This window comes from Mesorhizobium loti CJ3sym (genome assembly GCF_000472785.1).
In the GTDB taxonomy this organism is placed as follows: domain Bacteria; phylum Pseudomonadota; class Alphaproteobacteria; order Rhizobiales; family Rhizobiaceae; genus Mesorhizobium; species Mesorhizobium loti_E.
This window is the reverse complement of record NZ_AXAL01000023.1, coordinates 1-56,131: the sequence shown is the minus strand read 5'-3', so window position 1 is coordinate 56,131 and position 56,131 is coordinate 1. Positions and strand designations below refer to the sequence as shown.

General features: G+C 64.1%; 52 protein-coding genes and 2 pseudogenes (1 of these 54 cut by a window edge). 24 read left to right on the top strand and 30 right to left on the bottom strand.

The features are described 5' to 3' along the window. The 4 genes from A3A9_RS0127250 to A3A9_RS0127235 form a co-directional block, all read left to right on the top strand. On the top strand, positions 1–398 hold the 3' portion of the coding sequence (locus tag A3A9_RS0127250; protein WP_027061464.1) for an ATP-binding protein. 955 nt of this gene lie to the left of the window's left edge; only the last 398 of its 1,353 coding nucleotides appear in the window; its start codon lies off the left edge, out of view; the stop codon is at positions 396–398. Further along, entirely contained in the window at positions 388–924 is a 537-nt protein-coding gene (locus A3A9_RS0127245; RefSeq protein ID WP_027061463.1) for a response regulator transcription factor, read from the top strand. Before A3A9_RS0127250 ends, A3A9_RS0127245 begins: the two co-directional genes overlap by 11 nt. A gap of 134 nt (positions 925–1,058) precedes the next feature. Further along, positions 1,059–2,321: a DUF763 domain-containing protein gene (locus A3A9_RS0127240; protein ID WP_027061462.1), complete on the top strand. Its 1,263-nt coding sequence runs from the start codon at positions 1,059–1,061 to the stop codon at positions 2,319–2,321. 114 nt (positions 2,322–2,435) lie between these two features. Then, a complete protein-coding gene (locus A3A9_RS0127235) occupies positions 2,436–3,050 on the top strand; it encodes an alpha-ketoglutarate-dependent dioxygenase AlkB (protein ID WP_051371204.1) in 615 nt (204 codons plus the stop codon). Between the two features lie 41 nt (positions 3,051–3,091). Here the strand turns inward: A3A9_RS0127235 and A3A9_RS0127230 are convergent, their stop codons facing one another. Beyond that, positions 3,092–3,877, bottom strand: a complete 786-nt coding sequence (locus A3A9_RS0127230; protein ID WP_027061460.1) for an SDR family NAD(P)-dependent oxidoreductase — start codon at positions 3,875–3,877, stop codon at positions 3,092–3,094. A 100-nt stretch (positions 3,878–3,977) separates the two neighbouring features. On the opposite strand from A3A9_RS0127230, the gene uxuA reads away from it, so the two are divergent. Beyond that, entirely contained in the window at positions 3,978–5,162 is a 1,185-nt protein-coding gene (uxuA, locus tag A3A9_RS0127225) for a mannonate dehydratase (RefSeq protein WP_027061459.1), read from the top strand. A gap of 12 nt (positions 5,163–5,174) precedes the next feature. Here the strand turns inward: uxuA and A3A9_RS41355 are convergent. The 4 genes and pseudogenes from A3A9_RS41355 to A3A9_RS39605 form a co-directional block, all read right to left on the bottom strand. Beyond that, positions 5,175–6,035: pseudogene (locus A3A9_RS41355) on the bottom strand (sigma-70 family RNA polymerase sigma factor). Further along, positions 6,035–6,445, bottom strand: a complete 411-nt coding sequence (locus A3A9_RS0127215) for a carboxymuconolactone decarboxylase family protein (protein WP_245279137.1) — start codon at positions 6,443–6,445, stop codon at positions 6,035–6,037. The pseudogene A3A9_RS41355 and the gene A3A9_RS0127215 overlap by 1 nt, the downstream one beginning before the upstream one ends. After that, positions 6,327–6,761, bottom strand: a complete 435-nt coding sequence (locus tag A3A9_RS45885; protein ID WP_245279132.1) for a hypothetical protein — start codon at positions 6,759–6,761, stop codon at positions 6,327–6,329. Before A3A9_RS45885 ends, A3A9_RS0127215 begins: the two co-directional genes overlap by 119 nt. Beyond that, the gene (locus A3A9_RS39605) at positions 6,758–7,057 is read right to left on the bottom strand and encodes a hypothetical protein (protein WP_245279131.1); all 300 of its coding nucleotides are present in this window, start codon (positions 7,055–7,057) and stop codon (positions 6,758–6,760) included. The genes A3A9_RS45885 and A3A9_RS39605 overlap by 4 nt, the downstream gene beginning before the upstream one ends. Here A3A9_RS39605 and A3A9_RS39600 point away from each other — a divergent pair. Then, positions 7,047–7,508, top strand: a pseudogene (locus A3A9_RS39600) (ornithine cyclodeaminase); the annotation flags it as partial. The gene A3A9_RS39605 and the pseudogene A3A9_RS39600 overlap by 11 nt on opposite strands. A 33-nt stretch (positions 7,509–7,541) precedes the next feature. Here A3A9_RS39600 and A3A9_RS0127200 read toward each other — a convergent pair. The 11 genes from A3A9_RS0127200 to A3A9_RS0127150 form a co-directional block, all read right to left on the bottom strand. Further along, complete coding sequence (locus tag A3A9_RS0127200; RefSeq protein ID WP_245279130.1) at positions 7,542–7,925, bottom strand: helix-turn-helix domain-containing protein; 384 nt, start codon at positions 7,923–7,925, stop codon at positions 7,542–7,544. 286 nt (positions 7,926–8,211) lie between these two features. Continuing rightward, positions 8,212–9,027 carry a trypsin-like serine peptidase gene (locus tag A3A9_RS0127195; protein WP_027061456.1) on the bottom strand — a complete coding sequence of 272 codons (816 nt, stop codon included), beginning with the start codon at positions 9,025–9,027 and terminating at the stop codon, positions 8,212–8,214. Continuing rightward, positions 9,024–9,362: a hypothetical protein gene (locus A3A9_RS0127190; protein WP_027061455.1), complete on the bottom strand. Its 339-nt coding sequence runs from the start codon at positions 9,360–9,362 to the stop codon at positions 9,024–9,026. Before A3A9_RS0127190 ends, A3A9_RS0127195 begins: the two co-directional genes overlap by 4 nt. 16 nt (positions 9,363–9,378) lie before the next feature. Continuing rightward, the gene (locus tag A3A9_RS0127185) at positions 9,379–10,077 is read right to left on the bottom strand and encodes a hypothetical protein (protein ID WP_027061454.1); all 699 of its coding nucleotides are present in this window, start codon (positions 10,075–10,077) and stop codon (positions 9,379–9,381) included. 50 nt (positions 10,078–10,127) lie between these two features. Continuing rightward, positions 10,128–11,162, bottom strand: a complete 1,035-nt coding sequence (locus A3A9_RS0127180) for a DUF4438 domain-containing protein (protein ID WP_027061453.1) — start codon at positions 11,160–11,162, stop codon at positions 10,128–10,130. After that, positions 11,159–11,995, bottom strand: coding sequence for a hypothetical protein (locus A3A9_RS0127175; protein ID WP_033838826.1), 837 nt, complete (start codon positions 11,993–11,995; stop codon positions 11,159–11,161). The genes A3A9_RS0127180 and A3A9_RS0127175 overlap by 4 nt, the downstream gene beginning before the upstream one ends. 30 nt (positions 11,996–12,025) lie before the next feature. Next, a complete protein-coding gene (locus A3A9_RS0127170; protein ID WP_027033603.1) occupies positions 12,026–13,129 on the bottom strand; it encodes a hypothetical protein in 1,104 nt (367 codons plus the stop codon). Between the two features lie 38 nt (positions 13,130–13,167). Beyond that, positions 13,168–13,845: a hypothetical protein gene (locus tag A3A9_RS0127165; RefSeq protein WP_027061451.1), complete on the bottom strand. Its 678-nt coding sequence runs from the start codon at positions 13,843–13,845 to the stop codon at positions 13,168–13,170. A gap of 23 nt (positions 13,846–13,868) precedes the next feature. Beyond that, positions 13,869–15,629 carry a hypothetical protein gene (locus A3A9_RS0127160; protein ID WP_245279129.1) on the bottom strand — a complete coding sequence of 587 codons (1,761 nt, stop codon included), beginning with the start codon at positions 15,627–15,629 and terminating at the stop codon, positions 13,869–13,871. An 11-nt stretch (positions 15,630–15,640) separates the two neighbouring features. Continuing rightward, the gene (locus A3A9_RS0127155; protein WP_027061449.1) at positions 15,641–16,933 is read right to left on the bottom strand and encodes a hypothetical protein; all 1,293 of its coding nucleotides are present in this window, start codon (positions 16,931–16,933) and stop codon (positions 15,641–15,643) included. A gap of 33 nt (positions 16,934–16,966) precedes the next feature. Then, positions 16,967–18,022: a hypothetical protein gene (locus A3A9_RS0127150; RefSeq protein ID WP_027061448.1), complete on the bottom strand. Its 1,056-nt coding sequence runs from the start codon at positions 18,020–18,022 to the stop codon at positions 16,967–16,969. A 598-nt stretch (positions 18,023–18,620) separates the two neighbouring features. Here A3A9_RS0127150 and A3A9_RS0127145 point away from each other — a divergent pair. From A3A9_RS0127145 to A3A9_RS0127135, 3 genes are all read left to right on the top strand, one after another. Next, positions 18,621–19,640: an isopenicillin N synthase family dioxygenase gene (locus A3A9_RS0127145; RefSeq protein WP_027061447.1), complete on the top strand. Its 1,020-nt coding sequence runs from the start codon at positions 18,621–18,623 to the stop codon at positions 19,638–19,640. 295 nt (positions 19,641–19,935) lie between these two features. Beyond that, complete coding sequence (locus A3A9_RS0127140) at positions 19,936–20,625, top strand: SDR family NAD(P)-dependent oxidoreductase (RefSeq protein WP_027061446.1); 690 nt, start codon at positions 19,936–19,938, stop codon at positions 20,623–20,625. A 412-nt stretch (positions 20,626–21,037) separates the two neighbouring features. Further along, positions 21,038–21,289, top strand: a complete 252-nt coding sequence (locus tag A3A9_RS0127135; protein WP_027061445.1) for a DUF768 domain-containing protein — start codon at positions 21,038–21,040, stop codon at positions 21,287–21,289. A gap of 62 nt (positions 21,290–21,351) precedes the next feature. On the opposite strand, the gene A3A9_RS0127130 is transcribed toward A3A9_RS0127135, so the two are convergent. Together A3A9_RS0127130 and xseA are read right to left on the bottom strand one after the other, a co-directional pair. Continuing rightward, positions 21,352–22,485 carry a P1 family peptidase gene (locus A3A9_RS0127130; RefSeq protein WP_027061444.1) on the bottom strand — a complete coding sequence of 378 codons (1,134 nt, stop codon included), beginning with the start codon at positions 22,483–22,485 and terminating at the stop codon, positions 21,352–21,354. A 1-nt stretch (position 22,486) separates the two neighbouring features. Continuing rightward, on the bottom strand, positions 22,487–24,052 hold the full coding sequence (gene xseA, locus A3A9_RS0127125) for an exodeoxyribonuclease VII large subunit (protein ID WP_027061443.1): 1,566 nt from the start codon (positions 24,050–24,052) through the stop codon (positions 22,487–22,489). A gap of 119 nt (positions 24,053–24,171) precedes the next feature. Between xseA and A3A9_RS0127120 the strand changes: the two genes are divergently transcribed. Then, the gene (locus A3A9_RS0127120) at positions 24,172–26,382 is read left to right on the top strand and encodes a bifunctional diguanylate cyclase/phosphodiesterase (protein WP_027061442.1); all 2,211 of its coding nucleotides are present in this window, start codon (positions 24,172–24,174) and stop codon (positions 26,380–26,382) included. Between the two features lie 6 nt (positions 26,383–26,388). Here A3A9_RS0127120 and A3A9_RS0127115 read toward each other — a convergent pair whose 3' ends face one another. Next, positions 26,389–27,345 carry a LysR substrate-binding domain-containing protein gene (locus tag A3A9_RS0127115; RefSeq protein ID WP_027033615.1) on the bottom strand — a complete coding sequence of 319 codons (957 nt, stop codon included), beginning with the start codon at positions 27,343–27,345 and terminating at the stop codon, positions 26,389–26,391. A gap of 177 nt (positions 27,346–27,522) precedes the next feature. Here A3A9_RS0127115 and A3A9_RS0127110 point away from each other — a divergent pair, with 177 nt between their 5' ends. Beyond that, entirely contained in the window at positions 27,523–27,813 is a 291-nt protein-coding gene (locus tag A3A9_RS0127110; RefSeq protein WP_027061441.1) for a DUF1127 domain-containing protein, read from the top strand. 170 nt (positions 27,814–27,983) lie between these two features. Here the strand turns inward: A3A9_RS0127110 and A3A9_RS0127105 are convergent, their stop codons facing one another. The 4 genes from A3A9_RS0127105 to A3A9_RS0127090 all read right to left on the bottom strand — a co-directional run bounded on the left by A3A9_RS0127105 (position 27,984) and on the right by A3A9_RS0127090 (position 32,018). Beyond that, positions 27,984–29,000 (bottom strand): DUF937 domain-containing protein, encoded by a 1,017-nt coding sequence (locus A3A9_RS0127105; RefSeq protein ID WP_027061440.1) that lies wholly within the window; start codon positions 28,998–29,000, stop codon positions 27,984–27,986. 86 nt (positions 29,001–29,086) lie between these two features. Continuing rightward, positions 29,087–30,460 (bottom strand): glutamate--cysteine ligase, encoded by a 1,374-nt coding sequence (locus A3A9_RS0127100; RefSeq protein WP_027061439.1) that lies wholly within the window; start codon positions 30,458–30,460, stop codon positions 29,087–29,089. A 144-nt stretch (positions 30,461–30,604) separates the two neighbouring features. Further along, the gene (locus A3A9_RS0127095; protein ID WP_027061438.1) at positions 30,605–31,339 is read right to left on the bottom strand and encodes a 16S rRNA (uracil(1498)-N(3))-methyltransferase; all 735 of its coding nucleotides are present in this window, start codon (positions 31,337–31,339) and stop codon (positions 30,605–30,607) included. A gap of 31 nt (positions 31,340–31,370) precedes the next feature. Further along, complete coding sequence (locus A3A9_RS0127090) at positions 31,371–32,018, bottom strand: hypothetical protein (protein WP_027061437.1); 648 nt, start codon at positions 32,016–32,018, stop codon at positions 31,371–31,373. Between the two features lie 88 nt (positions 32,019–32,106). On the opposite strand from A3A9_RS0127090, the gene A3A9_RS0127085 reads away from it, so the two are divergent. After that, a complete protein-coding gene (locus A3A9_RS0127085; protein ID WP_027061436.1) occupies positions 32,107–32,805 on the top strand; it encodes a type 1 glutamine amidotransferase in 699 nt (232 codons plus the stop codon). A 290-nt stretch (positions 32,806–33,095) separates the two neighbouring features. After that, positions 33,096–33,227: a hypothetical protein gene (locus A3A9_RS46340; RefSeq protein ID WP_275451200.1), complete on the top strand. Its 132-nt coding sequence runs from the start codon at positions 33,096–33,098 to the stop codon at positions 33,225–33,227. A gap of 42 nt (positions 33,228–33,269) precedes the next feature. On the opposite strand, the gene A3A9_RS0127075 is transcribed toward A3A9_RS46340, so the two are convergent. From A3A9_RS0127075 to A3A9_RS0127065, 3 genes are read right to left on the bottom strand one after another with little or no spacing between them, the layout of a single operon-like run. Next, a complete protein-coding gene (locus tag A3A9_RS0127075) occupies positions 33,270–34,037 on the bottom strand; it encodes a metallophosphoesterase family protein (protein ID WP_027061435.1) in 768 nt (255 codons plus the stop codon). Between the two features lie 34 nt (positions 34,038–34,071). Next, positions 34,072–35,208, bottom strand: coding sequence for an alpha-hydroxy acid oxidase (locus A3A9_RS0127070; protein WP_027061434.1), 1,137 nt, complete (start codon positions 35,206–35,208; stop codon positions 34,072–34,074). Positions 35,209–35,233: 25 nt separating this feature from the next. Beyond that, complete coding sequence (locus A3A9_RS0127065; RefSeq protein ID WP_027061433.1) at positions 35,234–36,037, bottom strand: FCD domain-containing protein; 804 nt, start codon at positions 36,035–36,037, stop codon at positions 35,234–35,236. A 210-nt stretch (positions 36,038–36,247) separates the two neighbouring features. Between A3A9_RS0127065 and A3A9_RS0127060 the strand changes: the two genes are divergently transcribed. From A3A9_RS0127060 to glcF, 4 genes are all read left to right on the top strand, one after another. Further along, positions 36,248–37,570 carry a DUF3422 family protein gene (locus tag A3A9_RS0127060; RefSeq protein ID WP_027061432.1) on the top strand — a complete coding sequence of 441 codons (1,323 nt, stop codon included), beginning with the start codon at positions 36,248–36,250 and terminating at the stop codon, positions 37,568–37,570. 125 nt (positions 37,571–37,695) lie between these two features. Then, entirely contained in the window at positions 37,696–39,192 is a 1,497-nt protein-coding gene (locus A3A9_RS0127055; protein ID WP_027061431.1) for an FAD-linked oxidase C-terminal domain-containing protein, read from the top strand. Between the two features lie 65 nt (positions 39,193–39,257). Further along, a complete protein-coding gene (gene glcE / locus A3A9_RS0127050; protein ID WP_027061430.1) occupies positions 39,258–40,463 on the top strand; it encodes a glycolate oxidase subunit GlcE in 1,206 nt (401 codons plus the stop codon). A 65-nt stretch (positions 40,464–40,528) separates the two neighbouring features. Beyond that, positions 40,529–41,854: a glycolate oxidase subunit GlcF gene (gene glcF, locus A3A9_RS0127045; protein WP_027061429.1), complete on the top strand. Its 1,326-nt coding sequence runs from the start codon at positions 40,529–40,531 to the stop codon at positions 41,852–41,854. Between the two features lie 11 nt (positions 41,855–41,865). On the opposite strand, the gene A3A9_RS0127040 is transcribed toward glcF, so the two are convergent. Both A3A9_RS0127040 and A3A9_RS0127035 read right to left on the bottom strand, forming a co-directional pair. Next, positions 41,866–42,786 (bottom strand): bifunctional 5,10-methylenetetrahydrofolate dehydrogenase/5,10-methenyltetrahydrofolate cyclohydrolase, encoded by a 921-nt coding sequence (locus A3A9_RS0127040; RefSeq protein ID WP_027061428.1) that lies wholly within the window; start codon positions 42,784–42,786, stop codon positions 41,866–41,868. A gap of 269 nt (positions 42,787–43,055) precedes the next feature. Next, the gene (locus tag A3A9_RS0127035; protein WP_027061427.1) at positions 43,056–43,799 is read right to left on the bottom strand and encodes a L,D-transpeptidase; all 744 of its coding nucleotides are present in this window, start codon (positions 43,797–43,799) and stop codon (positions 43,056–43,058) included. A gap of 214 nt (positions 43,800–44,013) precedes the next feature. On the opposite strand from A3A9_RS0127035, the gene A3A9_RS0127030 reads away from it, so the two are divergent. Continuing rightward, the gene (locus A3A9_RS0127030) at positions 44,014–44,652 is read left to right on the top strand and encodes a DNA-3-methyladenine glycosylase I (RefSeq protein ID WP_027061426.1); all 639 of its coding nucleotides are present in this window, start codon (positions 44,014–44,016) and stop codon (positions 44,650–44,652) included. A 4-nt stretch (positions 44,653–44,656) separates the two neighbouring features. Here A3A9_RS0127030 and A3A9_RS0127025 read toward each other — a convergent pair whose 3' ends face one another. Continuing rightward, positions 44,657–44,908 (bottom strand): hypothetical protein, encoded by a 252-nt coding sequence (locus A3A9_RS0127025; protein ID WP_027061425.1) that lies wholly within the window; start codon positions 44,906–44,908, stop codon positions 44,657–44,659. 227 nt (positions 44,909–45,135) lie between these two features. Here A3A9_RS0127025 and hisS point away from each other — a divergent pair, with 227 nt between their 5' ends. From hisS to A3A9_RS0126995, 6 genes are all read left to right on the top strand, one after another. Next, complete coding sequence (hisS, locus tag A3A9_RS0127020) at positions 45,136–46,641, top strand: histidine--tRNA ligase (RefSeq protein WP_027061424.1); 1,506 nt, start codon at positions 45,136–45,138, stop codon at positions 46,639–46,641. Between the two features lie 178 nt (positions 46,642–46,819). Continuing rightward, positions 46,820–47,941, top strand: coding sequence for an ATP phosphoribosyltransferase regulatory subunit (locus tag A3A9_RS0127015; RefSeq protein WP_027061423.1), 1,122 nt, complete (start codon positions 46,820–46,822; stop codon positions 47,939–47,941). Beyond that, entirely contained in the window at positions 47,938–48,636 is a 699-nt protein-coding gene (hisG, locus tag A3A9_RS0127010; protein ID WP_027061422.1) for an ATP phosphoribosyltransferase, read from the top strand. The genes A3A9_RS0127015 and hisG overlap by 4 nt, the downstream gene beginning before the upstream one ends. A gap of 267 nt (positions 48,637–48,903) precedes the next feature. Further along, positions 48,904–50,676 carry an AMP-binding protein gene (locus tag A3A9_RS0127005; RefSeq protein ID WP_027061421.1) on the top strand — a complete coding sequence of 591 codons (1,773 nt, stop codon included), beginning with the start codon at positions 48,904–48,906 and terminating at the stop codon, positions 50,674–50,676. A gap of 615 nt (positions 50,677–51,291) precedes the next feature. Continuing rightward, positions 51,292–52,398: an efflux RND transporter periplasmic adaptor subunit gene (locus A3A9_RS0127000; RefSeq protein ID WP_051371202.1), complete on the top strand. Its 1,107-nt coding sequence runs from the start codon at positions 51,292–51,294 to the stop codon at positions 52,396–52,398. Then, entirely contained in the window at positions 52,395–55,598 is a 3,204-nt protein-coding gene (locus tag A3A9_RS0126995) for an efflux RND transporter permease subunit (protein WP_027061419.1), read from the top strand. Before A3A9_RS0127000 ends, A3A9_RS0126995 begins: the two co-directional genes overlap by 4 nt. Positions 55,599–55,917: 319 nt before the next feature. Here the strand turns inward: A3A9_RS0126995 and A3A9_RS0126990 are convergent. After that, on the bottom strand, positions 55,918–56,131 hold a 214-nt coding region (locus A3A9_RS0126990), incomplete at its 5' end, for a transposase (RefSeq protein ID WP_027061418.1).

Sequence of the window (56,131 nt, the reverse complement as noted above, 5' to 3'; positions counted from 1 at the left end):
GCCAGCCGCTCAATCTGGAGTACGTGAACGATTTCGAACCCGATGAGCAGATCGTCTCCGACACGGCGCTGAAGCAGGTCATCTTCAACGTCTTCGACAACGCCCAGGAAGCATCGCAGGGTTGGGTCGGCGTCACTGCCGAGCGCCAGGGCGAGAAACTGGTGATTGCCGTGCGCGACCGCGGGCCGGGTTTTGACGAGGGTATTCTGGCGGCACTTGGCCAGCCCTATATGTCGAGCAAGGGACGGCCGGGCGGTGGCCTTGGCCTTTTCCTCGTCGTCAACGTGGTTCGAAAGCTCGGCGGCGACTTTTCGGCGCGTAACATGGAAGAGGGCGCCTGTGTTACGCTTTCGCTGCCGCTCGCGGCGCTGACCGATGGAGATGATCATGAGGCCTGATCGATCCCTGTTTATCGTCGAGGATGACGCCACCTTCGCGAAAACGCTGAAGCGCTCCTTCGAAAAGCGCGACTACGACGTCGTGGTCTGCCATGGCCGGGAAGATTTGGTTCGCGCCCTCGAAACAGCCGTTCCGGCATACGCCGTCGTCGATCTCAAGCTTGGCGCTGGTGGCTCCGGGCTGGAATGCGTCAAATTGCTCAGCGCCCGCGATGCGTCGATGAGGATCGTCGTGCTGACCGGCTTTGCCAGCATCGCCACCGCGGTCGAGGCGATCAAGCTTGGCGCATGTCACTACCTGGCCAAGCCCGCCAACACGGATGACATCGAAGCCGCCTTCGGCCGCGCCGAGGGCGATGTTTCGGTTTCACTGAGCAGCCGTCCCACCTCGATCAAGAACCTCGAATGGGAGCGCATCCACGAAACGCTCGTCGAGACCGGTTTCAACATCTCCGAAACGGCGCGCCGGCTGGGCCTGCACCGGCGCACCCTGGCCCGCAAGCTCGAGAAACGCGTGGTGCGGTAGCCGCAAGGGCTGCGACCACGATCCGGCCGAAATCGATTTGGTCCATCGCCCAATTCGAGCGGGAGCATTCAAAGCTTTCCTGCGTGACCCCGGATGCCTATCTGTGTGTACAGACACGGGAACAGGCAACGGATTTGGCGCAACGATCGGGCAGTGCTGATCTTCCACTTCATGGCGGGCGGGTGCCGAAATGGCTTGGCGATCGCATGACGCGTCTTGGCGCCGTCATGTGCGAGGCGATCATCCATCATTATGGCCGCAACGAGTTGCTGCGGCGTCTGGCTCATCCGTTCTGGTTCCAGTCCTTCGGCGCCGTCATGGGCATGGACTGGCACTCCTCCGGCATCACGACCAGCGTCGTCGGCGCCTTGAAACGCGGTCTGACGCCGCTCTCTGGCGAACTCGGCATTCACGTCTGCGGCGGCCGCGGCGCACACTCACGCAAAACCCCGCATGAGCTGACCGCCATCGGCGAGCGCGTCGGCTTCGATGGACAGAGCCTGGCAACCGTAAGCCGGCTTGTCGCCAAGGTCGACAGCGCCGCCGTTCAGGATGGCTTCGACCTCTATCTGCACGGCTTCATCGTCACCGATGACGGCGACTGGGTGGTGGTGCAGCAAGGCATGAACGGCGACACTAAGGTGGCACGCCGCTACCATTGGCTGTCCGAAGGTCTGAAGAGTTTCGTCGATCAGCCGCATGCCGCCATCGAAGGCGCCAACCAGGGCGAGATCGTCAACCTGACCGACCGCCGCGCCGAGGCCTCGCGCCAGGGACAGCTGGATCTGTTGCAGAACCTTGGGCCGGATCGCATCCTGCGGGAGTTCGCTGTTTTGCATCCCAAGGCTGCCCCAGCTCCGGAGCAGCCGCTGCTGCCGCATCTGGTCATGCCGGCCCACCATGATGTGCGCGAAAGCGATGTCGTCATGCGCCGGCTGCATGGAAACATGGCGGCGGCCGCGGAGCGTGGTCCGGCGGATTTTTCCGAACTTCTCCTGGTTCCCGGTGTCGGCGCGCGCACCGTGCGCGCACTGGCCCTCGTTGCCGAAGTGGTGCATGGCGCGCCATGCCGTTTTTCGGATCCCGGCCGTTTCTCGCTCGCCCATGGCGGCAAGGACAGGCACCCGTTTCCGGTTCCGCTCAAGGTCTATGACGAGACGATCGGCGTGCTGAAGTCGGCCGTGCACAAGGCCAGGCTTGGCCGTGAAGAGGAAATCGGTGCGCTGAAGCGGCTCGACGACCAGTCGCGGCAGGTCGAGCGATACGTCACCGGCCCCAGCCTGAAGGAAATCGTCGCCGGAGAATTCGACCAGTCGCACCCGCTCGGCGGCCGGAGTGTCTTTGGCTGGGAGCCGGCGCCGGACAAGGCGCCTGCAGAGCTGAACAAGAAGGCCTGACAGGCCGGCCCTGCTCCGCCACGTCATGCCACGCGACAGTAGCTGTAACGGTCGCGGATGAATTCGTTGAAGAAGCGTATTGCCTTGCGGTCCGGACTTCACCACCTACGCAGGATGTCGCCGCTCAAATCGAAAGCAGTCGATCGCCCGTTGGCATTCCAGCAAGATCTTTTTGGTGATGCCACGGGTTTGCCAGAAGGGTTCGCCTATCAGACCGACCTGATCACGCCGCAGGAAGAGGCCGAGCTCGCCCGGCGTCTTGAAGGGTTGCCTTTCCAGGCGTTTGATTTCCATGGCCATCTGGCAAACCGACGCGTCATCGGGTTTGGCCTGCGCTACGATTACGACCGGTGCGAAGTGGTCGAGGCGCTGCCGATTCCCGACTTTCTGCTGCCTTTGCGCGAAAGGGTCGCGGCCTTTGCGCGCCGACCCGGGGAGGCGTTCGCGCGATTGCTGATCAATGAATACCGGCCTGGCGCCGGTATCGGCTGGCATCGCGACAAGCCGCATTTCGAGGATGTCGTTGGTGTGTCCCTGCTGGCGCCTTGCAGCTTTCGGCTGCGGCGAAAGAGCGGTGACAAATGGGAGCGCCGGACCATCGCCGTCGAGCCAAGGTCAGCCTATCTCATGACCGGCCCTTCGCGCACCGAATGGGAGCACAGCATCCCGCCGCTCGCCGAGCATCGCTATTCGATCACCTTGCGGACGCTGCGCTCCCAAAACCCCTGAGCATCATGCCGCGTGTGAAGGCCGGGCCGATCGTCACGCGTCTACTTCACGCCGATGCCGGCAGTCAGGCCGCCATCGATCTTGTAGTCGGCGCCGGTGCAGAAGCCGGCCTTGGACGAGCACAGGAAGGCGATCAACTCCGCCACCTCCGCCGGTTCGCCGATGCGGCCGAGCGGATGCGCCGCGCCGAAGCGCCTGTAGGCCTCTTCGACATCGGCATCGCTGCCATTGTCGCCACGCGCGGCCTTCTCCAGGATCGGCGTGCGGATCGAGCCTGGGCTGACCGAATTGACCCGGATACCGGCCGACGCGTAGTCGAGCGCCAGCGAGCGCGTCAGCGTGTGGATGGCGCCCTTGGTGGTGGCATAGGCGGCGACGTTCTGCTGGCAGGCGAAACCCTGCACCGAGGCGACATTGACGATGGCGCCGCCACCCCGCTTGATCATTTCCGGGATGCCGAAATGCGCGGTCAGATAGATCGAGCCGACATTGACCGTCATTGCCCGGTTCCAGGTTTCCCAGTCGGTCGTCGTCGCGGTTCCGTAGGGATGGACCGCTGCCGAATTGACGATGACATCGATACCGCCGAATTTGGCGACGCCGGCCGCGACCGCGTCGCGCACCTGGTCAGAGACCGAGACGTCAACTGTCTGCACCAGCGCATTCGCTCCGGCCTTGGCAAGGCTTTCCTGCATGGCGGTATTGGCGGCCCGGTCGATGCCGCAGGCGATGATCGCAGCACCCCCCTGCGCCAGCCGTCTTGCGGTGGCGAGCGCGATACCGGTTGTCCCCGTCACCAATGCCACCTTGCCGTCAAAATCCTTCATCGGGAGCTCCTTCATGCGCTAACAAAAACCCAGTTCTGAGTTTGACACTCATCGTAGTCAAACAATAGGTTGCCGGTCTCTCGCAAAAAGGAAAGCGGTAATGGAACAGTGCTGGCGCTGGTATGGTCCGGATGATCCGGTGACACTCGATCATGTCAGACAGGCTGGTGCCACCGGCGTGGTTTCAGCACTTCACCACATCTACGATGGCAGGGCCTGGCCCGAAGCCGATGTGCTCGAGCGCAAGCGCATCATCGAGGCCGCCGGCCTGACATGGTCGGTTGTCGAAAGCATCCCGGTCCATAATTCCTTCAAGATCGGCACACCGGAACGCGAGCGCTATGCCGGCTACTATCGCGACAGCATCCGCGCGCTCGCCAAGGCCGGCATCAAGACGGTCTGCTACAATTTCATGCCGGTGGTGGACTGGACGCGCACCGATCTCATGCATCGCCTGCCGACAACCGGCTACGCCCTGCGCTTCGATGCCATCGATTTTGCCGCCTATGACCTGTTCGTGCTGCAGCGCAAGAACGGCGCCGCCAGCTACACGCCGGCGCGGATCGCCGAGGCCGAGACGCGGCTGAAGGCGCTGACACCGGAGCAGGTCGACCAGATCGAGCGCAACCTCATCGCCGGCCTGCCGGCAACCGAGCGCAAATATGACCGCAACAGTTTCCGCGAGGCTTTGGCGGAATATGATGGGATCGGGCCCAAGGAGTTGCGCGACAACCTCGCCTGGTTCCTGCGCGAGATCATTCCGGTGGCGCAAGAGGAAGGGGTGCGCATGTGCATCCATCCCGATGATCCACCCTTCTCGCTCTATGGCCTCCCGCGCGTCGTATCGACCGCCGAAGATGCGCGTTTCATCCTCAACGCCGTCGACAGCCCGGCCAATGGCCTGACCTTCTGTACCGGCTCCTACGGTACGCGCGCTGACAACGACATCGTCGCCATGGTCAAGGAATTCGCCGACCGCATCCATTTCGTCCATCTGCGCAACATCACCATCGAGGAGGACGGCTCGTTCTACGAAGCCGAGCATCTCGAGGGCGGCACCGACATGGCGCATGTCATCCTCGCTCTGATGCAAGAGGAGAAGCGCCGGCGCAAGGACGGCCGCGCCGACTGGCGCATTCCGATGCGGCCGGACCATGGCCACCTACTCGCCGACGACATCGGCAAGAAGAAGATCAATCCCGGCTACTCGCTGATCGGCCGCCTGAAAGGCCTCGCCGAACTGCGCGGCATCATGCGCGCCGTGGATAAGTTCGGGCTGGCTTGACGAACACGATGCCTAATGCAGATGCCTGAGCTTGTCGGGGTTGCGCACGACATAGATCGCCGCGATCTTGCCGCCCTCGATATCGAGTGCGGTGGTCTGGAGTTCGCCGTCGGCTTCCAGGGTGACGAACCCCGGCAAACCGTTGATGAAACCGACGCGGACAAGTTTCGAAGCATGCGTGCGCAACCAGGCGGCAACACGCTCGTATTGCTTCATCACGGCATCGAGACCCAGGGCCGGCTCGGTAGCCGCCGGACGTTTGCCGCCGCCATCGGCATGGGCGACGACGTCGGCGCTCAACATGGCACCAAGCGCCTTCATGTCACCGCTGCGCGAGGCCGTGAAAAAGGCCTCGGCAAGCGCGAGCCCGTGTTGCCTTTCCACCGCAAAGCGGGGCCGCGCCTCGCGGACATGACCGCGCGCCCGAGCCGCCAGTTGACGGCAGGCGGCCGCGTCGCGATCGACCGCGGCCGCGACCTCGTCAAACCCGAGCCCGAACACATCGTGCAGCAGAAAGGCGGCGCGTTCGAGCGGTGACAGGCGCTCCAGTGCCAACATCAGCGGCAAGGTGACGTCGTCCACCTCGTCTTCTTCGACGACGGGATCGGGAAGCCAGGGGCCGACATAGGTCTCGCGTTTGTGCCGCGCGGATTTGAGTTGGTCGAGTCACAGCCGCGTCACTGTACGGCGCAGGAATGCCTCGGGTTCGCGGACCGCGCCGCGATCGGCCTTCATCCAGCGGATGAAGGCCTCCTGCACGGCGTCCTCGGCGTCGGACACCGAGCCCAGCATGCGATAGGCAACGCGCATGAGCTTTGGCCGCAACGGGGCGAAACCACCCGCTGCCGCATCGTCGGCGTCGGGCCTCGTCATCAGGCTGCCGCCGCCCTGGCGGCCTTGATGGCAGCCGGGTCGGCAGAAAGGCCGAAACCGACAGAGATGCGGTTCCAGGCGTTGATGATGTTGATCGTCAAGGTGAGCTTGATCTGCTCCTCCTCCGTGAAATGCGCCTTCAACTCTTCATAGGCGCCTGCGCGGCCAGTGTCTTCCGAGATCCGGGTCAAGGCCTCGGTCCAGGCCAGTGCCGCCCGTTCGCGGTCGCTATAGCAGGGTGCTTCGCGCCAGGCTGGCAACAGGTAGATGCGCTGCTCGGTCTCACCGTTCTCACGCGCCTCGGTGGCATGGAGATTGATGCAGTTGGCGCAGCCATTGATCTGCGAGGCACGCAGCTTCACCAGTTCGGTGAGGCTGTGCTCGAGGCTGGCGGCGGCGGAGAGCTCGATCGAAGAACGCTGCCAGTTCTTCATCAGTGAAGGGGCAGCGGCGAAGAGGTCGATTTTTGCGGTCATGGTTGGCTTCCTTCTGTTGGTGCCGATCCCATGACGAGCGAGGATTTTCCTGTGTGACATCCAGGCCAGTTTTTTTGATGCCGCCGATCTCTGCCGGGCCGGCCGATCCCGACAGGTCGAGCAGCGAGCGGCCGCCTTCCCCGATCAGCCGGTTGCCCTTGCCGCCGACGACGCTGAGCGGCGAGAAGCGCAGCTTGCCGATCTGCGCGATGGTCACGGCATCGCGCTCGCGCAGGCTGAGATTGCTCATGAGACCGTTTCCGTCGGCGCCGGCAGCGCCGCCGCCAGGCGGTTCGCCCACTCCTCGATGCCGGACCGGTTCGCCAGCAAATCCTGCCGGATCTCGACGAGGATCGCGGGGATGCCGCGATCATCGCCATGGATGGGCACGGCATAGTCGGCGTCACGGCTGATCACATAAGGTACGTTGGCTGCCACGTTGAGGGCCGCATCGGTGCGCAGGCCCGAAAGGATCGCTTCGGCGAGGCCGGCCGCACGCGCATGCAGCACGCCCGCATGCCACGGCCTGGTGAGCGCCGATATCATCACCACCGTCACCGCCGACAAGCAGTATGCCACCATCCTGACCGACAACATGGTCGGCTCCGGCGTCCACATCAACGCCGTCGGCGGCGACTGCCCGGGCAAGACCGAACTGCACCGCGACATCCTGCTGCGCTCCGACATCTTCGTCGAATATCCGCCGCAGACCCGCATCGAAGGCGAGATCCAGCAGCTTGCACCGGATCATGAGGTGACCGAGTTGTGGCAAGTCATGTCAGGCGCCACCAAAGGCCGGCGCGATGCCGGTCAGATCACGCTGTTCGATTCGGTGGGCTTCGCCATCGAGGATTTTTCGGCGCTGCGTTATGTCAGGGATCAGCTGAAGTCGACCGGCCTCTACCAGGAACTCGACATGCTGGCGGATCCCGACGAGCCGCGCGATCTGTTTGGCATGCTGCTTCGAGCAGACTCTTTGAAAAAACCGTTCGTCTGATCTCTGGTGAGCAGACCCCGGAGGCTCCTCGGTCTATCGGACATCGTGGCGGAAGTCCGCCCGGCCGGCCAGCACGCAAGATGCGATTGCCGAACGCCGGCCGATGTTCAGCTTTGCGAAAATCCGCCTGATGTGTTCGCGTACGGTGTAGCCGCTGATGCCGAGTTGCCGCGCGATCTCCTTGTCCAGTTTTCCATCGCTGATCAGCAGGGCGATCTGGAGCTCACGCCGTGTCAATATGTCGGCGGCCGACAGTGGAAGATCGCTGGTCGCGCGCGGCACGTAGACCGCATCATAGATCAGATAGTGTGTGCCGGCGCACACGATGCGTCCCACCGGCCGGCGCTCATCGGCGTGGCCGCCCGTGCGAGCGTCATCGTCCACGTGACGGATGGCGACCAGCGAATGGCCGTTCACGACAAATCTGGAAGTATCCGTCTCCGGATCACACTCCTTCCGTGACGCAGAGACTTCGTCGGCAAAATCAGAAAGTCTCTGGAAGTTCTCGGCACGTGAAATCATGGCCGAACGCCCTAGTTGGCAGGAAACTCAGTACAATCACAAGCCCCGGCGCCCCAACAAAACTGCCGCGCCACCGAACCCCGGCGCGACCAGTATGAATGCTGCATTGATAGGGAGAACTATAACACTTCCCAGAATATTAGCATTCGCAAAATCATCATCCGTTCATCTTTTTCGCCACTCAGCGCCTGAACCCGGCGCGGATCGAGCGCAAGAGATCAGGGGTCAGCCTGACGCCCCGGTTGAACAGTCCGGCAGGCGCCAGCGGCACGCCCGCCCGGCAGCCCCATGCGCCGCCTGAATGCGGGCGCGGGCCGGCGGTGTGGACCGCGATGACCACGGGCGGCCCGGCCTGCTGGCGCTGAATCCAGACGGGCGCGCCGCTGTGCCCCGGACAGGTGTCGACACTGTAGAAAAGCTGCCGTTCGGTGATACGGTCCAGACGCTCGGCATGCTCCCATTGCGTGCCATCGGGCTTGTCGGCCGGATAGCCTGAAATGTGCAGCAGCCGCGAGGCCCGGAGCCGTTCAAGGTCCTGGCGGCTCGGCGACCATAGCCGGAAAAATCCGGGCGCCGGCAAGAACGGCCGCTCAAGTTCGATCAGCCCGACATCGTGCAGCGCCGAAGGCCGCCGCCGATAGGACGGATTGACGTGCCAGCGCTTCGCCCATTGCCAGCCGAACGGCCGCGCATCGCGCGAAGCGCGGCCCGGCGTGACACGAATCCGCACGGCGAGATTGGGCAGCCCAAGGCGCTTGCGGATCGGGCTGGTGATGCAGTGCGCGGCGGTCAAGAGCAGCGTCGGCGAGATCAGGAAGGCGGTGCAACCGGTCAGCCTGCCGTCGCCGAAGTCGCGCTCGATATGGCAGACCGCGCTGTGCGGAAAGCGGTTGGTGTGGGCGACCCTGGCGCGGCCATCGGTTGGCCCGACGACCGCATAGTCCGCTTCGTCGGCCAGCCGGTCGAGTTCGAAGGGCGCGGGCGAAAACAGCGTCATGTGTCTTGTCCGTGTTCGGCCCGCGGCGCGATATCCGGTGGCGCCACATCGTAGATCCCGCCCCCGCCCGCCGGCTTCTGCAGCGTCTCGACGGGATCCATCGCTTCGATCGCAACCGGCCCGAGCATGTCACGCAGGCGATCGACCAGCGAATGAGCCTCTTCGCCTCGGCCTTCGAGATAGGTTGCCGCGCGATCCATGAACTCCTCATCGGAGCGGAAGATCGCCTCCGTCTGGCGCGGCGGAGCCGAGCGCAAGGCCTTGACCTCTTGCAGAACGATGGCGTCGAGGTCGGCCCATACCGACCTGGAATGCGGTGCGACTTGCCCGTGCATAGGGACCTCCCCTGGTTCAGTTGTCGTACATCGGTGCCGTTTCGTCGAATGTGGTGCTGTTGGGATCGTAGAGCAGCGGGCGCTCGCGGTCCTGCAGCCAACCCTCGTAATTCCTAGCGCGGCGCGGATGCATGCCCTGGCGGGTGAGCCGCGCCGCCTGGACCAGGATCTGACCCGGCTGCAGATTGTGGATGGCGGCATAAACCTTGGGGTCGGCCCGGCTCGGCTGATGATGATGTTCGGCGATGCGCTGCGCGATCGAATTGTTGGCCTTGGTCATGCCGATGCTGAGCGGCCGGTTGCGGTCGATGCCGGCGCGCGTGATGCGATAGACTTGCGACCCCGGCACCAGGAAAGGCCGCAGCAACGGATCGACGGCCTGGCCTCTACCGGCGGCGGCGCGCGCCGCGTCGATGGCCGCCAGCGACACCGGCGGTGTCCAGCCGCGCCAGCCCGGCAATTGCGTGCCCCGCGCCCGCGCCGATGTCTGGCGGCGCGCCGGCCGGGGTGCCCGCCGCACGGCAGCCTCGTCGAAGGCGGCGTCGCCACCGCATCCACAGCCGCAGCCGCCCCTCGGAAAATGCCGGCGCCGAACCTCGACGGCGCGAAAGCCCTGCTGCTGGCGGCAGCGCGCGCAGCCGCAGGGCCGGCGGTGGCTCACCATTTGCGCGGCCGCGTCGACCAGCGCGTCGAGTTCTTCGTCGAGATATGACATGCCGGCTCCCTTTCGCATTCCCTGTTTCAGTACTCCGACCCGGGTCGAACCTATCCGTGACCGGCATCCGCCTTTGCATCGGAAATCGTGGCCCGGCGGCGCAGCCTTGCCACGGTCCTTTCTCTTTGTTCGACCGTCGGCAGTGGAAGGCACGGCCGTGCCGGCCGCGGCTGCCTGATATCGAGGTAGCGCGCGATGTTGGCGTCGGGGTCGAGCTCCAGCTGCAGCAGCGAGGCCGGCGCCGACAGCAGCGAGACGACGCCCGGCCCATGGCCGGCGACGGTGCTGTCGGAGTGCACGACCACGCCGACCGCCACATGCCCGTCCAGCCGCGAGCGACCAAAGCGGTTGTCGGCGTCCATGATGCCGACAATGTCGCCGAAGCGCAGCGAACCAAGCTTGTAGCGCCGCACCATGCCAGGGTCCGACATCTGGATGTCGTAGTCACCACGCAGCACGTTGTTGCGGCCGAGCCCCGAACCCATGACGCGGGCGGGAATGCGGTGTGTCACCTTGACGTGGATCCGGCCATTGCGCTCGACCGGCCGCCAGCGTGCGAGCAGCCGTGGCGAGCAGTTCCAGATCGCGACGTCGGGGAAATCGGTCAGCCGCAGGCCAAGACCGTAAGCCCAGACCTGGATGCGATCGCCGATCGCCATCCGCCGCATCGCCGCCAGCGGAAAGTCGACCAGCACCATGTCGACGCCGCCATGCTTGCCGGTTACCACGCCGCGCGCGCCGGTGGCGCGGCCCGTGGTGACGACGGCGTGATTGCCGACGCAGGAATAGCTCTGCAGCGCCTGGTTGGCGGCATCGGGACTGCCACCGGCGGAACGCGACTCGTTGCGGATCGACACCGCCGGCTCGACATGGTCGGCGGCGAGCCCGACACAGGGGTCGCCGACACGATGGTTGAGCACGATGCCGCCGGTGCCCGGCAGCGAACGCGGCCTGCCGTCGTAGCCGATGCGCCAGGGCGTGCCTTTCTCGGTCGGCGAGGCGACCTGGCCGGCGACGCTGATCATCACCAGATCGCGCGCATTCGTGCGCAGGCCATGCACCGGGTGGGTGCGGGGCGGTTTCATGCCGCCACCTCCGCCGGCGCCAGTTCGTACCAGAGGGCGCAGGCATTGCGCCACGGATCGTCGGCTGTCGCGTCATCATGGTCGGCCGGATCTTCCAGCGCCCAGTCGGTTTCGCTCCAGCCATCGGGCAGCGCTAGGATGACCGGGGCGACCACTTGCACGATCGCGGCATTGCGGCCGCTTGCCGCGATCGGCGCCGCGGCCGGCCAGAGTGCCGGCCCGGACCATCCCGGGATTGCTCCAGGGTGGCGTTTGGTGGGAAATGCCAGCCGCTCTAGATAGTCGCAGAGCGGCGGCCTGGCGCCGCCATTGCCGGCGATGGTGAGAATATAGGTGTTGTCGGGCTGAAGTGCTGCAGAGAGCGCGATCACGTCGCGTGCGCATTCATCGAGCGGAGCGGCGGTGCCGGCCACATCGCCAAACCGCGTTTCGAGCGCCGCGCAGCAACCCTCAAAGCGCGGCAACAGCGCCGTTTCCTCGCGCTCGGGCAATGCGCTTTCATATTGGGCGTCACCGATCCAATGCACCCGCGATGACAGGCGGCCATTCTGCCAGGCCCGCCGCCATGGTTCGAGTTCCAGCGTCAGCTCCTTGAGGATGGCATCGCGCGTGCCGGGATCGAGCCAACTGCCTCCCATCTGATCGGGCCGACGCCGATAGTATTCATCATTGTCGAGCAAGGTATAGAAGCCGCGCGGCAGCCATACGCGCGCCGACTGGGAAAGCATCACCGTCACCAGCAGCCCCATCGGCGACAGCGCCAGGGGGACGTCGATGACGATGTTCGGCGGCTTGGCCGCGAAACGCCCGGGAAGAGCTAGATGGTGGTCCATCGCTGACACCCTTCAGTCTCGGCGAACAGTTCAGGCGGCTATGCGCGACGCCATGTTGCGGTTCATCCCGTACGACCAGTGCACGCGATCGCCGTCAAGGCCAGGGAAGCGGCGTCCTTCGCGCGTCAGCCTGTAGGCGGCAAGCCATGCGTCGGCCTGCGAGCCCATCTTCTTGGCATCGGCATCGAACTCTGCCGGCGTGATCGTTGTGCGGAAATCGTTCTCGGCGATGTATTGCAGTGTCCGCCGGCCCGCGTCGGCCATCTTGGCGCGCTGCGACATCTCGGCGGCCCCGCCCAGATGGCGGTTGGCCACGGCCTCGATGACATCCCATTTGGTGTTGGCGTCGAAGGATCTCTTGATGTCGGGCGCGTCGAACAGCTCGAAGATCTGCTGTACGTACTGGCCGGTTTCCCGCGTCAGCGCCAGGATGTTGCCGTAGCTCGAACGGTCGAGGTGATAGCGCAGGTCGGTGCCGACACGTTGCACCGTGGCGAGTGCCGCGAAGGGCCGGTCGTTGATGGTCGAACTGCCACGGATGACCTGACCGATGGTCAGATCCTGGAAGTATTGCGACATCGCGTTCATGAAGGCGACCAGCTGGAAGTGGAAGCTGCGGTTGACGATGGCGCCCGCCGGCACCGGCGCGCGGCCATAATTGAAGACGCGGCGATAGGCGATCAGCCGGTCGCGGCGCTTGTAGCGGATCGGCCGCCACTTCTCGAGAATGTAGAGCCCGCGCGCGCCAGGGCCGCGCTGGATGCGGATCTGGCCGTTCTGGAACAGCCGGCGCAGCACGTCCACCACTTGGAACAGCTTCATGCGGTCCATCTGGTAGATGTAGTAGAGTTCGGCCGAGGCCTGTAGTTGCGGCGGGATGATGGATTCGTCGAAATCATTGCGCAGCTGCGGCATCTGCAGCGCATCGAACGGCTTGAGCGGCCCGTCGCCGAAGCCGACCAGATCGGCGAAGCTGGTGGGCGTCGCGCTGGACGAACGGTCGAGCAGGTCACCATAGCGCCCCTCGAACTCGCTTTCGAACGCGGCGCGGTCCGCCGGCGACAATCCGGGCAGCTCGTCCCTGAAGAAGCGCTGGAACAGCCGTTGGATGACCTCATTGGATTCGCTAGCCATAACAGACCTCATATTGCTCGAATTGGCGGCTCATGGTTTCAGGCTTTGGGCGACTCGCCCGACGTTGCGTCCTGGCTGGCGGCAATGGCATTCAGCACGGCTGGCGCCAGGTCGAAGAAACGCCCCAGTTCGCTGTCGGTGACAACGGTGGGAAGGCCGCTGCTGAACGTATTCGCCTCGCGAACGCGCTTGATGAACTCGTTGCGCCGGCTTTCCTGCGACTTGCCCTTGGTTTGGAACGCCACGATCTCCTGCAGCGACATGAATTTCGCCTGGTTGAACCAGCGCCCGGCGATTGTCCGTCCGACGATATCGCCGGTCGTGTCGACAGCCGCAGCATAGAGCGCCGTGACATTGTCCTTGTCGCGCAGGCCAAGCGATTGCACCGTTTCGTCAAGCCGGTCGATCGCCTTGCCGATCTCGCCAAGCTTCCTGTCGATGGCCTCGCCATTGGGCTGTTTCTGCAACCCGGTTGCAATGGCTTCGACCGCTGCCGTCAACCTGTCGAAGGTTTTCGACTGTTCGCCGTCGGGGAAGCTCTTGATGGCCTTGGCAACTTCGCGGATGGCCGTCTTGGTCCCGTCGCCGCTGGTGACGACCTTGTCGGCCAACAGGTCGATCGATTGCGGCGTCTCGGCTTCCGCCTCGAAACGGACCTTGATCCCGGCGTGGAACTTGTTGGCCGGATGGTAGGGAAACGGGATTTTCAGTGCCATTGTCGTTTTCCTTTCCTGACCGCTCATGCCGACCAGTAGTCGGGGCGGTTCTGACCCATGCTCGCCATCGAACTGGCGATCGGCGACGGCATCTGGACCGGGCTCGGCAGATTGGTGTTCTGGCCGAAGGTGTTCTGCAGGATCGACCGGATCAGCGTGCGGATCAGCGACTGGTTGTTGCGGAAATTAAAGACGTTGAAGTCGCATTGCGGGGTCAGCGAGCGCACCAGGCGCTCGGTCTGGTCCTCGGCCTGGTAGAAGGTGCGCAATTCACGCACCATCAGCCCTTTCAGGCCGGGATCCCAGGCGCCAGGACCGCCGAAGGGGCCGAGCAGTTCGCCGGAGATGGTGCCGAGCTTGCTCTTCAGCTTGTCGCTGAATTCGCACAGCAGCACGCCGGGGTTTTTCAACTGGTCGGTCAGGTCCAGCACCGCGTCGGCAACGATGCCCACCGTGGTCGCCCGCCTTTCCTGCTCGCCAAGCCCGTCCGGATCGGTGCCGACCGCGTAGAGATCGATCGACCGGTCGAGCAGGAACAACATGTAGTCGAGCAGTACCTGGCAGCTGATGTTGTCATCGTCGCAGCCGCAGCCGGCGAAACAGTCGACCTGTTCGAGCAGGAAACCGCGCGCGATGGTTAGGTTCATCAGCCGGACGGCGCCCTGGTCGGGACCACCGGCGCCATAGAGGCCATAGACGATGATCGGCGGGCGTGCGACATAAAGCAGCCGCGAACTGCCCTTGGCGACGAAGGCATCGACGAAGAGCTGCAGGCTTGAGACGAACGCCACCAGCGGCGGCGATTCCGGCGGGCCAGACGTGATCGGCACGTCGATCGGCACCGGGATGCTCTGGCCGAACTGGATCAGGCGCTGGAAGCGATGAACCAGCATGGCGGACGCCGTCGACAGTTCCCGCAGGCTCTCCACGCTCGCCCCGGTCGACAGGTCGACAAGATCGTCCATCGCCTGCGACAGCGCGTTCTCTTCCAGCAGCGCGCGCAGATCCGCCTGGCCGCCGGCTTCCAGCTGCAGCACTAAATTACGGTAGGCTTCGATGCCACGCGGCCAGTCCTCCTGGCCAAGCGCGCTTTCCACCGAGCCGGTCAGGCTGCGCAAGGCCATGATGACGGCGTTGCGGCGCGCCTGCAGTTCACCGGCCGCCGAACGCACGATCGAAGTGCTGCGTGTGATTCCGCTGGACGCGAGTCCTTCGCCGATGGCGACAAGGATGAGGCCCGCCAGCACATCGCAGCTCTGGGCAAGGCGCCGGAACAGGATGGCGCTACCATCGGTCAGCGTGCCGACATAGCGTGCCAGCCGCGAATATTCGCCGAGCTGGCGGCGCGCCGACATGGCGCGGTCGTGGTTGACCGCATCCAGCGACAGCCGCGCGGCGGCCAGCCCGTCATTGGCGAGCTGGCGGATCGAACGGCCCCAGCCGATCAGCTCGATGCGGATGTCCTTCAGCGGCGAGGAGGTCGACAGCGTCTGCAGGTCGCGTTCGAGATCGTCCTGCGCCTGCGCCATCTCGACCGAGGACGGGCCGGTGTTCTGCACCCGCGGCACGTAGTCGGGCACGCTGGAATAAGCCAGGCCGGCGCGCTCGCGGCGGTCCCTGTCGGCTTCCTCGGGGTAGAAACTCAGGAGCGCATTGGCGATCTGGTCGGGGTCGCGCGGATCACTGACGCGCAGCGTCTTGCGCAGCAGATTGTCGACGGCGACCGTTGTGGGCGACCGAAACTTCGAGACCGGGCTGGCGGCGGTTGTAAACAGGTCGGCCATGACATCTCACCTCATGCTACGAGTGCGGCTGGGGACGGTTGCGCGGCGGGTCTTCGGCTCGCCTGGCGCTGGGCCAGGTTCTTGATGACCAGCTTGGCAATGGCGTCTGGTTCGGCGCCGGCCTCCAGCGCGAAACGGCTGGCCGACACAAGAAAACGTGGCGGCAGGTCGGGTATTCGCCCCGCCGCAATCAGGATTCCGCCGCGCCGGATGCGGGCTTCGTCGGCGCGCGTAAAGGGAATGGCGTCGGCCAGCGCGTGCTGTCCGAGGCCGCGCCGCGGCTGGTAGGCAATCTCATCGACCACCGCCGGGATAAGGCGCGGCACCGAAGCGAGCAGCACCGGTGGCAACCGATGGCCACGCGCCGGATTGTAGAGGGCGCGCCAGACGCGCTCGGCGCGGGCCGCTTCAGCGGCAAAGCCCATGCGGCGCAACATCTCGGTCAGGATCAGCACCCGCACCCAACCGGTCGGATGGGCACCACCTGGACGATAAGTCAGAGCACGGGCGCCCGGATGGGCCAGGAACTCCATCATGCCCCAGACCGACGCCGTGCCGCCCAGTAGAAGTGCGGCGAGGTCGGCGAAAATCTCCTTGTGCCAGCGGCGCAGGATCGTCACCACCAGCGGGTCGAACCGCATCGAGGCCAGCCGGTTGCCGACCGCTTGCGCGTTCTCCTGCCACAGGCCCATATCGGCCTGCAGATTGTGCGCCACCTCATGCAGGAACACCGACTGCCAGGGGTTGTCGCGATCCCAGGGAACGCGGATCACCGGGAACGGGTTGCTGTCACCGAGCAGGCGGGCCAGCGCCACGCCACGGCGTTGCGTGGCCGGCGAATAGCCATGTTCCATATAGGTCAGCGGCTTCAACAGCGGGCCGCCGAACACACCCGGCAAAGCCGCGCGGACAACGGTGTAGCAGTCCATCGCGATCGCATCATGGGCGGCGAGCGCCGGAGCGAAACCCGAGCCGCGCTGCGACATCACCTCGAAGAACATGCCGAAGGTGCGGCGCAGCCGGTCGATCTGGCGGTCGAGCATCGCCATCTGGGTGAGTGCTGCCTGCGCCGTCGCCGGCGGCCAGCCGCGCTCGATCTCGGCGATCTGCCGGTTGATACCGTTGCCGATGGTCGCCAGCCGCTTGTTGGCGGCGTGGAAATGAGCCCGCGACGGCGCATAGGGCAGGTCTTCGGGACGCAGCCCGATGCGCCGCGGCGTCAGGCGGTTCAGGCGCTGCGCGCGCGCCTTCAGCGCCCGCAGCTTGGTGTCCAGGAACCGCCTGGTCGAAGAACCAGCGCGCATCGCCTCGATCCTTCTTGTTTGACGAACAGGGTTTCAGTTCGGCCGGATGGTGATGCTGACCGGACCACGGATGACGATGCGCCGCCGGTGTCCCGTGCCCTGGCCGTGACCATAGCCACGCGGCCAGCCGCCCGTGCCCATCCCGCCCATCGCCCGCCCGGCGACACGCGCCAGGTTACGCGCCGGAGCCATGCCGGAGCGAACCGCCGCCGCCGTGCGGCGCACGATCCGCCGCCCTCTCTGCAGGGGCTGCGTCAACTGCCGGCGCAGGCCATGCCCGCGTGCCGCGATACGGCGCGCCGTGCGTGCCAGCACCATGGGCCGCACCGAAGCCGGTGTGCGGCGGGTGACCGCCGTGCGGCGCACGCTGTTGGCGATGCGCGGCAAGGCGCGGATGGCCGTCGGCCCGCCACGGTTGACGAGCTGGGTCGCGGCGCGGCGCACCGTGCGAATGGCATGGACGCGTGCAGCCGTCGGCATGCGGGCGGCGGCCGGGCCAAGCACGCGGCGGGTTGCAAGCGCCGCGACCAGCGGAATGGCGGCGCGGTTGCGCACAGCGAGTTCGGCGAAAGCGTCGAGCGCTTCGTCTTCCGACGCTTCGTCCGCCATCAACTGGCCGACGACATTGGCGACGCCGCCAATGGCCGTGCCGACGCCGGGGATAAGGCTGGCGACCGGCGCCACGGCCCGAGCGATGCGGCCGATGGTGGGAGCGGCGCGGCGCACGGTACGCACGACACCGCGAATGCCACGGGCGATGCGGCGGAAGAACTCGTCGCTGTCTTCGGCGGCGAGCGCGAAGCTCAGCGGCGCGTCCCAGGCATCGTCGTCGGACTCGTCGCCCTCATCGAAGCCGTCGCCCTCATCGAACTCGTCGCCCTCGTCGAATTCGTCACCGGCGTCGCCTTCGTCGAAGCTCGAGGCCTCGTACGCGTCGCCAGCGTCATACTCATCGCCTTCGTCGCCCTCATCGGCGCCATCGAATTCGTCGCCGGCGTCACCTTCGTCGAATTCGTCATAGCTGTCGGCGGGGCCTTCCGCTTCATCAAAGGCTAGGTCGTCGAACATCGATTCGTCATACCCGTCCATCTCGAGATCTCCTCTTGAGCGATCGGCCCCTCAGGGGAGCGGGACCAAAGCGATTAACGCTGGGGGATAGTCGCCCCTGAGGCAATGGCTCTCAAGTCGGCAGTAACGGGTAGCTCAAAGGTGGTCGTCAATATCAGCGACTGTTCAACGGAATGGTTTTGTGCGTAATCATAATTATACTGAGACTATTATTTTATCTTTATTTTTACCGTTTTTGATGAAGGGGAGACAATTGTCGCGCCTTGGCGGTTAGATCTGGCGCGCGGCCCGCATGTTTCCACCCATCGGTCTTGGATAACGGGCTGACGATCCATGCGAAAGCGGCGCGCCGTTGCGATGCAGGCGGCTTCCGCTTTGCCCCTGCATTTCCTCGAATTGACCGCGACTATCATCCGCTTTTCCCCTGCGAATGGAAAAATCGTTCGCCGCGGCAGCGACGAAGGGCCGATCGTTTCTTTCCCGGCAATCCGAAGTCGATGAGACTTGCCAGCACTGATGGCGGCTACGGTCGCGGAAAAGTGCCTGCATGTTCAATCGGCTGAGTTTTCCGGAGGAAGTTCCAAGCAACTTCCGGAACGCACTGGGAAAGGAGCCAGATATGCCCAGAATAGTGCCTGTGCTCGATCTGAGCCGTCTTGAACAAGGCGCGTCGGAACGGCGGACATTTCTGGCGGATTTGCGTTCCGCTTCACGTGACATCGGCTTTTTCTATCTGGCCGGACATGGCATCCCCTGGGCCGAGATCAGTGAGGTGCTCACCGCGTCGCGCCGCTTCTTTGCCTTGGCGGAGGCTGACAAGCTCTCGATCGAGATGGTCAAGTCCTCGCAGTTCCGCGGCTACACGCGCGCCGGCGGCGAACTGACCAAGGGCAAGGAAGACTGGCGCGAACAGCTCGACATCGGCGTCGAGCGCCAACCCATAGTGCAGGGGCCGGGAGTTCCCGCCTGGACTCGGTTGCAGGGCCCGAACCAGTGGCCAGCGGCGCTGCCGGATCTCAAACCGTCGCTGCTTGCCTGGCAGGGCAAGGTGACGGCCGTGGCGATCCGGCTGCTGAAGGCTTTCGCGCTATCGCTCGATCAGCCTGAGGACGCGTTCGACCCGATCTACAGCAGCGAACCCAACCATCGCATGAAGATCGTGCGCTACCCCGGCCGTGAGGCAACGGGCGGCAACCAGGGTGTCGGCGCGCACAAGGATGGCGGGTTCCTGACGTTGTTGCTGCAGGATGACAACAAGGGGTTGCAGGTCGACTACGATGGAAGCTGGGTGGATGTGGACCCTATTCCCGGCACGCTCGTCGTCAACATCGGCGAATTGCTTGAACTGGCCTCGAACGGCTATTTGCGCGCGACCGTGCATCGCGTCGTGACGCCGCCCGCCGGCATCGAGCGCATTTCGGTACCCTTCTTTTTCAGCGCCAGGCTCGATGCGACGATCCCGCTGCTTGGCCTGTCCGAGGAATTGGCGGCGCAGGCGCGCGGCCCGGCCAGTGATCCGGAGAATCCGCTGTTTCGCGATGTCGGAACCAACGTGCTGAAAAGCCGGTTGCGCTCGCATCCCGACGTGGCAAAGCGCCACTATGCGGATCTGCTCGAGCCGGAAGCCCCGGCGCGCTGAGGCCGGCGTGGCAAGAAAGAACAGGATTTTTGCAATGCCGGCCGATTTTGGAAAATCATTCGTCGCATCTGGCCAAAAATCGGCTCACAACAGAACGACCGTTCGGCGGTTTCCTCCCATTCCACCGAACGGTGTTCCCCTCTGAAGGTTATCACCTTCTTTTTGGCCGGGCCGGTTTCGCGCCCGGCCATTTTTCTGTGCCGCCGTGCATTGTCGGTGCCGCGCTAATCCGGCAAGTTCCCATGTCATTCGCTCCGGTCGGCGATCGCGATCAATGTAAAACAGGAGAGGTCTCATGACATCCAATGTCGCCATCATCGCAGGCGTGGGGCCAGGATTGAGCGCCTCGCTTGCGCGTCTTCTTGCGAAAAACGGGTTCCAGGTCGTGCTGGCCGCCCGCAACGTCGAAAAGCTTGAAGACCTGAAGGCCGAGACCGGGGCCTTGGCAGTGGCGACGGATGTCTCCGATGCCGCATCGGTGGCGCATCTGTTCGATGTTGCGGACAAGGCAGGGCCGCTCTCGCTGGTGGTTTTCAACGCCAGCGGACGTGCCCGTGGGCCGATTGCCGACCTCGATCCCGAGGCGGTCCGGCAGGCTTTGCTGGTCGGCGCCTATGGCGGCTTTCTGGTCGGCCAGCAGGCAGCCCGCCGGCTGGTGGCTCTAGGCTCGGGTTCGATCCTCTTCACTGGGGCGACGGCAAGCGTAAAAGGGTTCGCTGGCTCAGCCGGTTTTGCGATGCCCAAATTCGGCTTGCGCGGGCTGGCGCAGTCCATGGCTCGTGAACTGGCGCCGAAAAACGTCCACGTCGCGCATTTCATCATCGATGGCGGCATTGCCTCGGCCGCGTCCACAGGGGATTCCGATACGCCGGATCGCCGGCTGTCGCCGGATGCGATCGCCGAGGCCTATCTCTCCATCCATCGCCAGCACCGCAGTGCCTGGACCTGGGAAATGGAGCTCAGGCCTTGGGTGGAGACGTTCTGACGGGGTGCGGGGGTGCGACTTTGCGTGCCTTGTGGGCAAGATCGAGAGGAGTCGACATTGCATGAGGATGTCACTATATACCGGCGACTTCGGCCCGCGTGCCTGAAAGCCGCCTGTCGAAGCAACCGTGAATATGTTACGCATTGCGCCCATCTTTTGTGACGAAAATCGGCTCGGAAACCGGAAATAAGCAAACAGAAACAGTGGCGCGAAGCTGGGTTGATCCAGCCAACGGTACCGACCCACCAGAATCAGAAATGTTCGTGAATCCTCGATTTCCTTCAGCTTTGTGGACCTTGGACGGCATCGGCTTGCCGGGTGACCGCGACTCGGCTCGAATGGGAACATGCATCCTTCGTGGGATGCCGACGTTTATGATTACCAACCGGCTTTGCCGCCAGGGAACAGCAGTATGAGCGAACACGCGATCGAGTTCTTGCGGGGATGGATCGGCGAAAAGGTCCATTGCCAGTCCCAGGCCAGGATCGAAAAGCAGGCCGAGACATTGGCCAAGGAATGCGCCGCCAAGGCCGCGGAAGTCGGCATACACTTGGAGGATATCCAGGAAGAAGTCGGTGACATCAAGGAACTGATTGCATCCCGGCTCGAGGAAGCCGCCGAGGCCGACCAGCACCAGCAGGCGTCCATCAAAGCCGCTGAATAATTTTAGGGGCGACCCCTGTCTGAAACGCGCGGGCCGATTGGCCCGCGTTTTCGTCTCAGCCCTCAGCCGAACTTCTCTTTCAGCCCAAACTGTTCTTTGAGCCAAGTTTTCGGCAGTGCCGGCACGAAATTGCCGTCGCGCCCGGTCATGTCGTCATTGGCGACCAGGGCGTTGAGGATCGATTCCTCAACCGTCTGGATCACGGCGTCGAAAAACGGATCGATGTCGCTGTCCGGGATGAAGTCGGCATTGGCGATCCGGCCCGACGGCGCCAGCGCCGCGGCAGGATTGGCCGTCGAGAAGGCCAGAAAGATATCGCCCGAGCTGTGATAGCCGAAGCCGCCGGTCATGGCGACGCCGAGCGGCACGCGGCGCGCCAGCCGCTTCATCTGATGCGGCAGGAATGGTGCATCGGTGGCGATGACGGCGATGATTGAACCTTTTTCGGCGTGGGGCGTGCCTTCGCGGATCGTCGGTTCGGTGAGTTCCGAACCCGCGCGCAGGCCACGAAGGGTAAAATTGCGGCGCTTGCCGAAATTCGACTGCACGAACGCTCCGACCGTATAGGAATTTCCCTGCCACCCAACGACGCGCGATGCCGTGCCCGACCCGGCCTTGAAGCCAAGGGTAATCATGCCGGTGCCGCCGCCGACGCTGCCTTCGTCAATCGGGCCGCTAGCGGCCCCGTCAAGCGCCTGGCCCACGTGCTCAAAGGTCAGATGGTGGCCGTTTATGTCGTTGAGGAAGCCATCATAGGTCTCCGCCGCTACGGGCAGGCCCCAGCCGCTGTCGATGGCGGCCGGCAGTACGCGTTGCATCCAGCGCAGCGTGCCGTCGCGCGAAACACCGCAGGAATGCGTGTTGGTGATGGTGATCGGGAAGTTGAAAGCACCGGTTTCCTCGATGATGTGCGAGCCGGTCAGCTCGCCATTGCCGTTCTGGCTGAAAATGCCGGCAAAGACCGGCGTGGCGAGCTCAGCAAGTGGCCTGGGCAGGATCGCCGTGACGCCGGTGCGCACCGGCCCCTTGCCAACCACGAGCGCGCCATCGCCTGAAATCAGTGTCGCATAGCCGACCGCGACACCGGAGACGTCGGTGACTGCATTGAACGGCCCGGGCACTCCATCGAAGCCGATGCCAAAGCTTCGTGCGCGCGGTTTGCCGGATGGTGTCGCCAGATGGTGCGGATCGGTCATGTCAGAACAGTGATCCCTGATTGCCAGGTTCCCTGGCCTTTGCTGATGGCTTGGCAGCCGGCTTCGGTCGCGCTGCACCGCTGGTTGCCACCGCATCGGCCGTGCCGTCGGCGAACTCCAGCGAGAGCGCCATCCCCGATGCCACGTCAGCCGCCTGCTTGATGACGGCGCCGTCGGCATCCTTCACCAGGGCAAACCCGCGCGCCAGCACAGCCTTGTGCGAAAGCGTCGTCAGCAGGCGTTCGGCCTGGCTCAACTGGCCGCGCAGGCGTTCGAGCCGAACCGAGATGACGCGATCCTGCCGCCGCGCCACCGCCGTCAGCGCGTCCCCTTGCAGTTTCTGCCGGCGTACGATCGGTGCCGGCGAGAGCCGCGTCGCGGTGCGCGCAAAGCGTGCGCGCCGCTCGCGCACGATGGCAAAGAAGGCAGCCTGCGCCCGGGCAAGGTCGCGGCCGGCCAGCGTGCGCGCCTCGTTCATGCGCCGCGACAGCGTGGCCGGCGTCAGCCTTTGGGCCTGGAGACGCGCCCGCTTGCGGTCGACGCTGACGGACAGGCCGCGACCGAGCCTCGATGTCGCCTCGTCGAGGCGCCGGCGCGGCAGCGCCAGCAATTGATCGGGTGAGGGCAGCGCGCGCGCCGCCGCGCGCGCAGCTTGCCGTTTGCGCTCGAAATTGCGCAGGACCGCTGCCTTGAGCCGCGCGCCGAGGCTGGCCAGCGTCGCTTCGAGGTCGGCCTTTACCGGCACGGCGATTTCGGCCGCGCCCGTCGGTGTCGGCGCCCGCACATCCGCGACAAGGTCGATCAGCGTCCAGTCGGTCTCGTGGCCGACGGCGGAAATCACCGGAATGCCGGAGGCGGCAACGGCGCGCGCCAGCGCTTCGTCGTTGAAACCCCAGAGATCCTCGAGGCTGCCGCCGCCGCGCGCCACGATCAAGAGATCGGGGCGCTGGATGGCGCCGTCCCAGGGCAATGCATTGAAGCCGGTGACGGCATTGGTCACTTCAGCGCCCGATGTTTCGCCCTGCACGCGCACCGGCCAGACCAGCACATGCAGCGGAAAGCGGTCCTTGATGCGGTGGATGATGTCGCGGATGACCGACCCTGTCGGCGAGGTGACGACACCGATGACGCGCGGCATGAACGGCAGCCGGCGTTTGCGGCCGGCCTCGAAAAGCCCTTCCGCCTGCAGCCGGCGCTTGCGCTCTTCCAGCAGCGCCATCAGCGCGCCGGCGCCGGCCGGCTCCAGATTGTCGATGACGATCTGGTAGTTGGACTTGCCGGGATAGGTGGTGAGCTTGCCGGTGGCGATCACCTCCATCCCTTCCTCGGGGCGGAATTTCAGCCGGCTCATCGTGCCTTTCCACACCACGGCATCGAGCCGGGCGCGGTCGTCCTTCAGCGCGAAATAAGCATGGCCGGAGGAATGCGGCCCACGATAGCCCGAAATCTCACCGCGCACCCGCACATTGCCGAAGACGTCCTCGACCGTGCGCTTCAGCGCGCCGGAGATCTCGCTCACCGTGTATTCGGTGGCGTTGGTGCGTGATTCGGATCCTGCTTCGCTCATCGGCCGATTGGGGAACGGTTGGGGCCCCGCGTCAAGGCGCCAGTGCTGAGCCAAATGTTATAACGCGATCTTAAGGCTGGTTTGGTTGACTGGCGCCCAACGAAGCTGGCCAAGGACGCATGAGCGCACGCGCAAACCGCAGCCCATTGACGTATCAGGTCACGCTGACCGTGCTGGCGCTTGCCGCTTTTGCGCTGGTCATGGTCGTGGGCTTCGGTTTCTACGCCGCCGTGCAGGCTGACCGCGTTTCGCTCGAGCGCCAAAAGATATTCTTCGCCAACGGCTTGCAGGATCAGATCGCCGCCGTCGAGCGCGAGCAGGAAAGTGTCTCGGTCTGGGACGATTCCGTCACCAACGCCAAGTCGGGCAATCAGGCCTGGATGGCCGAGAACCTCAGCGTCTGGATGTATTCTTACTACGGTCACAACCGCGTCTACGTGCTGGATGACGCCAGCCGTCCAGTCCACGCCATGCGTGAGGGAAAGGTGGTGTCGCCGGACCTTTATGCCGAGGACGAAACCGCCTTGCGACCCACCGTCGAAAAGCTGCGCGGCCTGATCGCCAGACCGCCGGACGCGACCGGGGCCGGCGGCCCGGTCAAGATGGTTGCCGAAGATCTGGTGTCGCTCGGCGGCAAGCCGGCCATCCTCAGCATCATGCCGCTGGTGCCAAGTTCCGACCGCGTCACGCAGGCGCGGGGCAGCGAATATCTGCATGTCTCCGTGGAGTTCATCAACGCCGCCGTCATCGGCAAGATCGCCGAAAAATATCTGCTCGATGGCGCCCACCTGCTGCCTCTGTCGCAATCGGTCGGCTCGGCTGCCATTCCGCTGATGGATTCGCGCGGTGTCATTCTCGGCTATATCGGCTGGGATCAGGAGCGCCCCGGTCTAACACTGATACGCAAGGCCGGCCCGGCGTTGATCGCCGGCATGCTGCTTGCCGCCGGTGCGCTGGTCTTTCTCTTGCGCCGCCTGCGACGGACATCGCTGGCGCTGCAGACAAGTCAGGCGGACGCACAGTATCTCGCCTTTCACGATACGCTGACGGGGCTCCCCAACCGGGCACTTTTCGAGGATAGGCTGCGACGGGCCTTGCTCACGACCGGGCGCGATACCGCAAGGACGGCGCTGCTCTATCTCGACATCGATCGCTTCAAACACGTCAACGATACGCTCGGTCATCCCGCCGGTGACGAACTCGTGCGCCAGACGGCGGCCAGGCTTCAGAGGACGATCCGCGAGATCGATACGGTGGCGCGGCTCGGCGGCGACGAGTTCGCGATCATCTTGGTCGATATCCGCGACACCAGGGTAGCCGAGGATATTTCGGAACGGCTGCTGCGGAAATTGCAGGAGCCTTTCCGGCTGATGGATGACCAGGTGTTCGTCAGCGCCAGCATCGGCATAGCCTTGGCGTCGGGTCCAAAGGTCGATGCCGACGATCTGCTGCGCAAGGCCGATATTGCGCTCTACGAAGCCAAGAAGAATGGCCGCGGCCGCTATCAGGTCTTTGCCGGTGACATGGACGACCTATTGCTGCGCAAGCGCAAGGTCGAGAATGCGCTCCGCCGCGCCCTCCGTGGCGGGACCGAGATCAAGCTGGCCTATCAGCCAATCTTCGCCGCCGATGGCCGGGCGATCGTCGGGGTAGAGGCGCTGATCCGCTGGGCGCATGAGATCCATGGCGCCCTGCCGCCGCAACAGTTCATCGCCATTGCCGAGGAACGGGGCATGATCGGCGAGCTTGGCCAATGGGTGTTGCACGAAGCCTGCCGCTTCGCAGCCGGCACGCAATTACCGTGGGTGGCCGTCAACGTCTCACCGCTGCAGCTGCGCGACGCAGGTTTTGCCGAGCAAGTCGCGTCGATCCTAGCCGAGACCGGCCTGCCGCCGGCGCGATTGCAGCTCGAGATCACCGAAAGCGTGCTTCTGGAAAACAACGACACGACCAGGATGGCTCTGGAGGCCTTGCGCCGATCGGGCGTTGGTGTGGTGCTCGATGATTTCGGCACTGGCTATTCATCATTGAACTACCTGCGCCGTCACCTCATCGACAAGCTCAAGATCGACCGTTCCTTCGTGCGCCTTCTCGACCAAGACGCCAACTCCGCCGCGATCGTCAAGGCGTTGATCGACCTGGCGATAGCGCTCGATGTCGAAGTCACCGCGGAGGGGGTCGAGACCGAGGAGCAGAAGGTGCTGCTCGTCGGCATGGGCTGTCATCAGATGCAGGGTTACCTGCTGGCGCCGCCGCTCGAACCTGCCCAGTTGCTGCTCTTGCCGGGCCTATCGCCCATTCAGAGCGGACCAGCGTCGATGCGCGCGTAATTCTTCCTACCAGCCCGGCAGGATCTGGTTCGGCCTGGTCCGCTTCATCTTGGCGAAGGCGAGAGCCGCGAAGTCGAATGTTCCCGTCTCTTCGCCAAGTGGTACCGAGATGTTGTCCAGGCTCTCCGAAATGTGACGGGCGAGCGCATCGACGATCTCCGGCCGCGAGGTCTGGCCGCGCATGATGCCGATGCGGCAGTCGGGCAGGGCGCCGAAGCCGTCGGCTTCGCCCAGCACCCGCATGCCGGGTCTGAGCGCGCATTCCGGCAGCACCGAGACCGCCAGGCCCGAAAGCACGGCGGCGGTGATGACGGTCGCCGAGAAACTGGTGAACAGGATGCGATAGTCGCGCTTCTGCTGGTCCAGCACATCGACAGCGGCGCGCCGCCAGATGCAGTTCGGCCGGCCAAAGGCCATCGGCAGCGTTACCTGCTCATGCGTCGCGTGGTTGGCCGAGCTGACCCACAGCAGCGGCTCGCGCCGCACCACTTCCGACTGGCCGCGCACGTCATTGTGCGTCACCAGCGCCAGGTCGAGATTGCCGCGCTTGATATGCTCGACCAGTCCTGGCGTCGGCTCGCAGATGACTGTCAGCTCGACGCGTGGGTTGGAGCGGGTGAAGCGCGCCATGATCTCGGGCAGGAAACGGTCGGCATAGTCGTCCGGCGTGCCGATGCGGATCGTGCCTTCGAGCCGCTGGTCATCGAAGGCGGCGAGGGTCTCGCGGTTGAGATAGAGCAGCCGTCGCGCATAGGAGAGCAGCTTGTCGCCTTCCTCCGTCAGCCTGTTGGTGCGCCCTTCCTTCTCGAACAGTGGCTTGCCGATCCGCTCCTCCAGCCGGCGCATCTGCATCGATACCGCCGACTGGGTGCGGTGCACCTCTTCCGCCGCGCGGGTGAAGCTGCCGGTGTCGGCGATCGAGATGAAGGTCTGCAACTGATCGAGATCGAGCGGCGCTTTCATCGGCGTGATCCATCACTGGTGTTGATGCTAAAGATTAGAAACATTCGTTGGATTAATCAATCGCGCGATGGCAAATTCGCATCATCCACATGAAGGCATGTGAATCGAGACCGGAACGGCGCTTCTCCCAAGCGTTGTTGGCCCGGCTTCGTCCGTTCGAGTCTGAAGGAGACCGACATGACCACGATCGATTTCGCCACCGAGACCTCGCGCATCACCTCGCGTCCGGCCGTCGCGATGCGCGTGGCCAACACCGTCTCCAATTTCTATCGCGCCTGGAAAAATCGCCGCGCCTTCTACCGCCTTGGCGAGATGTCGGACGCCGAACTCGCCGATATCGGCCTGACGCGCGCCGACCTGCATGTCGCCATCGACGTGCCCTTTGGCCGCGACCCGACGGTGATCTTGCGTCAGATTGCCAGCGATCGCGTGGAAACGGTCGAGGATCTCGCCCGCCAAGTGGCCTGATCGCTGAGTTTCGGTCCTGTTGAACCTTTTCAGGGTTCAGCGCGACCAAGGATTATGCAGGCTCCCCACTCCCTGCCGGTTCCCCGCCGGCCTGCCTGCACATTGCCCGGTCCTCCCAAGGACCGGGCTTTTCTGTTTTGCTTGCCAGGAAACGGCCGTTGGGCGCGCGCCTACCGCCGGTCCATGTCGCGCTTGAACTGATCGAAGATCGTTTCCACGCCCTTCTGGTAGTCGTCGCGCTGCTGGGCGCCGGTCTCGAACATTTTGCCGAAAATATCATCGAACGGATTCCTTGGCCTGCCGCTCGGATTGGTCTGCGGCTGCGGGGCCTGTGGCTGCCGCGGTGCCTGAGGCTGCGGCGCCGGCTGGCCACCGGGCAAGCCGAAGCCGCCGCCCCAACGCAGCATCTCTTCGAAGATTTTCCCAAGCGGGTTGTCGCCATATGGGCTTTGCGTCTGTTGCGGTTGAGCCTGGCCTTGTGGCTGTGGCGTACCGCCGCCGAACATGTCCTGCAGCACCTTGCCCAACGGATTGTCGCCATAGGGATTGGGTGCCGGCTGCGGCTGGCTCGGCGGTTGCGGTGTGCCGCCGCCGAACATGTCCTGCAAGACCTTGCCGAGCGGGTTGTCCATCGGGCTCTGTGGCGGCGGCGCCTGGCGCTGTTGTGGAGCCGGCGCCTGCATGCCGCCCTGCCGCATCATCTGCTCGATGATCTCGCCCAGCGGATTGTTGCCGCCGCCGCCGAAACCGCCAGCGGCCTGCATCTGACCTGTTGTCTGCTTGAACAGCCCGCCCATCACCATCGAGGCGATGGCCGGCAGCATCTGCTGCAGGATCTGCTGGCTGACGCCGCTCGCCTGCGCCGCTTGACTGGCCACGGCGCGCGACAGGTCCTTCGAGCCGAACAGGTGCCCGAGGATGCCGTTGCCCTCATCAACGCCTTGCGGCGAGAAAGCGCGGGTCGCGTCCTCGAAATACTTGGCATGCTGGCCGCTTGCCATCGCCGTCATGAAGGCGCCGAGCCCGTAGGGATCGGCGGTGTTGCGTTGCAACCCCTGTGAAAAGGCCGGCAGCAGTGCTGCGACCGCAGCCTGTGTCTGCTGCATCGAAAGCCCGTATTGCTGGGCAAGCGCCTGCATGCCGTTGCCGTTCTGGGCCTGCGTCAGCATGTCGAACAAGGTAGGCATCGGCTTCTCCTCCTGAATTCCTCGGAGGGAAGCCTAATTCGTTTCAACGCTCGATTGAAGCGGCTTTTGCCGCTCCTGACGCGGGGCTAATACGCATATTCCATGAACACCGGCTCGATTGAGCCGCCCCAGCGCGTATGGTAGGCCGAAAGCATCTCCTCGGCGCTCGTCGTGCCGCGCGCCACCACTTCGTCCAAAGTGTTGAGGAACGAGGTCTCGTCGTAGCCATCGCGGTTCTTCTTGCCGCGGTTCTTCAGCCCCGTGCGCGAAATGGCCATGACGTCGCGCGCGATCTCGCGCAGCGTGGTGTTGCGGAAGGGCGCGGAGATGCCGAGTTCCGGCACCGCGTTGCGCATCGCCAGCGTTTCTTCATACGTCCAGCTCGAGGTCAACGCCTCGGCCGCATCAAGTGCCGCCTCATCATAGAGCAGCCCGACCCAGAAGGCCGGCAGCGCGCAGATGCGCCGCCAAGGGCCGCCGTCGGCACCGCGCATTTCAAGAAAGCGCTTCAGCCGCACGTCGGGGAACAGGGTCGACAGATGGTTCGCCCAGTCACCCATCGTCGGCAGCCCGTCCGGCACGTCGTTGCGCGCCGCTCCAGCCATGAACTGCCGGAAGGTGATGTGCGTCATGTCGTGATAGTGGCCGTCGCGGATGACGAAATACATCGGCACGTCGAGCGCCCATTCGACATAGTCGGCAAAGCCGAAATCGGGCGAGAAGCAGAATTCGAGCAGGCCCGAACGCTGGTTGTCGGTGTCGCGCCAGATATCGCCTCGCCAGCTTTGCAATCCGTTCGGGTGGCTCTCGGTGAAGGGCGAGTTGGCGAACAGCGCCGTCGACAGCGGTTGCAGCTTCAGCGACACCTGCATCTTGCGGCGCATGTCGGCCTCGCTCTCGAAGTCGAGGTTAACCTGGATGGTGCAGGTGCGGTACATCATGTCGAGGCCCTTGGTGCCGACCTTGGGCATGTAGCGGGTCATGATCTCGTAGCGCGACTTTGGCATTTTAGGCGTCTCGGCCAGCGACCATTTCGGGCTGCCGCCGAGGCCAAGGAAGCGGATGCCCATCGGCTCGGCGATCTCACGCACCTGCGCAAGATGCGCATTGCCCTCGCGGCACGTCTGATGGATCGTCTCCAGCGGCGCGCCGGAGAGCTCGAACTGGCCACCCGGCTCCAGCGAAATCGCGCCCTGGCCGGTCGGCTCGACCAGGCCGATGATGCGGCCGTCATCGATGATCGGATCCCAGCCGAGCTTGTGCTGCATGCCTTCGAGGATGGCGCGGATGCCGCGCTCGCCGCCATAGGGTACCGGAGCGTTGCCATCGACGTAGAAGGGGAATTTTTCGTGCTCGGTGCCGATACGCCACTTGTCGCGCGGTTTGTTGCCTTCAGCCAGGTGCTCGACAAGTTCGTCGATGTCTTCGATCGGCCGGAAATCGGTTGTGTCGCGCGCCATGATCAAGCCCTCAAAAGCGGCCGAAGGGGCCGCCGACGGTAAATGGACGAAATGTCAGCAGCCGATCAAGCGAAAAATCCTGAGCCACAGGTCAAGAGGAATTGAATGCTACGATCGGGACCGCCTCTTGCGAAAAATGACCTCCTACCAGTCTCCGACAGTTGCCTGGATCACCGCAAGTGCCGCCACGGCCGCCGTGTCGGCGCGCAGGATGCGCGGTCCGAGCGGAATGGCGGCCACGAAGGGCAGGGCGTGCAACATCTTGCGCTCCTCGTCGGAGAAGCCGCCCTCCGGCCCGACCAGCAGCGCCAGCTTCTTCTCCTTTAACGCCTGCAAGGCAGGCAGAGGATTGTTGGTCGAGGCGTCCTCATCACAGAAGACCAGCCGCCGGTCCTTGTCCCAGCCGGTCAGCAGGCGCTCAAATTTTTCCGCCTCGCGAACCTCCGGAACCGCCAGGATGCCGCATTGCTCGGCCGCCTCGACGACATTGGCGCGCAGGCGCTCGATGGACGGCTTGGCCACTTGCGTGTGCTGGGTGATCACAGGCTGCAGGACACCCGCGCCCATCTCGACCGCTTTCTGCACGAGATAATCGAGCCGGCCCTGTTTCAGAGGCGCAAAGCAGTAGACGAGATCGGGCAGTGGCGGCTGCGGCCGCTGCGGCGCCAGCACCCTGAGTTTGACCGCCTTCTTCGATTTCGCCGCGATGGCCGCTGACCACTCGCCGTCGCGGCCATTGAACAGCAGGATCTCGGCGCCTTCGCCAAGCCGCAGCACATGCTGCAGATAATGGCTCTGCTGCTGGCCGGCGTCGAACTCGATCTCGGGGCCGAGATCGTCAGGCACGAACAGACGTTGCATCTTGTAATTGGCGCGCATGGCCGAGGAATGGGCGAGCCGGCCGCCGGCGTCAAGTCTCGGCCGATGGATGCCACACCGGCCGAAAGCCATGCCGCAGGACGTTGAGCGTTGTCGCCGGCGTCAGCAGTACAAGCGCCTTTTCGCCGAGTGAACCGAAATCGGCGGATGGACCATAGCCAGCGAACGACCAGCGCAGCGCCTTGCCGCCGCTCAGCGCATAGGCTGTTCTCCCATCCGCAACCATAGCGCCATCCGGCAGGCCACCAAGATCTTCAACGGCGACCGTCGGTGGCTTGCCACCCGAAGCCAGCCGCTCCTTGTGCAACCGTTTATCGACCTGGGGGGCGCGCGGCTCGGCAATGCCGAAGGCTTCGCCGAAATGGCCAACAAAATCTTTCGCCCGTTCGCGTTGGCAAAAGAAGCAGGGGCGATGTCCCGCAGCCAGCGCCGTCACCTCGTCGAGGAAGAACAGCTCGGTCCAGCCCGCTTTGCCACCAGCACGATTGCGACCCATCGGCTCCCGCCGCACATTGCGGAACTGGCACACGCAGATGATCCAGGCCTGTAGCGCCCAGTGTTTCCTCAACAGCGTCTTGGTCTCGGGATCGTGGATAATGCCGCGATTGCCGGTGAACAGGCCGCGCTGGGGGACGGCATGGATGGCGCCGAACGGATCGACCCGGTTTTGCAGTGGCATAGTTCTCTCCTGCGATACGCATCTTGGCTGCAATGCGGGCGGCATGATATCGCTCGTGGCATCTTTTTCATGTCAGCAGGGTTTTGCGATGCGGGTGCTGGTGGTCCAGAACTACGACAATACCGGCCTCGGCCAGGTTGGTGCCGCCCTTGCGGAAGCGGGTGCCGATCTTGACCTGCGCTTGCCCTACAAGGGCGATCCGCTGCCACAGGATGCGGCCGGGCACGATGCCATGGTGGTGCTCGGCGGTGGCCAGAATGCGCTGGCCGACGATGAGTATCCCTATTTCCCCGCATTGCTCGAACTGACCCGCGATTTCGCCGACAAGGATCGTGCCGTGCTCGGCATCTGTCTCGGCAGCCAGCTTGTCGCCCGCGCCTTTGGTGGCGAGAACCGCATCGGCGGCGCCAATGAGTTCGGCTGGCAGGGTGTGTCGCTGACATCGGATGCCAAGGCCGATCCGGTGCTGGCCGAACTGCCGGAAAAATTCCCGATCTTCCAGTGGCATGACGACACATTCGTGCTGCCGCAAAACGCCGTGCGGCTCGCCGGCAATGACGTCGCCGAAAACCAGGCGTTTCGTGTCGGTCGCGCCGTCTACGGCTTCCAATTCCATTTCGAGGCCGACCGGCCGATGGTGAAGGATTGGAGTTCGTCCTTCGCGCCGATCATCGCCGAGCGCCATCCCGACTGGGCCGGCAGGCTCGATGGCGAAATGGCGCGCAACGGCCCCGACGCCGATGCGGCCGGCCTTGCCATTGCCCGTGCCTGGGTGGCGACGATCTAAGCGCCTGCCTCTAGGTCTGGGCGTGGCATAATTGGCACGCGGCCGTGAAACCGGCTGGGGAAAACCCCTTTCATCCTTGGCTCGTGTCCGCCCGCCATCCTAGAAGGCGCGCGCTCTGCATTGGCTGTGCAACCGGGATGAACCTTTTGTGTGACCCGCGCGACACACCGTCGATACAGAACGCGCCTAGAAGCGCGAAATCGTCGAAACTTTGAAGCGAATTCTCCGTTTCAACGCATTGGTAACCGCCTGATGCACAGATGCAGAAAGCTCAACAAGAGATGACGTCCGTGAAAACAGCGCTTCTGTCCTTTGCCATGTTGTCCGCCATCGTGCTGTGCGGTCTCGGCATCTATTCCGCCGATGCCGCCAACAACCACAACGCCGTCGACGGCTACGGCGTCACCGCCTCGCTTCGCTAAAAGCTCATTCGTTCGCGACGCAACCTGCGACGCGGCGGAGGCTCAAGCTTCCTTTATCGACATTTCCAGGATGCGTTTGTCGGCTCCGTCCACGACGAGGGCGGTCAGCATGCCTGATTGCCAGGCAAGCGTGTCGACATTGACACGGTTGGCCATCACTTCCGCTTCAGGGACCGGGGTGTGGCCATGCACCACGATCTTTGGGAGCAGCCCGGTGCAATCGTGGAAAACGTCGCGGATCCAGATCAGGTCCTGCGGGTTTTGCTTCTCCAGCGGAATGCCTGGCCGGATGCCGGCATGGCAGAAGAAGAAGTCGCCAAACGTCAACGAGAACGGCAGCGAGCGAAGAAATTCGACATGGCTTTGCGGCACGGCTTCAACCAGGGCGGCATGACCTCGTCGCATAGTCTCCGTCTTGCCGAACCAGCTGCCGTCCGCAGTCAGGGATACACCATAGGACAGCGCCGTCTGGACACCGCCATAGCGCATGAAAAGCCCTTCCGGGTCGGCAGTTCTCAGAAAGTCGAGAAAGCCGATGTCGTGGTTGCCGGCGAGCATCAGATTGCGCGGGTCGCGTTCTCGCGCCTCGATCAGAAAATCGATGACGCCCTTGGAGTCCGGCCCGCGGTCGACATAGTCGCCGAGGTGGATCACCCGCCAGTCGCGAGCCGGTTTCCACTCCAGCTCGCTCTCGATCCGCTGGTGCATGGCGGCCAGCAGGTCGAGCCGGCCATGCACGTCGCCGATCGCATAGAGGCGCATACCGTCCGGGCCGTTCGCGTCGAGAAAATGGATGCCGGGTTCAGCCAACGTATCGTGGTCTCCGTGGTCTGATGTCACGGACTTAGCGCCGGAGCTGATCCTTGCCCATCTCGGTGACCAGACGCTTTCCGCACAGCGCCAGCGTGATGTCCATCTCCTTGCGGATGATTTCCAACGCTTTGGTAACCCCTTCCTTGCCGAGCGCGCCGAGGCCGTAAAGGAACGGCCGGCCGATATAGGTGCCCTTGGCGCCGAGGCAGAGCGCCTTCAGCACGTCCTGGCCGGAACGGATGCCGCCATCCATATGGACCTCGATCTGGTCGCCGACCGCGTCCGCGATCTCTTCCAGCGCCATGATCGAGGACGACGCGCCGTCGAGCTGGCGCCCGCCATGGTTGGAAACCACGATCGCGTCGGCGCCCGTCTTGACCGCCATCAGCGCATCCTCCTTGTCGAGTATGCCCTTCAGGATCAGCTTGCCGCCCCAGCGCTCCTTGATCCAGGCGACATCTTTCCACGAGAGTTGCGGGTCGAACTGCTCCGTCGTCCATGAACCGAGCGACGAGACGTCGCCGACGCCCTTGGCGTGGCCGACAATGTTGCGGAAGGTGCGGCGCTTGGTACCGGCTATACCTAGGCACCAGCGCGGCTTGCTGGCCAGGTCGATGATGTTGGCCAGCGTCATCTTGGGCGGCGCCGAAAGCCCGTTGCGAATGTCCTTGTGACGCTGGCCGAGGATCTGCAGGTCGAGCGTCAGCACCAGCGCCGAGCACTTCGCTGCTTTCGCCCGATCGATCAGATTGAGCACGAAATCCTTGTCGCGCAGCACATAGAGCTGGAACCAGAAAGGTTTCTTCGTCGCCGAGGCGACATCCTCGATCGAGCAGATGCTCATTGTCGACAGGGTGAAAGGCACGCCGAACTCCTCGGCCGCCTGCGCCGCCAGCATCTCGCCATCGGCGTGCTGCATGCCGGTCAGGCCGGTCGGCGCCAGCGCCACCGGCATCGACACTTTCTGGCCGATCATGGTCGATTCCAGCGAACGGTTGCTCATGTCGACCAACACGCGCTGGCGGAACTTGATCTTCTGGAAGTCCTCCTCGTTGGCGCGATAGGTGCTCTCGGTCCAGGCGCCGGAATCGGCATAGTCGAAGAACATCTTGGGCACGCGCCGGCGGGCGAGATCCTTGAGGTCTGCAATGGTGAGAATGTCGCCCATGGTGGTCCCCGCTTGATCGAAATAATTAAGAGCGTCTGCGTGCTGGTTCGGTGTCGCCGGCTTCCGAACGCTGCCGCAACCTCAGCCGCGACACGCGTTGCCAGTCGCCGCTGCGCTCGGCTTCGGCCATTGAGCGCTCGACATAGATCATGTGGTCCATCGCCGCTTGCCGGGCAGCGGCGGGATCGCCGGCCTTGACCGCTTCATGGATTGCCTTGTGCTGCGCCAGCAGCGCCTCGCGCGCCCCGGGCACGGTGAACACCAGCAGCCGGTTCTGGAACACGCCTTCCGACAAAAGCCGGTAGCAGGAGCGCAGCGTGTGCAGGAGCAGGATGTTATGCGCGCATTCGCAGATTGCGTGATGGAACTCGACGTCGATTTCGGCCTCGTCGTCGAAATCGCCGGTGCGATGGGCGTCGTCCATGCGCGCCGTGATGCGGTCGAGCAGCGCAAGGTCCTCCGGCGTGGCACGCCGCGCCGCATATTCTGCGGCCACGCCTTCGATCTCGCGGCGATACTCCAGATAATCGGCGACCGCCTTGCGATGCGTCGAGATCAGGTCCGCCACCGGCTTGGTGAACAGCTGGCCGATAATGTCGGCGACATGCGTGCCGCCGCCGGCCTTGGTTGTCAAAAGGCCACGCCCTTCCAGTGCCTTCAGCGCATCGCGCAGGATCGGCCGTGAGACGTCGAACTGGCGCGCCAGTTCGCGCTCGCCCGGCAGCCGGTCGCCGGTACGCAGCACGCCTTCGAGGATGAGGCTCTCGATCTGCTGCACTACCTCGTCGGCGGTGCGAGAATGCTCGATCCTGGAAAAAATGTCGCTCAACAGGTGCGCCTGGGAATTGAACCGGTGTCGGGCAGGATAAAGCCTGCGTCGCCAACTGGTCAAATTATTTATCCAATTGCTCGAAGCGGGTCGGTTTTGCCGCCCGGCGCAATATCATCTTCGGCTAAACTTTGCTGTTTGCGTCATCAGGCGATTGGCCCTAGAGGGACGCGAACGTAAGAGGGTCTAGAGAAACCCGGGGGACAAGCCGTGTCAGACGACCCGTCCAATCTCGAATTCCAGCCGCGTGCCAAGGGCAGCGTCATGGGTTTCCCCGCGCATGAGGGCCGGCCCGGTGCGCTGGGCGAGGTCCATGCAAGGCCGCATCCGCTGATCGAAAAGCCGCGCGTCCTGGTACAGCTTGCCTTCATGACCGAGGGCGGCTCGGGCGTCGACCATGCGGTGCTTTCGGAACTATCGCGGCGCCTCGGCATCGCTGCACCCGACCGCCAGGCTCGCCACCATGCCATGAAATGGGGCAAGGGCTCGCTGCGCTGGGAGCGGCATACCGAGTTCTCGACCTATCTGTGGGAAGGCCCGCTTTCCGAAAGCGGCAGGACGCAGGAGGATACGCCGTTCGGCAACGGCTTTTCGCCGCCGGGTACCGTCATCTCCGGCATTCGGCTCGAAATCCGAAAGTGGACGCAGACAAGCGAGCGGCTGATCGCCGCTTTCGACCCGACCAGCCTTTGCTACTCGGTGGTCGAGCGCGGTAATGCGGCCATCGTCACCGATTTTCGCCAGGACGGCGATGGCATGACCCGCATCCTGGTGCTTGATCGTGGCCTGACGCCGGCCCGCACCGGAGCGTTGTCGCAGCGGTTGATTGACATCGAAACCTATCGCACGCTGGCCATGCTCGGCCTGCCGCTGGCGCTGACCTTGTCGGGCCGTGCGCGCCGCATTGAGGACAGGCTGGCGCAGACCACGCTGGAAATGAAGGTCGCATCGACCCGCGACAGCCAGACGCTGCTCGCGGACCTGACTGAGCTTGCCGCCGAGCTGGAAGCGGATGCCGCCTCCAGCCTCTACCGTTTTGGCGCCAGCCGTGCCTATGACGGCATCGTCGTCGAGCGGTTGGAAGCGCTGGAGGAAGAGGCCGTGCCCGGCTACGACACCTGGGGTGGGTTCTTGCAGCGCCGCGTCGCACCGGCCATGCGCACCTGTCGCTCGGTCGAGGAGCGGCAGGCCAATCTGTCGCGCAAACTGACCCGCGCCACGACGCTGCTGCGCACCTGGGTCGACGTCGAGGTCGAGAAGCAGAACCGCGACCTGCTCGCCTCGATGAACAACCGCGCCCGCCTGCAACTGCGCCTGCAGCAGACCGTCGAAGGCCTCTCGGTCGCCGCCGTCTCCTACTACGTCGTCGGCCTCATAGGCTATGTCGCCGAGGGCGCCTCGATCTTCGGCCATGCCTTCGCGCCGGAAGTCGTCACCGCCGCCTCCGTGCCGGTCGCCATGCTGCTGGTCTGGTGGGGCGTGCGCCGCGTGCGCCGGATGCATTCCGAACCGGCCAAGCATCCAGGCGAATAGCGGCAGATTGCCGCTGCGGAAGCTTGTCCGGGCGGCCGAGTGATACACTGCACCGCCGCGGCATTTGCAAGCAGCGCGCTTCACTGGTAAAAGATTTTGACCAGTCAAGCAAAATGAGGCTGCCGATGTCCGGTCTTGCCATGCCGAAGCCAGATGACGCCACGCTGCGCCGACGCGACGAGATCGTTGCCGACATGCGCATCATCGTGCCGGGCGAGGGCGTCGTTGACGCGACCAATCAGATGCGCGCCTTCGAAAGCGATGGCCTGACCGCCTATCGGCAATTGCCGCTGGTCGTCGTGCTGCCCGAAACGGTGGCCCAGGTCTCCCGGGTTCTGAAATACTGCAACGACCGCAACATCCGCGTCGTGCCGCGCGGCTCCGGCACCTCGCTGTCGGGCGGCGCGTTGCCACTCGAGGACGCGGTGCTGCTGGTCATGAGCCGCTTCAACCGCATTCTGGCGATCGACTTCCCCAATCGCGTTGTGGTTGCCCAGCCAGGCGTCACCAATCTCGGCATCACGTCAGCCGTCGAGCAGGAAGGCTTCTATTACGCCCCCGATCCATCCTCCCAGATCGCCTGCTCGATCGGCGGCAATGTCGCGGAAAATTCCGGCGGCGTGCACTGCCTGAAATACGGCCTCACCGCCAACAATGTGCTCGGCATCGAGATGGTGTTGATGGGCGGCGAGGTGGTGCGCTTGGGCGGGAGCCATCTCGATGCCGAAGGCTACGACCTGCTCGGCGTCATGACCGGTTCGGAAGGCCTGCTCGGCGTCGTCACCGAGGTCACCGTCCGCATCCTGAAAAAGCCGGAGACAGCACGCGCTCTGCTGATCGGCTTTCCGACCAGCGAGCAGGGCGGCCAATGCGTCGCCGACATTATCGGCGCCGGCATCATTCCCGGCGGCATGGAGATGATGGACCGGCCGGCGATCCATGCCGCCGAGGATTTCGTTCATGCCGGCTATCCCCTGGATGTCGAGGCCTTGCTGATCGTCGAACTCGACGGGCCGGGCGTCGAGGTCGATCATCTCATCACCGCGGTCGAGGCGATCGCCATAAGCAACGGTTCCACCACCTGCCGCATTTCGCAATCCGAGCAGGAGCGGCTGAGTTTTTGGGCTGGCCGCAAGGCGGCCTTTCCGGCGGTCGGCCGCATCTCGCCCGACTATTACTGCATGGACGGCACCATTCCCCGCAAGGAACTGCCGCGCGTGCTGGCCGGCATGCGCGAACTGTCGGAAAAATATGGTCTGGGCGTCGCCAATGTCTTCCACGCCGGCGACGGCAATCTGCACCCGCTGATCCTCTACGATGCCAATGTGCCCGGCGAACTCGACAAGGCCGAGAGTTTTGGCGCCGACATATTGCGGCTCTGCGTCAAGGTCGGCGGTGTCTTGACCGGCGAGCATGGCGTCGGCGTCGAGAAGCGCGACCTGATGCCGGAAATGTTCAACCAGGTCGATCTCGACCAGCAGATGCGCGTCAAATGTGCCTTCGATCCCAACCACCTGCTCAACCCGGGAAAGGTGTTCCCGCAACTGCGCCGCTGCGCCGAGCTTGGGCGCATGCATGTGCACCGGGGGCAGGTGGCGTTTCCGGATATTCCGAGGTTTTGAGTGGCTAAGTTGGCGCTTGTGAAGGAACTCGACGTCTCTGCACTTGCAAGGGGCATGTCACGCCAATGACGACTTTCACCCCAACCACATCGGACGAAGTCCTGTCCGCCGTCGCCTGGGCGGTGGCGGAAGAGGCGCCGCTCGAGATCCTTGGTCACGGCTCCAAGCGCGGCATCGGCCGTCCGTTGCAGACAGAGCACACGCTCGACCTGTCGAACCTCACCGGCGTGACCCTTTACGAGCCCGCCGAGCTGGTCCTTTCGGCGAAGGCCGGCACGCCGCTGGCCGAGATCGAAAAGCTGCTGGCGGAAAACGGTCAGCAGCTGGCGTTCGAGCCGATGGATTATGGCCCGCTGCTCGGTGGCGAGCCGGGCAAGGGCACGATCGGTGGCGTGCTTAGCGCCAACCTCTCCGGCCCGCGCCGGCTGAAGGCGGGCGCCGCGCGCGACCATATCCTTGGTATCAATGTCGTGTCTGGCCGGGGCGAGGCCTTCAAATCCGGCGGCCGCGTGGTCAAGAACGTCACCGGCTATGACATGTCGAAGCTGATGGCCAACAGTTGGGGCACGCTGGCCGTGTTCACCGACGTTACCTTCAAGGTGCTGCCTGCCGCCGAGACTGAAGTCACGCTGGCCATCCGTGGCTTGCTTGACGATGCGGCCGCCGCTGCCATGGCGCTGGCACTCGGCTCCAGTGCCGAAGTGTCGAGCGCCGCGCATCTGCCGGAGCGCATTGCCGCGCGTGTCGCCGGCGGCGCGCTCGGCAGCGAAGCCGCCACTTTGCTGCGCGTCGAAGGTTTTGGCCCCTCCGTCGCTTATCGCATCGCAGCGCTGAAGACGCTGCTCGGCAAGGCCGGGCCGTTGGAGGAAATTTCTAGCGAAGCTGCGAAACTGATCTGGCGCGATGTGCGCGATGTCAGGCCGTTCGCGGACGGCACCGAAAAACCGGTCTGGCGCGTGTCGATGACCCCTTCCCAGGGTCACCAGATGGTCCTGACACTGCGCATGCAGGCTGCCGTCAGCGCCTTCTATGACTGGCAGGGCGGGCTGGTGTGGCTGCGCATGGAAGAGGGCGATCCCGAAGCCGCCTTGCTGCGCGGGCTGCTGCGAAAACATGGCGGCGGCCATGCGACGCTCGTGCGCGCCGCACCCGCCCATCGCGCCGCGTTGCCGGTGTTCGAGCCGCAGCCGCCGGCGCTTGCCGCGCTCAGCCAGCGGCTGAAGCAGGAATTCGACCCGAAGAACATCCTCAATCCCGGCCGCATGGCCTAGAGCAATTCCAGGAAAAGTGTGAAACGGTTTTCCTACAGGAATTGCGTCTAAACAGAGCGTCAGCGATGCAGACCAATTTTTCCCTTGCCCAGCTTGCCGATCCGCATGTTGCGGAATCGGAAAAGATCCTGCGCAAATGCGTGCATTGCGGCTTCTGCACCGCAACCTGCCCGACCTATGTGACATTGGGCAACGAGTTGGATTCGCCGCGTGGCCGCATCTACCTGATCAAGGATATGCTGGAGAATGGCCGCCCCGCCGACAAGGAGATCGTCACCCATATCGACCGCTGCCTGTCGTGCCTGGCCTGCATGACCACCTGTCCGTCGGGCGTCAACTATATGCACTTGGTGGACCATGCCCGCGCCCATATCCAGGAGACCTACAAGCGCCCGCTGTTAGACCGATGGATCCGCGCCATGCTGGCCTATGTGCTGCCTTATCCCCAGCGTTTTCGCGCCGCGCTCAAATTGGCGAAACTGGGAAAGCCGTTCATTGGCCTCCTCGAAAAGGTCGCGGCGCTAAAGCCGCTTGGCGCGATGCTCAAGCTCGCGCCGGCATCGATCCCGGCAGCCTCGGCGATGTCCTCGCCCGGCATCTATGCCGGACAGGGGGCCAAAAAGGGACGCGTCGCCATCCTCACCGGCTGCGCGCAATCGGTGCTCGATCCCGCCATCAACGACACGACCATCTCGCTGCTCACACGCCTCGGCGTCGAGGTAGTGGTGCCGCCGGGCGAGGGCTGCTGCGGCGCGCTGGTGCACCATATGGGGCGGGAACAGGCAGCGCTCGCCTCTGCCAGGCAGAATGTCGACGCCTGGACGCGCGCCATCGACCAAGGCGGGCTCGATGCCATCATCATTACCGCTTCCGGCTGCGGCACGACGATCAAGGATTATGGCTTCATGCTGCGGCTCGATCCGGCCTATGCCGACAAGGCCGCACGCGTCTCGGCGCTGGCCAAGGACATCACCGAATATTTGGCCGCTTTTGACTTGCCCGAACCGGTGCGCAAGCCCGGCACGATCGTCGCCTATCACTCGGCCTGCTCCATGCAGCATGGCCAGAAGATCACCCGCCAGCCGAAAGAATTGCTGTCCAAGGCAGGCTTCATCGTGCGCGAGCCGCGCGAGGGTCATCTGTGCTGCGGTTCAGCCGGCACCTACAACATCCTGCAATCCGAGATTTCGGCAAAACTGCGCGATCGCAAGGTGAGGAACATCGAGGCGACGGGGGCTTCGATCGTCGCCACCGGTAACATCGGCTGCATCACCCAGATTGCATCAGTCGCGAAGCTGCCTGTCGTGCACACGATCAAGCTGCTCGACTGGGCTTATGGCGGGCCGAAACCGGAAGGCGTTCGGGACGAAAGCCTGGTCGCCGCAGAGTAAGGCGGCCCGGCCTACTCGGCCGCCAGCCTGTCCGCCGAGCCATATGTCGCCTCGTAGAGCGCGCGCTGGCGGCTGAGCGCCACCATCGTGTTGCGCAGCAGGATCGCCACCGTGATCGGGCCGACACCGCCCGGCACCGGCGTGATCCAGGAGGCGACCTCGCGCACGCTCTCTGTGTCGACATCGCCGACGATGCGGCTCGTGCCGTCTGGTCCGATCTCGGAATTGATGCCGATGTCGATGACGGCGGCACCGGGCTTCACCATGTCGGCCTTGATCAGCCGCGGCTTGCCGATCGCAACGAACAGCGCATCGGCGCGCCGCGCATGGGCGGCGACCGAGCGCGTCATGTGGTGGCAGACCGTCACCGTCGCGCCTTCGCTCATCAGCAGGAAGGCGATCGGCTTCCCAACAATTTCCGAATGGCCGACGATGACGACTTCCAGTCCCTTGAGGCTGAGCCCAGTTTCCTTGAGCAATTCGACCGAAGCCGCCGCCGTACAGGGCGCCAGATCCAACTGGTTGTAGACGATGTTGCCGATCGAGGCCGGATGCATGCCCTCGACATCCTTGAGCGGATGGACGGCCGCCTGCAGCGTCCTGATCGGAATATGGGCGGGAACAGGCCGCTGGATGATGATGCCGGTGACGCGCGGATCGGCGTTCAGCCCGTGGATGGCTGCTTCCAGTTCGCCTGCGGTGATGGTGGCAGGAAAACGCCGCTCCTCGAAGTCGATGCCGGCGAGCTGGGCCTTGGCGCGCTGGTTGCGCACATAGACGTCAACCGCAGCGGTGTCGCCGACGGTGATCGAGATCAGCTTGGGCGGAAAACCTTCTGCTTTTGCGATTGCCGCATCATCGCGTACGGCAGCGATTATGCGCTGGGCAACCGGGCCGCCCTTCAGGTAGCGGCTATCTTCGGACAGGGACATTGGTGAACTCGTTGGTCTTGTTGGCGCCGACATAGCAAAGAACAACGAAAATGGCAGCACGAAAGCGAACCGCCATGCCTCTGGCGCGACGTTCGGGCGCAGTCTGGCCTCTACTGGGCTGAGCTCTGCTCGAAAACGGAAAGGGCAGCACGGCTTCCCGCACTGCCCTTCCTGACTGACCGCATCCCCATACGGCCCGTCCCCCGTTATCCCTTAGACTGGCTCCGAAAAGCTCAATGCTTTGCCGGCCAAGTGATTCGTTACAGCTCTTATATCACTTCGACCGTGGTTCCGACATTGACCCGTTCATAGAGATCGACCACGTCTTCGTTGCGCATGCGGATGCAGCCCGACGACACCGCGCCACCGATGGTCCACGGCTGGTTGGTGCCGTGGATACGGTACTCGGTCGTGCCGAGATAGAGCGCACGCGCACCGAGCGGGTTCTCCATGCCGCCGGCCAGATAGGTCGGCAGATAGCGCCCCTTGGCGGCTTCGCGCTTGATCATCTCCGCTGGCGGACGCCAGTCCGGCCACTCGCGCTTGTTGGTGATCTTGTGCGTGCCCGACCACTCGAAGCCAGGCTTGCCGGTGCCGACGCCATAGCGCCGCGCCTTGCCGTTCTTCTCGATGAGAAACAGGAAATTCTGCGTCGTGTCGATGACGATCGTGCCCGGCTTCTGCGTGCCGTCATAAGCGACTTCCTGCGGCAGGTAGATCGGGTTGATCTGCGGACGCATGACCATGCGCTTGGCTGGTGCCTGCACGGCCGCCGTCTGCAAACGGTCTGGCTGCGCCGGTTGCGCGGTGCGCAGGCGCGGCTGTTGCTGCACGATTTGACGGTTCTGCCGCACGATGCCGGGCGCCCGGCCAAGCTGCAGCACCCAGGGAGCGGATAGATCGGGGCTTACCATTACAGGCGGCCTGTCGGCATAGCGGTCGCCAGCGGCGGAAGGCGTGACGCCGGCAAACACAGCCGCGGCGCCGAGCACGGAAAACAAGACTCTCTTCATCGGGAACGCACCTTGATCGTCTGACAAAACCGGGTGGAAACGATGCTCCGGTTCAGCGATCATTGGCGCGCAAGCAGCAACCGAAACATGAATCGGAATGCGTAAAATGCGGTTCTGTCAGTAAACCTTTTGGTGTGGTTACCGCCGGGTTCAGGAATCTGGTAAAGCCGCGGTAAATACAGCGCAAAGCGCATTAACGGATGGATTTTTGCGAATGAGCAATGAAAACACCGGCCTGCTCGCCGGTCCCGACGGTGTCGCGCGCTGCTTCTGGCACGGCAATCTGCCCGACTATCTGCACTACCATGATCATGAATGGGGCCGGCCGATGGCCGACGACCGCAGGCTGTTCGAAAAGATCTGCCTCGAAGGCTTTCAATCGGGCCTGTCGTGGCTGACCATCCTGCGCAAGCGCGAGAATTTTCGCGAGGCCTTCGCCGGCTTCGACTACGACAAGGTCGCCGCCTTCACCGACAAGGATGTCGAGCGCCTGCTCGGCAATGCCGGCATCATCCGCCATCGCGGCAAGATCGTCTCGACCATCAACAACGCCAGGCGAGCCCGCGAGATGGTCGACGAGTTCGGCTCGCTGGCGGCCTGGTTCTGGAAGTTCGAACCCGGCAAGGAGGAGCGGCCCAAGGTCGTTGATCTCGCCCATCTGCGCGCCAACCCGACGACGGCGGTTTCGACCCGGATTTCGAAGGAATTGAAAAAGCGCGGCTGGAGTTTTGTCGGTCCGACCACGGTCTACGCCTTCATGCAGGCCATGGGGCTGGTCAACGACCATCTCGAAGGCTGCGTCTGCCGAAAAGAGGTCGAGAAGGAACGGAAGGCGTTCAAACGGCCGAAGTGAGGTCTCAGGTGCCGTTGGTGCTGGCCAGGAACAGCCCGGCGACGATCGCAGCCACCGTGGCGACCGTCGGATAGATCACCAGCAGGCCGGTCACCAGGGCGTCGCGCAGGGAAGACCCCTTGCCGGTGTCTTCAGGTACGTCGAATGGTCCGGCAGCCTGGCCAACCATTTTCGGCGCATGGGTGTCCGCCGGGCGCAGCCGCGCAGGCAATTCGCCGGCATCGCTGTTGGCATGGAATTTTGCTGCGCTGGTCATGTCCCGAACCCCTTCAAGTCCTGTGCTATATCGGCCGAGATTGTGTCGGCACGATGCCGCGCTCATGGCGGGATTGTTTCATTTTCGGTGCGTTTTTGTTTCAAGGAAGTTCGGGTGGTGCTGGGGGCCGACACTTGCCGCTCCGGGCTGCATCGGTTAGGAAACGCGCGCTGCGGAATGGGAATTTCCTGTCCACGCAACGTCAAGAAACACCGGGTGCTCATCTCATGGCCGACAAATCGGAAAAGACGAAAGCGCGGCTGCCGCGCGGTTTTGCCGACCGCAGCGCCGAGGACATCCGCGCCGTCGAGAAGATGATGGCGACGATCCGCTCGGTCTATGAGCTCTATGGTTTCGAACCGGCCGACCAGCCGCTGATCGAATACACCGATGCGCTCGGCAAATTCCTGCCCGACCAGGACCGGCCGAATGAAGGCGTTTTCTCCTTCCAGGACGATGACGACCAGTGGCTGTCGTTGCGCTACGACCTGACCGCGCCGACGGCCCGCTTTGTCGCCGAGAATTACGAACGCCTGCCAAAACCCTATCGCAGCTACCGCTCCGGCTGGGTGTTCCGCAACGAGAAGCCCGGCCCCGGCCGCTTCCGCCAGTTCATGCAGTTCGACGCCGACACGATCGGCACGCCCGGCGTCGCCGCTGATGCCGAGATGGCGATGATGATGGCCGACGTGATGGAAGCGCTCGGCATCAAGCGCGGCGACTACGTCATCCGCGTCAACAACCGCAAGGTGCTGGACGGCGTGCTGGAGGCGATCGGCCTTGGCGGCGAGGAGAACGCCGGACGCCGGCTGACGGTGCTGCGCGCGATCGACAAGCTGGACAAGCTTGGGCCGGAAGGCGTGAAGCTTCTGCTCGGCCCGGGGCGCTGGGATGGCGGCAAGGAAGGCGAGGGCGACTTCGCCAAGGGCGCCGGACTGAACAACGGGCAGGCCGAGGCGGTTCTTCTCGCTACGGCGAGGAATACACAAACCGGTCAGGATTCCATGGTCAGTTCGAACGCGACCTATCAGGAAGGCGTCGGCGAACTCGCGACAATCGAAGCCCTGGTCCGGGCGGCGGGATACGATGAAGATCGCATCGCCATGGACCGCTCAGTTGTGCGCGGCCTCGAATATTACACTGGCCCCGTCCTCGAGGCCGAACTGCTGGCCGAAATCCCCAATGAGGACGGCCAGATCGTGCGCTTCGGCTCGGTTGGTGGCGGTGGCCGCTATGACGGCCTTGTTTCCCGCTTTCGTGGCGAACCGGTGCCGGCAACGGGGTTCTCCATCGGCGTTTCGAGGCTGATGACGGCGCTGAAGAACCTCGGCAAGCTCGACAGCACCGATGTGATCGCGCCGGTCGTCGTGCTGGTGATGGACAAGGACACCGATAGCCTCGGCCGCTACCAGAAAATGGTCGGCGAACTGCGCGCCGCCGGCATCCGCTCCGAAATGTATCTCGGCGGCGCCGGCATGAAGGCGCAGCTCAAATATGCCGACCGCCGCAACTGCCCGGTCGCAATCATCCAGGGCGGCGACGAGCGCGCCAAGGGCGAGCTGCAGATCAAGGATTTGATCGAAGGCGCGCGCATGTCGGCTGAAATCACCGACAACGCGGAGTGGCGGGCGGCGCGCCCGGCACAGGTGACGGTGGCGGAAAGTGAATTGGTCGCCGAGGTGAAGAAGATTCTGGCGGCGCAGACAGCTGATCGCGCGAAAGGTGGCGCTTGAACACCCCCCTCTGGCCTGCCGGCCATCTCCCCCTCAAGGGGGGAGATCGAATGTCGCGTATGCCTTCGCCAATCTTCAACGTTCTGGAAAAGGCGCTGCGTTTTAAGCTGCTGATCTCCCCCCTTGAAGGGGAGATGGCCGGCAGGCCAGAGGGGGGGGCCTCGCGCCCAACCTCTCCATGACCTCCCGCTACCCCACAATATCAGCCGACATCACCAGCCTCTTCGCCACGCGCAACACCCATGCGGTCGAGGTCGCCATCCTGCAGCCGGCCGACCCGTTCCTCGACATGGCCGGCGAGGATCTGCGCCGCCGCATCTTCCTCACGGAAAGCGAGACCGGGCAGACACTGTGTTTGCGGCCGGAATTCACCATTCCGGTCTGCCTCGACCACATAAGTTCGCAGGCCGGCACGCCGCGCCGTTATTCCTATTTGGGCGAGGTGTTTCGCCAGCGCCGCGAGGGCGGCAATGAATTCTTCCAGGCCGGTATCGAGGATCTCGGCGATCGCGACACGGCGCAAGCCGATGCCCGCTCGGTGGCCGACGCGCATGCGCTGCTGGCGCTGGTGCTGCCTGGCCAGCCGCTGGCGATCACGCTTGGCGACCAGACCATTTTCGAAGCCGTGCTCGCCGCCCTTGGCCTGCCGCGTGGCTGGCGCATGCGGCTGGCGCGCGCCTTCGGCTCGGCGCCGATGCTGCAGGCGGCACTCGCCGATCTTGCCAACCCGCCGCGCAACAGCCAGCTTTCCGGCGAAGTCGCCACCCTTGTGCTTGACGGCGATCTCGAAGGGCTTTCCGCCCACATCGCCGGTGGCATGGAGGAGGCCGGCCTGTCGGCCTCCGGCGGGCGCTCGCCATCGGACATTGCGCGGCGATTGATCGAGAAAGCCGAGCTGCGCAGTGTGCGACTGTCGAACGAGGCCTTCCCGGCGCTGAAGAATTTTCTGGCGATCGACGTGCCGCTGGATGGTGCGGCGCAGGCGCTGGAGACCTTTGCGACCGGTGCCGGGCTATCGCTGGGTGCGGCGCTGGAGAAGTTCGCGGCCCGCGCCAGGGCGATCGAGGCACATGGCTTGCCGGCGGCAAAGATCCGCTACGACGCCGCCTTCGGCCGGCCGCTCGACTACTACACCGGCGTGGTCTTCGAAATCGCGGTGCAAGACGGCGAGCGTCCTTTGGCCGGCGGCGGTCGTTACGACCGGCTGCTGACCCTGCTTGGCGCCAAGACAGCCATCCCCGGCGTCGGTTTTTCCGTCTGGCTCGACCGCATCGAGGCGTTGCGGGAGACGGCACCATGATCACGCTGGCGATCCCGTCGAAGGGCAGGCTGAAGGAGCAGGCGCTGGAGGTGCTGGCCAAGGCTGGCCTCGCCATCAGCTTGCCGGGTGACGAGCGCAAATATCACGCCCGCGTCGAAGGCCTGGACACTGTCGAGGTCGCCTTCCTGTCGGCTTCCGAAATAGCGGGCGAGATCGGCCAGGGCGCGGTCGATCTCGGCATCACCGGCGAGGATCTGGTGCGGGACAATCTCGCCGACTGGGAGACCCGCGCCGAGATTGTTGCCCGTCTCGGCTTCGGCCATGCCGATGTCGTGGTGGCGGTGCCGGAGATCTGGCTCGATGTCGACACCATGGCCGATCTCGATGATGTCGCCGCCGATTTCCGTCAGCGCCATGGCAGGCGGCTGCGCATCGCCACCAAATACTGGCGGCTGACCCAGCAATTCTTTTCGCAAAAACACGGCATCCAAGTCTATCGCATCGTCGAGAGCTTGGGCGCCACCGAAGGCGCGCCCGCGGCCGGGCTTGCCGATGTCATCGTCGACATCACCTCGTCGGGCTCGACGCTGCGCGCCAACCATCTCAAGGTGCTGGGCGACGGCGTCGTGCTGAAGTCGCAGGCCTGCCTTGTGGCGTCGAAGAAGACGCGTGCGGCGGCGGATGAGGCGCTCGTGCGCGACATCGCTGCGAAGATGGGCGCGGCGGTCGCATAGCAATCCCTCCCTCGAGGGCAGCGCTATGGCGTGTGAGAGGCCCCCTCATCCGGCCGCTTCACGTCCACCTTCTCCCCGAGGGGAGAAGAGGCTTGCGTCAACGCTGGCGCCTCGTCTCCCCTCGGGGAGAGGTCGGGTTGCCCCGAATTGCTCTTGCAATTCGGTTGGCAATCCGGGTGAGGGGGCCTTCTTATCCTTCAACTCTATCGGCGGGTTTCCACCTTTCCGCCGGGCTGATAGGTTGGCTTATCCCGGGAGGAGACGGCGATGGCGATCAATCTCGACGAGCTCAAGAACGCCACCAATCTGCGTAGCCGCGGCGCGCGCGCCGGCGGCGTCTTTATCGCACCCGTCGATGGCAAGGCGCATGTCTCCGGCGAGCGCACGCCGCCGCTGCTCGACAAGACAATCCCCGCGCTCTTTTCCGACACCGCCAGCAAATACGCCACGCAGGATGCCGCCGTCTTCGTCGGCCAGGACAAGCGCTTCACCTGGAGCGAACTGTCCGACACGGTGGATGCACTGGCCGCCGGCTTCCTGGCGCTCGGCTTGGAAAAAGGCGACCGCGTCGGCATCTGGTCGCCCAACCGCTGGGAATGGCTGGTGACGCAGTTCGCCACCGCCCGCATCGGCTTGGTCCTGGTCAACATCAACCCGGCCTACCGGCTGACCGAGCTGGAATATGCGCTGAACAAGGTCGGCTGCAAGGCGCTTGTGACAGCCGCCAAATTCAAGACCTCGGACTATCTCGGCATGATCGAGACGCTGGCGCCGGAGATCGCCAAGGCCACACCCGGCAAGCTCAAGGCGCAAAAACTGCCTGACCTGAAGATCGTCATCCGCATGGGCGAGGACAATTCGCCCGGCATGTTCAATTTCGCCGATGTGCTGGCCATGGCCGGCCGCGACGAGCATGACAGCCTCGACCGCATTTCCGAAGGGCTGAAGCCCGGTGATGCCATCAACATCCAGTTCACCTCGGGCACGACAGGCGCGCCCAAGGGCGCGACGCTGACGCATTCCAACATCGTCAACAATGGCAATTTCGTCACCTCGGCGATCAAGCTCACCGTCGACGATCGGCTCTGCATCCCGGTGCCGCTCTATCACTGCTTCGGCATGTCGATGGGCACGATGGGCTGCGTGTCGAAGGGCGCGACCATGGTGTTCCCGGGCGAGGGCTTCGACCCCGGCGCGACGCTGAAAGCCGTGACGCAGGAGCGCTGCACCGGGCTCTACGGCGTGCCGACCATGTTCGTCGGCATGCTCGACGATGCGGATTTCGCAAGCTTCGACCTCTCCAGCCTGCGCACCGGCATCATGGCCGGCTCGCCATGTCCGATCGAGGTGATGAAGAAGGTGGTGTCGCTGATGCATATGTCTGAAGTGACCATCGCCTACGGCATGACCGAGACCAGCCCGGTCTCCTTCCAGAGCGGCGTTGACGATCCCTTGAAAAAGCGCGTCTCGACGGTCGGGCGCATCCATCCTCATGTCGAGGTCAAGGCTATCGACGCCGACGGCGCAACTGTCGCCGTGGGTGCACCTGGCGAACTCTGCACACGCGGCTATTCCGTCATGAAGGGCTACTGGGACGACGAGGAAAAGACCCACGAGGCGATCGACAGCGACGGCTGGATGCACACCGGTGACCTCGCCACGATCGACGCCGAGGGCTATTGCAACATTGTCGGCCGCGTCAAGGACATGGTCATCCGCGGCGGCGAGAACGTCTATCCCCGGGAGGTCGAGGAATTCCTCTACCGCCACCCCAAGGTCAGGGAAGTGCAGGTGTTCGGCATTCCCGACCAAAAGTATGGCGAGGAGCTGTGCGCCTGGATCGTGCTCAAACCCAACCAGATTGCCACCGAGCAGGAGATCAAGAACTTCTGCGCCGGCCAGATCGCCCACTACAAAATCCCCCGCCACATCCGCTTCCGCACCGAATTGCCGATGACGGTAACCGGCAAACCGCAGAAGTTCCTGATGCGCCAGGCGATGGTGGAGGAGCTGGGGCTGGTGGTGCAGAAGACGGCTTGAGGGGGAGGCGCCTCCTTGCGCGCCAGGAGCGGACAGACTGTGCGCAGAATTCCAACGTCTTATTTGAGCCGGAAGCGGATGGTCCGGTTCTGGGACGACCTAGCGAGAAAGGTGCCATTCCGCTGGCGCCCCATCTTGGCCGCAACGACGTCGCTTGCCGTTGCCGGAAAACAACTGCGGCGCCGCGTCGGCCCCCTTGCGCCAGCACCTGCCTCTTGACGCTTTCAGCCGTGATACGCTCCTACCAATCGGTCATCAGGGTGTGGCTGAAGGCGGGTGACGAGCGTGGCGAGTTTGGCTTGACGGTGTGTGTCAAAGGAATCCTGAATCCTTTAAGTTGCGACTAGCCCTAGCCCGGTGGCGAGGCAGCCACAGGATGGACATTTCAGCGCATATGGAAAATGATCATGTTGCCATGCACAACATTGCAGTGCTCTGATCTCGAAGAGAAGCCTGAGTGTAGAAGCGGATCAACCGACCTCCGGGTCCTAGCGAGTGGGGACGCAAATGGACACCCCCGAGAATGGGCAATTGCATCGCGACGCAGGCGGGCGACCCCGTCGATCGGCCGGCTGGCTTGCCCGCGCCGCCGTGTCGGCGGCATTCCTACTCGGCATGGCTTTCAGCAGCACCGCGTTTGCGCAGGACCAGCAGCTACCCGTGGTGACGGCGGCCAAACCGGTGGTCCGTGAAATCGTCGAAGACGACGAGTTCGTCGGGCGCTTCGAAGCCGTCGACCAGGTCGCCATCCGTTCGCGCGTCGGCGGCTATCTGGACAAGGTCAGCTTCCAGGACGGCGCACTGGTCAACAAGGGCGACCTGCTCTTCACCATCGACCAGCGTCCTTACCAGGCGGCTTATGATGCCGCCAAATCGCAAGTGGACGTCGCCCAGAGTCTGCTCGAATTCTCCAAGATGCAGCTGGACCGCGCCGACGAACTCGCCAAGACCGGCAATATCTCAACCGCGACGGTCGACGACCGGCGGCGGGAATACCTTTCGGCGCAGGCGCAGATGCAGGGCGCGACGGCTGCGCTGACGACGGCCAGCCTGAACTTGGAATTCACCGAGATCAAGGCGCCCTTGTCCGGCCGCATCGACCGCCGGCTGGTGTCGGTCGGCAACCTCGTGCAGCCGGATTCCACCTTGCTGACGACCATCGTCACGCGCGATCCGATCGACTTCTATTTCGACGTCGATGAGCGCTTGTATTTCAGCTACGCCCGCGACGCGAAGACGCGTGGCGGCAGTATGCAGGAAGGTGCTGGCGGGCTCGAGGTGGCGGTTCGCGTCGCCGACCGCGCGGAGGCGGTATTCAAAGGCAAGCTCGATTTTGCCGAGAACCGGATCGACAACGCGACCGGCACCATGCGGGTGCGTGCGAGGTTTCCCAACGCCGACGGCATTCTCCAGCCAGGCATGTTCGGGCGCATCAACGTGCCGGGGTCGCTGCCGCATGGCGGCGTGCTGGTGCCCGACGAGGCGATCGGCGCCGATCAGGATCGCCGCATCGTGTTCCTGGTGGATGAGGCCGGGATGGTGTCGGCGAAGCCCGTGCGCACCGGCCCGCTCCTCGACGGCTACCGGGTGATCCGCTCGGGCCTAACCGGCAACGAGACGATCATCGTCAACGGGCTGATGCACGCCAGGCCCGGCACCAAGGTGAAGGTCGAGATGGTGACGTTGCCACCCAAGGTCGAGACCGCCGGGTTGCAGCAATGAGGTTCGCACATTTCTTCGTCGACCGTCCCATCTTCGCATCGGTCGTTTCGATCGTCCTGCTGATCCTCGGCGGGATTGCCTATACCCAGCTGCCGGTCGCGCAATATCCCGAGATCGCGCCGCCGACCATCGTCGTTCGCGCGCAGTATCCAGGCGCCGACGCCGAGACGGTCGCAGCGACGGTAGCAACGCCGATCGAGCAAGAGATCAACGGCGTCGAGGGCATGCTCTACATGTCGTCATATTCGTCGGGCGACGGGGCGATGGCGCTGACCATCACCTTCAAGCTGGGCACCAATCTCGACCAGGCGCAGGTGCTGGTGCAGAACCGCGTGTCGGTCGCCGAGCCGCGCCTGCCCGAAGAAGTCCGCCGCCTCGGCATCACCACCACCAAGAGCTCACCCGACCTGATGATGGTCGTGCACATGCTGTCGCCCGACAATACCTACGATCAGCTCTACGTCTCGAACTACGCCCGCTCGCGGGTGCGCGACATACTGCTCAGGTTAGACGGCGTCGGCGACCTCATCATCTTCGGCGAACGTGAATATTCGCTGCGCATCTGGCTCGATCCGGAAAAACTGTCCGCCCTGGGGATGACCTCGGGCGATGTGGTGCAGGCGCTGCGCGACCAGAACGTCCAGGTATCGGGCGGCTCGATCGGCGCGCCGCCGACCAACATGGGCACGGCGTTCCAGTACACGGTCACCACGCAAGGCCGTTTCAACGACGCACGCGACTTCCGATACGTGATCGTCAAATCGACCGACGACGGCCGCCTGATCTCGCTGCAGGACGTGGCGCGCATCGAGCTCGGCGCCAAGGACTACGTCACCAACTCCTATCTCAACGGCAAACCGGCAGTGGCGCTCGCCATCTTCCAGCGGCCGGGCACCAATGCGCTCGCCGCAGCGGCGGCGATCCAGGACAAGATGAAGGAGCTTTCCAAAGACTTCCCGAAGGGATTGAGCTACGACATCGTCTACAATCCGACCGAGTTCGTCGCCGAGTCGATCCGGGAAGTCTACAAGACGATCCTCGAGGCGATGGTGCTGGTCATCATCGTCATCATCGTCTTCCTGCAATCGTGGCGCATGGCGGTCGTGCCGATCGTGGCGATCCCCGTGTCGCTGATCGGCACGCTGGCGGTGCTTTACGGCGCCGGCTTCTCGCTCAACATGCTGACGCTGTTCGGCCTCGTTCTGGCGATCGGCATCGTCGTCGACGATGCGATCGTCGTGGTCGAAAACGTCGAGCGCAACATCGCAAGAGGGCTGGCACCCAATCCGGCGGCGCACCTGACCATGGACGAAGTCGGAACGGCGGTCATCGCGATCTCGCTGGTGCTGATAGCCGTGTTCATACCGACAGCCTTCATCCCCGGCATTTCCGGGCAGTTCTACCTGCAGTTTGCGATCACCATCGCGGTGTCGACGGCGATCTCGGCATTCAATTCGCTGACGCTTTCGCCTGCGCTGGCCGCACTGCTGTTCAAGCCGCATCACGCCGCGGCGGCGCCGTCGCGCTTTTTCCTGGCGCGGTTCGGACGGGCGCTCGCCGACGGCTTCAATCGCGGCTTCGACAGGCTCGCCCATTGGTATTCGAGCATCATCCGCGTGCTGGTCCGCTCGTGGATAGCGATCGCAGCCATGCTGACCGTTTTCGCGTCCCTCATCTGCGCCACGGTCTACATGGTGCAGGCGGTGCCGCGCGGTTTCATTCCGTCGCTCGACCAGGGCTATGCGATCGTCGTCGTCCAGTTGCCGGACGGCGCCTCGCTGTCGAGGACCGATGCGGTCATCCAGCAGGCGTCGCAGATCATCCAGAAAACGCCAGGCGTCGACTACGCAGTCGCCTTCGCCGGCTTCTCCGGCGCGACCTTCACTAACGCCAGCAACCAGGGCGTGATCTTCGCCAGGTTTAAGCCATTTGACGAGCGGCTGAAAGCCGGCCAGTCGGCGACCCAGGTCATCGGCAATCTGTTCGGTAGCCTGCAAAGCATCAAGGAGGCCTTCATTATCGCACTGCCGCCGCCGCCGATCCGCGGCGTCGGCAATGCCGGCGGCTTCAAGCTGCAGATCCAGGAGCGCAACAGCGCCGACATGCGGCAGATCCTGGCGCTTGCCTACGAAATCGCCGGCAAGGCCAACAAGACGCCGGGGCTGGCCGGCGTGTTCACCACGTTCTCCGCGTCGAGCCCGCAATTCTTCCTGGCGATCGATCGCGACAAGGCGCGCATCCTGAACGTGCCGATCCCCAACATCTTCGAGACGCTGTCGATCAATTTGGGCACCGCCTACGTCAACGACTTCAACGCTTTCGGGCGCGTCTACCAGGTGCGGGCGCAGGCCGACCAGGCGTTCCGCCTCGATCGCGCCGACATCTTGAAACTGAAGGTGCGCTCGGCGACCGGCGCGCTGGTTCCGCTCGGCACGTTGATCGAGATTCGCGACGTCACCGGCCCGGCGCTGGTCCAGCGCTACAATATGTATGTCTCGGTGCCGCTGCAGGGCAACGCCGCGCCCGGCGTTTCCACGGGCGAGGCGCTGGCATTGATGGAAGGGATCACGGCAAAGACGCTGCCGGCCGGTACGTCCTATGAATGGACCGAGCTCGCCTATCAGGAGCGCAACACCGGCAATGCCGCTGTCTATATCTTCGGACTGTCGGTGCTGTTCGTGTTCCTGGCACTGGCGGCGCAATATGAAAGCTGGGTGCTGCCGTTCGCCATTGTGCTGGTGGTGCCGCTCGGCGTGCTCGCGGCGTTGATCGGCGTGTCTTTGCGAGGGCTGGACAACAACATCCTCGTGCAGATCGGCCTCATCGTGCTGATCGGGCTTGCCGCCAAGAACGCGATCCTGATCGTCGAATTCGCGCGGCAGGCGCAGGAACGGGGCCTGTCGGTCGCCGAGGCTGCCGTCGAAGCCTGCCGGCTCAGGCTGCGGCCGATCCTGATGACCGCCTTCGCGTTCATCCTCGGCGTCGTGCCGCTGATGATCGCAACGGGCCCGGGCGCGGAAATGCGCCAGTCGCTCGGCACCGCGGTGTTCTCCGGCATGCTCGGCGTCACCTTCGTCGGCTTGTTCCTGACGCCGGTGTTCTACGTCACGCTCAGGTCGCTGTTTTCACGGCGCAAGCCCCGTGCCGAGGCGGAGCCTTCGGGGCCGGCCGAGGCGCCATCGGAGGCGGCCGCCGAGTAGGGTTACGAATTCGCCGCGACCGCGCGAACGGCGACGTTTCTTCCTTCCTGGCGAAGGCGAGGTCGGCGATTGTCCGAACTAACGTCGGCCCAACCTCGACGGCTGGTGTCGCTGCCGTTACGACTATACGCTTGAACCCCCCATAACGGTCATTCGCCCGAGTCGTTCTCAAACGACTACATTTGGCGCAACCGCGACCTTCGGAGTCCTCGCTTTGCGATGTCTGCTTTCACGGCGCGGCGAAGCTGATCTCTGTGGCCGAGATCAGGCGCAAAGCTACCGTTCACGTCATGGCAGACCTAGGCTCAGGACTCATTGATCAGAGCCAGAAGATTACGGTTGCAGCGATGCAGATCGCGGACATGAAGGTGTGGGCGCAGCGGTCATAGCGTGTGTGGATGCGCCGCCAGTCCTTGAGCCTGCCAAACATGTTCTCGATCTTATGGCGGCTTTTGTAGAGCAAGGTGTCGTGCGGGATCGGCAGATTGCGGTTGGCTTTGGACGGGATACAGGCGACTATGCCGCGCTTGGCC

What these genes read in the sequence shown, in the direction of transcription:
- A3A9_RS0127180 (WP_027061453.1), bottom strand. Translation starts at nt 11,162, where the DNA reads ATGAAACCGCCCCGCACCCACCCGGTGCATGGCCTGCGCACGAATGCG.
- A3A9_RS0127140 (WP_027061446.1), top strand. Translation starts at nt 19,936, where the DNA reads ATGACATCCAATGTCGCCATCATCGCAGGCGTGGGGCCAGGATTGAGC.
- A3A9_RS0127090 (WP_027061437.1), bottom strand. Translation starts at nt 32,018, where the DNA reads ATGCCACTGCAAAACCGGGTCGATCCGTTCGGCGCCATCCATGCCGTC.
- A3A9_RS0127105 (WP_027061440.1), bottom strand. Translation starts at nt 29,000, where the DNA reads ATGCCTACCTTGTTCGACATGCTGACGCAGGCCCAGAACGGCAACGGC.
- A3A9_RS0127160 (WP_245279129.1), bottom strand. Translation starts at nt 15,629, where the DNA reads ATGGCCGACCTGTTTACAACCGCCGCCAGCCCGGTCTCGAAGTTTCGG.
- A3A9_RS0127055 (WP_027061431.1), top strand. Translation starts at nt 37,696, where the DNA reads ATGTCCGGTCTTGCCATGCCGAAGCCAGATGACGCCACGCTGCGCCGA.
- A3A9_RS0127165 (WP_027061451.1), bottom strand. Translation starts at nt 13,845, where the DNA reads ATGGCACTGAAAATCCCGTTTCCCTACCATCCGGCCAACAAGTTCCAC.
- A3A9_RS0127155 (WP_027061449.1), bottom strand. Translation starts at nt 16,933, where the DNA reads ATGCGCGCTGGTTCTTCGACCAGGCGGTTCCTGGACACCAAGCTGCGG.
- A3A9_RS0127085 (WP_027061436.1), top strand. Translation starts at nt 32,107, where the DNA reads ATGCGGGTGCTGGTGGTCCAGAACTACGACAATACCGGCCTCGGCCAG.
- A3A9_RS0127025 (WP_027061425.1), bottom strand. Translation starts at nt 44,908, where the DNA reads ATGACCAGCGCAGCAAAATTCCATGCCAACAGCGATGCCGGCGAATTG.
- A3A9_RS39605 (WP_245279131.1), bottom strand. Translation starts at nt 7,057, where the DNA reads ATGATATCGGCGCTCACCAGGCCGTGGCATGCGGGCGTGCTGCATGCG.
- A3A9_RS0127190 (WP_027061455.1), bottom strand. Translation starts at nt 9,362, where the DNA reads ATGCACGGGCAAGTCGCACCGCATTCCAGGTCGGTATGGGCCGACCTC.
- A3A9_RS0126995 (WP_027061419.1), top strand. Translation starts at nt 52,395, where the DNA reads ATGAGGTTCGCACATTTCTTCGTCGACCGTCCCATCTTCGCATCGGTC.
- A3A9_RS0127015 (WP_027061423.1), top strand. Translation starts at nt 46,820, where the DNA reads ATGACCTCCCGCTACCCCACAATATCAGCCGACATCACCAGCCTCTTC.
- A3A9_RS0127110 (WP_027061441.1), top strand. Translation starts at nt 27,523, where the DNA reads ATGACCACGATCGATTTCGCCACCGAGACCTCGCGCATCACCTCGCGT.
- A3A9_RS0127120 (WP_027061442.1), top strand. Translation starts at nt 24,172, where the DNA reads ATGAGCGCACGCGCAAACCGCAGCCCATTGACGTATCAGGTCACGCTG.
- hisS (WP_027061424.1), top strand. Translation starts at nt 45,136, where the DNA reads ATGGCCGACAAATCGGAAAAGACGAAAGCGCGGCTGCCGCGCGGTTTT.
- A3A9_RS0127145 (WP_027061447.1), top strand. Translation starts at nt 18,621, where the DNA reads ATGCCCAGAATAGTGCCTGTGCTCGATCTGAGCCGTCTTGAACAAGGC.
- A3A9_RS0127100 (WP_027061439.1), bottom strand. Translation starts at nt 30,460, where the DNA reads ATGGCGCGCGACACAACCGATTTCCGGCCGATCGAAGACATCGACGAA.
- glcF (WP_027061429.1), top strand. Translation starts at nt 40,529, where the DNA reads ATGCAGACCAATTTTTCCCTTGCCCAGCTTGCCGATCCGCATGTTGCG.
- A3A9_RS0127235 (WP_051371204.1), top strand. Translation starts at nt 2,436, where the DNA reads ATGTCGCCGCTCAAATCGAAAGCAGTCGATCGCCCGTTGGCATTCCAG.
- A3A9_RS0127005 (WP_027061421.1), top strand. Translation starts at nt 48,904, where the DNA reads ATGGCGATCAATCTCGACGAGCTCAAGAACGCCACCAATCTGCGTAGC.
- uxuA (WP_027061459.1), top strand. Translation starts at nt 3,978, where the DNA reads ATGGAACAGTGCTGGCGCTGGTATGGTCCGGATGATCCGGTGACACTC.
- A3A9_RS0127150 (WP_027061448.1), bottom strand. Translation starts at nt 18,022, where the DNA reads ATGGACGGGTATGACGAATCGATGTTCGACGACCTAGCCTTTGATGAA.
- A3A9_RS0127195 (WP_027061456.1), bottom strand. Translation starts at nt 9,027, where the DNA reads ATGACGCTGTTTTCGCCCGCGCCCTTCGAACTCGACCGGCTGGCCGAC.
- A3A9_RS0127130 (WP_027061444.1), bottom strand. Translation starts at nt 22,485, where the DNA reads ATGACCGATCCGCACCATCTGGCGACACCATCCGGCAAACCGCGCGCA.
- A3A9_RS0127000 (WP_051371202.1), top strand. Translation starts at nt 51,292, where the DNA reads ATGGCTTTCAGCAGCACCGCGTTTGCGCAGGACCAGCAGCTACCCGTG.
- A3A9_RS0127115 (WP_027033615.1), bottom strand. Translation starts at nt 27,345, where the DNA reads ATGAAAGCGCCGCTCGATCTCGATCAGTTGCAGACCTTCATCTCGATC.
- A3A9_RS0127245 (WP_027061463.1), top strand. Translation starts at nt 388, where the DNA reads ATGAGGCCTGATCGATCCCTGTTTATCGTCGAGGATGACGCCACCTTC.
- A3A9_RS0127070 (WP_027061434.1), bottom strand. Translation starts at nt 35,208, where the DNA reads ATGGGCGACATTCTCACCATTGCAGACCTCAAGGATCTCGCCCGCCGG.
- A3A9_RS0127040 (WP_027061428.1), bottom strand. Translation starts at nt 42,786, where the DNA reads ATGTCCCTGTCCGAAGATAGCCGCTACCTGAAGGGCGGCCCGGTTGCC.
- A3A9_RS0127135 (WP_027061445.1), top strand. Translation starts at nt 21,038, where the DNA reads ATGAGCGAACACGCGATCGAGTTCTTGCGGGGATGGATCGGCGAAAAG.
- A3A9_RS45885 (WP_245279132.1), bottom strand. Translation starts at nt 6,761, where the DNA reads ATGAGCAATCTCAGCCTGCGCGAGCGCGATGCCGTGACCATCGCGCAG.
- A3A9_RS0127185 (WP_027061454.1), bottom strand. Translation starts at nt 10,077, where the DNA reads ATGTCATATCTCGACGAAGAACTCGACGCGCTGGTCGACGCGGCCGCG.
- glcE (WP_027061430.1), top strand. Translation starts at nt 39,258, where the DNA reads ATGACGACTTTCACCCCAACCACATCGGACGAAGTCCTGTCCGCCGTC.
- A3A9_RS0127030 (WP_027061426.1), top strand. Translation starts at nt 44,014, where the DNA reads ATGAGCAATGAAAACACCGGCCTGCTCGCCGGTCCCGACGGTGTCGCG.
- xseA (WP_027061443.1), bottom strand. Translation starts at nt 24,052, where the DNA reads ATGAGCGAAGCAGGATCCGAATCACGCACCAACGCCACCGAATACACG.
- A3A9_RS0127175 (WP_033838826.1), bottom strand. Translation starts at nt 11,995, where the DNA reads ATGGACCACCATCTAGCTCTTCCCGGGCGTTTCGCGGCCAAGCCGCCG.
- hisG (WP_027061422.1), top strand. Translation starts at nt 47,938, where the DNA reads ATGATCACGCTGGCGATCCCGTCGAAGGGCAGGCTGAAGGAGCAGGCG.
- A3A9_RS0127035 (WP_027061427.1), bottom strand. Translation starts at nt 43,799, where the DNA reads ATGAAGAGAGTCTTGTTTTCCGTGCTCGGCGCCGCGGCTGTGTTTGCC.
- A3A9_RS0127170 (WP_027033603.1), bottom strand. Translation starts at nt 13,129, where the DNA reads ATGGCTAGCGAATCCAATGAGGTCATCCAACGGCTGTTCCAGCGCTTC.
- A3A9_RS0127095 (WP_027061438.1), bottom strand. Translation starts at nt 31,339, where the DNA reads ATGCGCGCCAATTACAAGATGCAACGTCTGTTCGTGCCTGACGATCTC.
- A3A9_RS0127230 (WP_027061460.1), bottom strand. Translation starts at nt 3,877, where the DNA reads ATGAAGGATTTTGACGGCAAGGTGGCATTGGTGACGGGGACAACCGGT.